Source organism: Oerskovia sp. NPDC060338, assembly GCF_042726295.1.
In the GTDB taxonomy this organism is placed as follows: Bacteria; Actinomycetota; Actinomycetes; order Actinomycetales; family Cellulomonadaceae; genus Oerskovia; species Oerskovia merdavium.
In genome coordinates this window covers 1-55,173 of sequence record NZ_JBHXCQ010000011.1, presented here as the reverse complement: position 1 = coordinate 55,173, position 55,173 = coordinate 1, and the positions used below count along the sequence as shown (strand labels likewise).

The following is a 55,173-nucleotide window of genomic DNA, read 5'->3' as shown; positions in this document are numbered from 1 at the left end:
GCACAAGCACGGCGCCGGTGACCGGGCCGTCGTCGACGTCCGCACGCGTGGCGGTGCGCTCGCGCTGAAGGTCACCAACCCGGTGCGGCAGGGTGGTGCCGACGCACCCCCGAGCGGCCACGGGTTGCGTGGGCTGCGCGAGCGGGTCGCGTCGGTGCGGGGTCGTGTGGAGGCGTCGACCGTGGACGGCGAGTTCCGGCTCGATGTCACCGTGCCCGCCGACAGGACCGTGCCCGCCGAACCAGGGGAGGGGCGATGATCACCGTCCTCGTGGTCGACGACCAGCCGCTGGTGCGCCAGGCGGTGCGCGACATCCTGACCGACAGCGGCGGTGTCCACGTCGTGGGCGAGGCGTCGAACGGTCGCGAGGCCGTGCGCGCGGCCGCGGCACTGGCTCCCGACGTCGTCCTGATGGACATCCGGATGCCCGAGCTCGACGGGATCTCCGCGACCGAGCAGATCTGCGCCGGACCGGCGGGCGACGCGACGCGCGTGCTCGTCCTCACGACCTTCGAGGAGGACGAGTACGTCGTCGCGGCCCTCCGTGCGGGCGCGAGCGGTTTCATCGGGAAGGGGGCCGAGCCCGAGGACATCGTTCGTGCGGTGCACACGGTTCATCTGGGCGAGTCGCTCCTGTCCTCCGCGGCGACGCGGGCGCTCATCCAGCGCTTCGTGCGCCGACAGTCGCCGCAGGAGAGCGCATGGGAGGACGAGGGGCTCGACCGCCTCACCGAGCGCGAGCGCGAGGTGTTCCTGCTCGTCGCGGGAGGGCTGACGAACCAGGAGATCGCGGTCGAGCTCGTGATCTCCGCGCACACCGCCAAGACGCACGTCAACCGGATCATGGCGAAGGTGCACGCCCGTGACCGGGCGCACCTGGTGATCCTCGCCTACGAGTCGGGGCTCGTCACGGCGCGTCCCTGACGTCGCCGCTGCGGCGACGGAGTCCTCCCGACGCACTGTGCCGGACGGCGTCCTCTGGGACGCCCGCCTTGTGAATGCCTGTGAGGCAGATCACACTGAAGGCGAGCGACGTGTCGGCCCCGGGGGAGTGCCTCATCAGGGGGAGTGTCGCCGACCGCCCGTCCAGGGCGGACCACGCCGAGCGCGAGGAGCCACCGATGAGCGAGCAGAGCACCCCCACCACGGGAGCCACGGGCGCGGGGGCCGTTCCGGGCCCACGGGAGAACGGCCCCGGGCGGCCACCACGCGAGAGTCCGGAGCGTGTCTCGGCACTCGCGTCCGAGCACGGCAGCACGACGATCGCGGACCAGGTCGTCGCCAAGATCGCGGGTATCGCGACCCGCAACGTCAAAGGGGTCTACGCGGTCGGTGGAGGAGCGGCCCGTGCGTTCGGCGCCATCCGCGAGTACATCCCCGGCAGCGGCAGCGACACCACCTCAGGAGTTCACGTCGAGGTCGGAGAGAGGCAGGCCGCCGTCGACCTGGACCTCGTCGCCGACTACGGGGTCTCGATCGCCGACCTGGCCCAGGCCGTGCGGCGAAGCGTCATCACGTCGATCGAACGCATGACAGGGCTCGAGGTCACCGAGGTCAACATCGACGTCAACGACGTCCACCTGCCCGACGACGACGCCGACGCGGGCTCGGGGCGGTCTGCACCCCGCGCGCAGACCTCCGCCGAGGGCGAGGAGGGTGGCGGGCGGGTTCGATGAACACCTCGTCACGCGCACCCTCTGGATCGCTGTCGGCCGACCAGGGCACTCGGTCGGTGACGCCGACTCCCCTGGAGGTCGCTGCAGCGTTCGACGGCCCGTCTCCCGAGCGGGCTCCGGGAGAGCCCGTGCCCGCACGTCGGCCCGACGCTCCACCGCGAGGTGATGCCACGTACCCGGTCGAGCCGGCGGACCGGGTGGCGGCTGCTGTGCTCGCCGTGCCAGGAGTGGTGCGCCTGCACCCCGGGGACCTCGGCGAGGTCGCCACCTACCTGCCCGGTCGTGCCGTCACCGGCGTGCGGCTCCGCCCCGACGAGGTCGAGGTGCATCTCGTGGTCTCGCCCGAGCGCCCCATCCCCGAGGTCGCCGGTCGCGTCCACGAGGCGGTGCGCGCAGTGGTCTCGGTTCCCGTCCACGTGTTCGTCGAGGACGTCGAGCCCCCGCCGACCTGATCGCCCGCGCCGAGTCCGTGGCGCCGTCCAAGGAGAACCCATGTCCGTGTCCACGACCGGCCTGCTGGTCGGCCTCCTGCTCGCCGTCGCCGCGATCCTCGGGGGCTTCTGGGGATTTCTCCTCGCCGTCGGCCTCGGAGGCGTCGGATGGGTCGTCGGGGCCCAGATCGAGGGGCGGATAGACCTCGGCGCGGTCGTCCGCGGCCGACGTCATGTCTGACCCGACCGAGAGGAGGCACGTCCTCCTCGACGACCCGTCCCTCGACGGACCGGAACCGGTCGACCCGTCGGGCCGGGGAGTGCTGCGCGTCGCCGATCGCGTGGTCGACAAGGTCGCTCGTGCGGCCGTGCTGGGGGTCGTCGGTGTCGCGCCCGCTGCGGCCACGGCCGGGACCGTGGGGAGGGCGTTGGGCAGGGCCTACCCGCAGGTCACGTGCGCACGTGCTGGCGACCGTGCCCGCGTGGTCCTCGAGATCGCCCTGGTGTGGCCCTCTCCGGCCGCCCGGGTCGCCCACGAGGTGTGCGAAGCCGTGACCGACCAGCTGCTCGCTCTCGCGGGGGTGCACGTGGACGAGGTCCGGACCACCGTCGCTCGCATCGTCGACCCGTCCGACGTCGCGGGGCCACCCAAGGAGCAGCGAGTCCGATGAGCGTTCCCACCGCGCCGCCCACCAGGGACGTCCCTGCCCCGGCCATGTCGCCGCGGGCCGGGCTCGCACTGACGTCGTGGGCCTTCGTGCTGGCGGCGCTCCTGCTGGCCGTCGCGGTCCTCGCCGGGCAGTCCGCGCTCGTGGCCCTGCGCGGGGAGGGCACGAGCTGGTTCGTCCTGCTCGCGGACGCCGCGGACGGGTTGCAGCCCGAGACGTGGGTCGGCGTGGTGGGGGTGCTCCTCGCGCTGCTCGGCCTCTGGTTGCTGTGGCAAGCAGCTCGTCCTCGACCGCGGACGACCCGGCGCATCTCTGCTGCGAGCGGCATCCACGTGCGCGCGGCCGACGTCGCCCGCTGGGTGAACGCGACGGCCCGAGACGTGCCCGGGGTGCTGGGCACCAGCACGTCGGTCTCTCCTACCGCGGTACGGGTCACTGTCCGCTCGACCGGCTCCCCGGACATCCTCGACGACGTCCGCGCCGAGGTCTCCCACCAGCTCTCGGCGTTCGAGCAGCCGCCGCGCCTGAGCGTGCGACCCGGCGAAGGGCAACGCTCGTGAACCGCACCGTCCTGCGGCTCGACCGCACCCTGCTCGCCCTCGCCGGCCTCGTCCTCGTCGTGGTCGGCGTCGCCGCCCTGCTGTGGACGACGGGAACCCTGGCCGAGATCTTCGACGGCGTCCCCGACGCGATCGACACGGGCGCCGCCCAGGACGCCGTGTCCCAGCCGTGGTGGCCCTACGCCGCCGCTGGCGTGGCCATCCTTCTCGCGGTCGTCTCCCTGTGGTGGATGCTCGCCCACCTGCCCGCCCGTTCCGTCCCCGAACAGGACCTGCCCGGCTCCACGCGCACCATGCGCCTGCGGATCTCCCGGGACGCCGTCGCTGACGCGACGGCCCGCGCCGCTCAGCAGGTTCCCGCCGTCCACCGGGCCGTCGCCACCTTGCGCGACGAGGGTCCCGAGCTCGTCCTGAGCCTGGTCGTGACCGTCGACCCTGCGACCGACCTGCCTGCGCTCGCAGCCCGGCTGGACGGGCTCCTCGCCGAGGCGGCGACCGTCCTGCCCGACGAGAGGCTCCGCTCTCGCACGACGCTGAGGATCAGGAGCAGCCGCCGACGCGACCGCACGGCGCGGGTGGCCTGACCGTCGGGTGTCGCCCGGGCTCCCGTGCGCGCGGCCGAGAGGGGTCCGGCGGACGACGGCCCGTCGTGGCACCACTACCCTTGACGCTCGTGAAGGTCACCATCACGACGCTCCAGATGCACCGCCCGTCGTCGCACGCGCCGCGCGCCCTGCCGGACGAGGTGCGCCTCGAGCGGACGGTCGCCGTCGCTCCCGAGTACGCCCGCTTCCTCTACGGCCTGGTCGGCGGGCCGTGGTTCTGGACCGACCGGCTCGGCTGGACGCGTGAGCAGTGGGTCGAGGAGCTCGAGGTGCCGGGGACGGAGTTCTGGGTCCTCTACGGGGAGGGCGGCCCGTGGGGCTACGTCCACCTCCATCCCCTCGTCGCTGCTGACGGGACCCACGTCGAGATCCGGTACTTCGGCCTGGCCGAGCGGGCGATCGGTCGTGGCCTGGGTGGCCCGCTCCTCGAGCACGGCATCGCGGCCGCCTGGTCGCTCGCCGAGCGCACCGACGTCCCGCCGACCACCCGCGTCTGGGTCCACACCTGCACGCTCGACGGTCCCGCGGCGCTCGCGAACTACCAGGCGCGGGGTCTGGTGGTCTGCGGGACCGAGGAGACCGACGAGGACATGCCTGGCGAACCCCTCGGGTCCTGGGTCTCCACGGGCGGCCCGGCCTCGGCCGTCGCTCGGCCGATCGGGTAGTGCGTCCGTCGGGGTCGAGGCCGGACGGTCAGCCGGACCTGTCCGAGGAGGCAAGCTCCGCCTGGTGTGCGTACCAGTCCGTGGCGCTGAGCAAGCACTGGAGGAGGCGATCGTCAGCGGTCCTCTCGGTCCCGGTGGCGCGGTCGAGGTCCTCGCGGACGTCCACGCAGACCTCGCGGGGTGTGGGTCGGGGCTCCCCGGCGAGGTCCGCCGCGGCAGCGGCGTCCTCGATCGCGCTCTCGACCGTCAGACGCTGCGCCTGCGCGACGCCCCGGGGGCCGTCGTTCGGAAACGACGACGGAGTCTCGTACCCGAACATGGCAGGGCAGTCGCCCAGGCAGCCGTCCTGGCCGTACCCGTTGCGGTAGGCGTTGATCGTGAAGAAGCCACCGAACGCGGGAATCTCGCCATCGACCTTGCTGAGCGAGATGACGTCGAGGGGCAGGCCGGCCGCGTCCTTCATCAGCGAGTCGGGCAGGACCACCGAGGAGACGAGGGTGCCGTCCGCGGCAGGGAACAGGTCCCAGGAGATCAGACGCCGCTCGTTCCGGCCGGGCGGCCCGCCGGCAGAGGCCTCCACGGGGACTCCCAGGCCGATGACGACCTGGCGGTCACCGTCGGGAGAGGTCGCCGAGGCCGCGGTGGCGTCCGAGCTCAGCAGCATCGTGCCGGCGGCGTTCCCGGCCCGGAGCTCTCGGAGGTCGGCGTCGTCCCCCTCGTACACGGCGTTGACGGCTCGATACTGGGTGCTGAGTCTGCTGACGACGAAGAGTCGCGTGCCCGCCGTCCAGCCGGGCACCCTGGTGTCGATGACCAGCCCCCCGCCGGCGCGTGCAGACGTCGTCGGGTCGGTGGGGATCTCGATCCCGGGCGTGAGCCGAGTCGAGGAAGCCGGCGCCACGGTGGCGATCCCGACGCGTGGAAGGGCCATCGCGGCCAGGGCGACCACTGCCATGCAGGCAACGGACAGCAGGGCGATCCGTGCCGTGCGTCTGCGGACGCGGCGCTTGACCAGGGCGAGAGCCGGAGTGCCCGGCAGGTGCTCTACAGGGATCACCTCGTCGGCGAGGGAGCGGAGCTCCGCTGCGAAGTCGTCGTGCTCAGTCATGGCTCGCTCCCGCCGTCGGGGTGGTCGTGCCGGTCAGCTCTGCGCGGAGCCGGGCGAGCCCCCGCGAGGCGGTGGACTTCACCGTTCCGTGCGGCATGCCCAGCTCGCGGGCGACCTCCGCCTCGGAGAGGTCGAGCAGGTGGCGCAGGACGACCACGCGCCTCTGCCGGACCGGCAGGAGCAGCAAGGCGCGCACGAGCTCGTCACGCACCGCGATCTCGGCTGTACGGTCCGAGACCGCACCCGTCAGGTGGTCCTCGGGCTCGATCAGGACCTCACGTCGGGTACGCCGCCACGTGTCGATCTTGAGGTTCGTCAGGATCCTCCGCGCGTAGACGAAGGGGTCACCGTCCCGGGCGCGCGCCCAGGACCGATAGGTCCGTTCGAGCGTGGCCTTCGGCCCGGTGGTGGTCGCCGCTGATCAGGAACGCGATCCTTCTCAGGCGGCCGCCGTGCGTCTCCACGAAGTCGACGAACTCCGCGTCGCGGTTCACCGTCCCCGCAGCCAGGTACCGGACCGTGACGGCGCCGTCCGCCCACAGGATCTCGTCCTCCGTCACGCCTACCTCAGTGCTCGTCATCTGACCCACGACATCCCTGCATGTCCTCCACCACGCACGAGCCCGTCGATCGGTTCCCTCGCGGCCGGATCGGTCTCAGGGCACTCTCCCGGGGCAGCCCTGACCGCATCCGCCCGCGACCGGGAGACCTCTCGACCGGGTCCGGCGGCCCCGCGGGCGCACAGGACGACGGCGAGGCCGCCGGCGACCGTGGGCCACGTGAGGTGCTCGCGCAGGAGGAGCGCGGCCCACAGGATGCTCAGGACGGGTTGGACGAGCTGCGCCTGGCGGACGATCGTCGAGGCGCTCCGCTCGCTGCCCTGACGAGCGTCCGCCGTCTGCCAGCGCCGGCGCCGGCCGCCACCCGCTGGCGGCCGGACGCCGGAGCGCTCACCCCGCCAGCGTGCTGCGCTCGTGCAGCCGGCCAGCGGCGTCGAGCTCGAGGACGGTGTCGATCCCGAGCCGTTCGAGGAACGCATGGTCGTGGCTGACCACGAGCAGGGCGCCGCGGTAGCCGTCGAGCGCCTGCGCGAGCTGCTCGACGCTCGCGATGTCGAGGTTGTTGGTGGGTTCGTCGAGCACGAGGAGCTGTGCGGGCGGGTCCGCGAGGAGCAGCGTGGCGAGGGACACACGAAAGCGCTCCCCTCCTGAGAGCGAGGCAACAGGACGGTCGGCACCGGCGCCGCGGAGGAGGAGGCGGGCGAGCTGGTTGCGGATCGCCCCGGTCTCCATGCCCGGCGCGACGGCCTTGACGTTGTCGACGGCGCTCGCGTCCTCGAGGAGACCGTCCAGGCGCTGCGGGAGGTAGCCGACCCGGTCCGTCAGGAGCGTCCCGTGCGCGCGTCCCTCGACGGGGGCGCTCCCGCTCACGAGCTGCTGGAGGAGCGTCGACTTCCCCGACCCGTTCGGCCCGACCAGCGCGACCCGCTCCGGGCCCTGGACGACGACGTCGCGTCCCTGGCCGTGCAGCTCGGCGAGGCGGCGGCCACGCGGTACGTCGGGATCGGGCAGGACGAGGTGGATGTGCTCCTCCTCGCGGACGCGCGCGTCGGCCGCGTCGACGGCGGCCTGCGCGGTCCGGACCTTGTCGTCGGCCGTCGACCGCATCGCCCCGGCGGACCCTTGCGCCTTGCTCGCGCGTGCACCCGCGAGGATCTTGGGGATACCGCCGTCCTTCTGGGTCTTCCTGGCCGTGCGCTCACGGCGGGCGAGCTTGGTCTCGGCCTCGACCCGCTGGCGCTTCTCGACCTTCAGGGCCTGCTGCGCCCCGCGGGCCGCCTGCAGCGCGGCGGCCTGCTCCTGCTCCTGGTGGGCTGCCCAGGCGCTGTAGGGGCCGCCGTACATCCCGAGCGAACCGGCGTGGAGCTCGGCGGTGTGGTCCATGTGCTCGAGCAGCTCGAGGTCGTGGCTCACGACGACGAGCGTCCCGGGCCAGGTGTCGACGAACCGTGCGAGCGTGGCTCGGGTCGCGCGGTCGAGGTTGTTGGTCGGTTCGTCGAGCAGCGTGATCGCGGTGCGCCGGATGCGGAGCCCCGTGATGGCGATGAGCATCGCCTCGCCGCCCGAGACCTCGGCGACGCGCCGGTCGAGGTCGGCTGCGCCGAAACCGATCTCGTGGAGGGCCTCGTCGGCGCGGGACTCGATGTCCCAGTCGTCACCGATCGCTTCGAAGTGGCGTTCGTCGACGTCGCCCGACTCGATCGCACGCAGTGCCGCGAGGACCGTGTCGATCCCGAGGAGCTCGGCCACGGTGGTCGAGCCGGTGAGGGTGAGGGTCTGCGGGAGGTAGCCGACGTCGCCCGCGAGGTCGACGCGACCCGAGGTGGGGGTGAGCCGCCCGGCGATCAGGCGCAGCAGGGTGGACTTCCCCGTGCCGTTGCGGCCCACGAGTCCTGTGCGCCCCGTGGTGAACGTGCCGTCGAGCCGGTCCAGCGCGACGCTGCCGTCGGGCCACTCGAACGAGAGCTGGTGGAGGGTGACGGCTGATCGGATGGCCATGGAACGTGCTCCTTCGGCCCAGGTGAGGGCGGTAGGTCTGAGGAGGGGACGAGCCGGTGCGGTCCGCGGACGACGTCCTCGGTGCCCCTCGTCGTGGCGGCGTCCTCGTCGCGACCCCGGGCGCGCGAGGGCGCGTCCGGGCGAGAGGCTGCCGCGCAGGTCGAGGGAGCTCCCCGGGGAGCGGTGCGCGGACCGGCGGGCGAGGGACACGACCGACCAGGGTCCGGGGCGAGGGAAGGGCTCGTGAGGATGGCCGTCAGCACAGGGTCCAGCCCAGGTCGACGACGGGAGTCGCTCGATCAGGGAGGGCGGGGCGTCACGGGGCGTGGTCCACGAGGGTCCACCGGAGGTCGGTGCGTCACGAACGTGCCGGTACGGCTCCTGCTGGGCTCAGCAGCGAAGCGTCTCCTCGGACGCCGGCGTCGGCGACGAGGGGAAGGGGTTATTCACCCAGGGTGCGAGGCACGCCTGACGAACAGTGATGGCCACCGGCAGCTCGGTGGCTAGATTCTGTCGACCTCGATATCCATGCCAGCGAGCATACCTGCTGCGCGAAGCGGCCCCGTGCGGCCCCGTGCGGCACGTGCCGCGCCCTGCGGCCGCCGACCGTGTCGAGAACCGGCCGCCGGTTCCGACCACGGGGTGAGCGTGCCACGCTGGGCACGACGGGACGAGAGGAGAGACCCATGGCCAGGTACCTGGTGGGTGTGGACTTCCGGGCGGGGGCCGACGAGACCCCGATGGACGAGTGGGCACCCGAGGAGGTGACGGCGCACCTCGAGTACTACGGGGTGCTCAACGCCGAGCTGGTCGCGAGCGGGGAGCTCGTCGAGACCGTGGTCCTCACGGGCCCCGACCTCGCCAAGGTGGTGCGTTCGGACGGCACCGCACCGGTCGTCACCGACGGGCCGTTCGCCGAGTTCAAGGAGTGGCTCGCCGGCTACCAGATCGTCGACGTGGAGTCCGAGGCACGAGCGCTCGAGATCGCCGCGCGTGTCTCGGCGGTGCCCGGGCGCGGGGGCAGGCCCACGCAGCAGCCAATCCAGGTGCGCCGCCTCATGGACGACTCGCCGTCGGACGCCGCCGAGATGGCAGCGTTCCTCGACACGGCCAAGGGAGCGGGCTGATCGCTGCCACGGCCGTCGAGGACCTGCTGCGCGATCTCGCGCCGCAGGTCCTCGGCACGCTCGCGCGCCGCTCGGGCGACTTCGTGGGGGCCGAGGACGCCGTCCAGGAGGCGCTCCTCGTGGCCGTGACGACGGGGGGGCCGACGGCGTCCCGGAGCACCCCCGCGCCTGGTTGCAGCAGGTGGCCTCACGGCGTCTGGTCGACGCCCAGCGCAGCGAGATCGCCCGGCGGCGCCGCGAGCGGGCGCTCGCGGCGGGCCAGGTCCCGGGGGCCGAGCCGTCTGCGCGCGACGACTCGCTCGCGCTCCTGTTCGGCTGCTGCCACCCGGACCTGACGCCGCCGTCGGCCGTCGCACTCACGCTGAGGGCGGTCGCCGGCCTGACCACCGCCGAGGTGGCGCGTGCCTACGGCGTGCCCGAGCCGACCATGGCGCAGCGCATCAGCCGGGCCAAGCAGACGGTCGCGGCGTCGGACCGCCCGCTGGTGGTGCCGGGACCAGGGGAGTGGCCGGCGCGGCTCCGGCCGGTCCTGCACGTGCTGTACGTCCTGTTCACCGAGGGCCACACGGCGTCGACCGGCCCTTCGCTGCGGCGAGTGGACCTGACCGACGAGGCGATCCGACTGACCCGGTGGTTGCACCGCGCGGTCCCGGGCGACCCCGAGGTGAGCGGGCTGCTGGCACTGATGCTCCTGACCGACGCCCGGCAGCCCGCCCGGACGGACGCCGCCGGCGACGTCGTGCCCCTCGCTCGGCAGGACCGCGCGCGCTGGGACCGCGCCCTGATCGCCGAGGGCCTGTCGCTCCTCGACAGGACGCTCGTCCGGGGCGATGTGGGCGAGTACCAGCTCCAGGCCGCGATCGCCGCGGTGCACGCCCGGGCGCGGACGGCCGAGGACACCGACTGGCCGCGGGTCGTCGACCTCTACGAGCTGCTCGAGCGGATGACGGGCAGCCCCGTCGTCACGCTCAACCGGGCGGTCGCGGTCGCCATGGTCGAGGGGCCGGACGCCGGGCTCGCGGTCCTCGAGGGGATCGGCCCGGTCCCGGGCGACCCGCACCGGGTCGACGTCGTGCGCGCGCACCTCCTGGAACGAGCAGGGCGCCCGACGGCGGCGCTCGAGCACTACCGTCGGGCGGCGGCCCGCGCGACGAGCGTTCCGGAGCAGCGGCACCTGGCCGCCCAGGTCGCGCGCCTGGCGGGGACCGCGGGCTGACTCCGCCGCGCACGACTCCGCCGAGGTCCCTAGGCTGGTCCCAGCGATCCGGCGACGGTCACCGGAGGTCGCCCGCTCGAGCGGACGAGGCACCCGAGCCGAGGTGGGCACATGGGCACCGCACCGGAGGAGAAGGCTCCCGCAGCGACGGGGAACAGGCGGCTCATGCTGCTGCTCGCGGCCGCGATGTTCGTCCTGGTCGTCGACACCTCGCTCATGAACGTCTCGATCTCGGCCGTGGTCGAGGACCTCGACACCACGGCGAGCGGCGTCCAGTCGGCCATCGCGCTCGAGGCTCTGGTCTCTGCCGCCTTCATCCTCATCAACAGCAAGGTCGGCGACCTGATCGGGCGCAAGCGCGCCTACGTCCTGGGTCTGCTCGCGTACGCGACGGGCGCCCTGGCCATGACGCTCGCGCAGAGCCTCACGGCGATCGTCGTGTTCTGGGCGATCGTCGGCGGGCTGGGCGCGTCGTTGCTGCTGCCCGCGATGCAGTCGCTGATCCACGGCAACTTCTCGGGCGCCGACCAGAAGAAGGCGTACGCGCTGGTCGGGGCCTCCGCCGCGATCGCCGCGGCGGTGGGCCCGCTCCTCGGCGGGTTCGTCACGACCTACCTGTCGTGGCGGGTCGGGTTCGCGCTCGAGGTGGTCATCATCGCCGTCGTCCTGAGCCAGATCGGCCTGGTGCGGGACGTGCCGTTCACGGGCTCCCGACAGGTCGACCTCGTGGGCGCGGTCCTGTCCGTGATCGGCATGGGCGGGGTGGTGCTCGGCATCCTCGTCTGGCAGGAGGGCGGCGAGCTCGTCGGTGTGCTCCTGGCCGTCGGGGTCGTCGCGCTCGTGCTCCTGGCCCGATGGCTGGTCCGGCGCCAGCGCGCGCACCGGGTGCCGCTGCTCGACCCGGACCTCTTCCGCCATCCGCACTTCACCACGGGTGTCACAGGGCAGATGCTGCAGCAGATCATGCTGGGCGGCGCGATGATCGCGCTCCCGCTCTTCTTCCAGATGACTCTCGAGTACGACGCCCTCCAGGCCGGGCTCTCGCTCGCCCCCTTGTCGCTCACCATGTTCGCGGCAGCGGTCGTGGCGGGCCGGCGATCCGGGTCTCGCCGCCCCGCCGAGATCATCCGCACCGGCTTCGTGCTGGCGAGCGTCGGGATCGCGCTCGTCATCCCGTTCGTCCCGCGCGTGGACAGCGGCTGGTACCTCGTCCTCCCGCTCGCGATCACCGGGTGCGGCCTGGGCCTGCTGGTGTCCCAGCTCAACAACTACACGCTCGCCCCGGTCGAGGAGGAGCGTGTCAGCGAGGCGGCGGGCGTCAACTCGGCCGCTGGATCGTTCGGCCTGTCGTTCGGGCTCGCCATGGCCGGGGGCCTCATGCTCGCCTCGCTCTCGCTCGGGTTCACCCAGATGACGCAGAGCAGCGCGGTCATCCCCGCCGCCGAGCAGCAGCAGATCGCCGCTGCGCTCGAGGAGGACGCCGAGGTCATGAGCACGTCCCGGCTCGCCGAGCAGATCACGGGTCAGCCCCCGGCCGTGGAGGCCGAGGTGCTGGCGATCAACGACCGGGCGCGCGACCGGTCGCTGCAGGTCGCGCTGCTCGTCCCGCTCCTGGCCGGACTGCTCGGGCTGGGCAACTCGTTCCGAATGCTGCGCCTGCCGGACCAGAAGCCGAGGTCGTCGCTCGACGGCCTGGACCTGGGCTGACCGGTCGGTCCTCCCCGCGTCGTCACGGCCGTGCCGGCCCGGGGAACCCCGTCCAGCGCAGTTCGACCGGCAGGTGGGCCATGTCGTTGAACAGCACGAGCGCCGGCGGCAGGCTCGTCCGGTACTCGATGACCGTCAGCGCGGCGTTGGCGCTGCTCAGACCGAGCCACCGGGCCTCCGGCGCGTCCATCGCGTGCCGCACGAGCCACGCGACGGGGTAGTCGTGCGTGACCAGGACCTCGTGGACGTCGGCGGTCCGGCGCCCCGCGCTCGCCTCGGCGTCGTCGTACCCGTCGAAGAACCCGACCCACGGCGCGGGCGTCTCGGCCGGCGCGGGGACGTGGGGGACGTGGTCGACGAGCTCGGGAGCCTCGGCCAGGACCGCGTGCGGCACGTGGCGCGCCAGCTCGTGCGCGGACGCGACGGCCCGGGGGAGCGGGGAGTGCCAGACGGCCGTCACGGGCACCCGTGCGAGGCGCTCGCCCAGCAGGTTCGCCTGCCGCCTCCCCGCGGCCGTGAGCTCCCCGAACGCGTCGGCCGCCCCGTGCCGAGCGAGGTACAGATGTCTGGTCCCCATGGATCGTCCCCTCGGGTCAGGTGCTCGTCGTGACGGTGCCGGCAGTGCCGTCGATCGTGACCGGGCTGCCGTCCGGGATCAGGACGGTCGCCCCCAACGATCCCGAGGACCGCGGGGATGCGGCGCTCGCGGGCGATGATCGCCGCGTGGGACAGGACCCCGCCGGTCTCGGTGACGACACCCGCGGCGATCCGCAGCAAGGGGGTCCACGCGGGATCCGTGAAGGGGCAGACGAGGACGTCACCGGGGCGGACGCGGGAGAAGTCGGACGGGTCGCGGACGACTCGCGCGGTGCCCGTGGCGGTCCCGGTGCTGCCCGCCGTGCCCGTCAGGCGGTTCGCCGACGGAGCAGGTGGCCCGGCCGGGGAGGGGCGGGCCGGGTGGGAGGGATGGGTCGACGGCGAGGGCGCCCCCTGGGTTGCGGACGGCATCGGTGGCATCGGTGGACGTGCGGCGGTGACGGGCCGGGCCTGCACCACCCAGGTCCGGCCGCGGGCGATCGCCCACTCGATGTCCTGCGCTCCGCCGAGAAGCGCCACGACCCTCCGTCCGAGGCGAGCGAGCCGCCTCGCGGTCTCGTCGTCGAGCGTGGGCCGGATCCGTCCGTCGGCGGGCACGTCGCTCAGGGTGAGCCCGGTGCCGCGCCGGTCGAGGCGGGTGCGCTTGTCGGCGACGGTGCGCCCGACGCTGCCGTCGGCCGCGACGCGGTAGGAGTCCGGGGTTACCGTGCCCCCGACGACGCTCGGGCCGAGGCCCCACGAGGCCTCGATGACGGTCACGCCGTCCGGTGCGGCGGGCGCGAACACGACCCCCGAGATCTCGGCGTCGACGAGCCGCTGGACCAGCACGGCCATGGACCCGGCGTCGGCCGGCTCGTCGTGCGCGGCGCCGCGGCGGTACGCGGTGGCACGCGGCGAGTGCAGCGAGGCCCAGCAGGCGCGCACGGCCTGCGCGACGCCGTCGACCCCCTGCACCGCCAGGACGCTCTCGTGCTGACCCGCGGCGGACGCCTCACCCGTGTCCTCGGACGAGGCCGACGAGCGCACGGCGACCGGCGGGTCGCCGAGAGCGGCGAGCCCGTGGGTCAGCCGGTCGCGCAAGGCCGCGGGCAGCGGCGCGGCCGGCCCTGCGTGGGCGGGGCCCTCCGGTCCGTCGACCGCGACGTCGAGGCGCCCGTTCCCGAGGGCTTCGCGGTGCGCGTCGAGCGGCACGACGAACCCGTCAGGCACGGCGAACCCGGCGCGCAGGAGCATGCCGAGCGTTCCCGCCTTGCCTCCGCAGGTCTCCTGCGTCGCCTCCGAGAGAGGGATGAGCATCCCGGCCACCTTCAACAGAGTGTTGACAACAATTCGTTGATTCTGCAGGATCCTCGTATGGCACGCAAGGACGACCCCGCACTGACGGCACGCACCGCGGACGCGGCGCGCGCCGACCACGACCAGGCGCGCCGCGAGCACGTAGCGCGCGAGCACCTGCTGAGCCTCGGGGCGGACGCGCTCGCGAACCGCCCGTGGCAGCCCGCGCCGGTCCCGCCGTCGGCCGTGGACCTCGCTCGGTTCGCGCTCTGGCGCTCCACGGACCTGGCTCCGGGAGACCTGCTCAGCGCGCTCGCGCTCCTGCCCGCTGCGCGCGCCGAGGTCGACGGGCTCGAGGACGGCCTGCTGTTCACGGCCCGCAGCGCAGGCCTGACGTGGGCCCAGATCGCCGACGCGATGGGGTTCAACTCCCCGCAGGCCTGTCAGCAGCACTACCACCGGCTCGCGGCCAGGCAGGGAGACCGCTCGTGACGCAGGACTCCCCGGTCGACCTGCTCGTGCTGCACGCGGTCCGCATCACCGGGTTCGCCGACGTCCCGGCTCTCGCTCGCCGGTTCGGGACCGGCCTGGACGAGACGACCGAGCTGCTCGAGGACGCCGAGGCGCGCGGCTGGGTCCAGCGGTCCGCCTTCGCGGGGCTCGGCGGCTGGTCGCTCACGGTCGCGGGGCGCACCGAGAACGAGCGGCAGCTCGCGAGCGAGCTCGCACGCACGGGGCGCGAGGGCGACGTGCGCGAGGCCTACCGGGAGTTCCTCCCGCTCAACGCGCGCCTGCAGCGGGCCTGTACCGACTGGCAGCTGCGGCCTGTGCCCGGCGACCGCCTCGCCCCCAACGACCACACCGACCCCGCGTGGGACGCCGGGGTGCTGGGCGAGCTCGCCGCGATCGACCGCGACCTCGCCCCGCTCGGGCGACGCCTGAGCGACGTGCTCGCCCGGTTCGGGGGCTACGACGAGCGGTTCGCCACGGCGCTCGGTCGGGTGCAGGCGGGCGACGGCGGCTGGGTCGACCGCACCGACGTCGACTCGTGCCACCGGGTCTGGTTCGAGCTCCACGAGGACCTCGTCGCGACCTTGGGCGTCGACCGGGGCGCGGGGACCTGACCGCCGCGCGCACGGCGCGCGAGCCGGTCCTCTGGTGGGGGCGTCGGTCCGCGATGACCCTCCGTCGCGGCACGAGGGGTTGACGGGCCACCGTGTGTGAGCGCTAACATGCTCGTGCCCGGCACTGGTGCCGAGCAGTCACGGGCACCGCGCCCGGCCCGCCCGCCCTCCTGAGCCGCCCGACGACCCCCGGGTCGCCCGAGCCTGACGCGCCCGCCCCCGCTCCGCCCGGAGACCGCGAGCGCCCCGCACCCTCCGAGCCGCCGCCCGTCGACGGGTCGGTTCCGAACATCGTCGTTCGAACGGAAGAGAGCACTGATGAGCACGCACGCAGAAGCGGTCGTCACGAGGCGCCCGAGACCGCACCCGGGAGCCCGCGCCGTCGCGGCCCTCCTCGGGGCCGCCCTGGTCCTCACGGGCTGGGCACCCGTCGCCGCAGCGGCCGACGGCGGGCTCCCCGCCCCGGTCCTGGACCTGCGCTTCGAGGGTGACCTGGCCGACGCCTCGTCGGCGGCGCACCCGGTCACGGTCAAGGGGCACGCGGGATCGACGACGACCAACCTGGGTTGGGTCCCGGGGGTCGCCGAGGGTTCGCAGGCCGTCGAGCTGGGAGGCAGCACGTTCCTCGACCTGGGCGCGTCGACCGACCTGCAGCCCGAGGACCTGACGCTGTCGTTCTGGCTGCGCCCCAGCGGGAAGATGACCGGTGAGCAGGTCGTGAGCTGGAACAAGGGCGCGTACAACTCGGACGGCTGGTACCTGTCCTCCGAGTCGGACACGTCGCCGCTCGCGCTGTCGGTCGGCCCGGCGTCGGGCCAGCCCTACAAGGTCCGGGTGGCCTCGGCGGACCGTGCGTCGTTCCTCCCCGCGGACGAGTGGACGCACCTCGTGGTCACGTACGACGCGGCGACCAAGGACGTGGCCTTCTACCGCAACGGTGAGCAGGTCCCGGCGACCGTCGCGAGCCCGATCGGCTCGGGTGGCGCGACCGGCGTCCTGGGCTCGTCGCCCACGCTGCCCAAGACCATCGGGTTCAACGGCCCGTCCTACAACGGCTCCTACCTGCGGGCGGGGCTCGACGAGTACCGCCTGTACGACGGCGTCGCGTCGCTCGCCGACGTCGTCGGGCTCTACGAGGAGTCCGGCCGGGTGATCGACCGCGAGGCCGTCGCGCAGGCGGACGCCGACGGGCTCACGCTGCCCGAGCGGGTCACGGTCGCGCTGATCCTGTCGGCCAAGGGCTCGCGCGGCTCGGCCGTCACCTGGGCGTCGTCAGCCCCGGACGTCGTCGCGACCGACGGCACCGTGAACCGGCCCGCCGAGGGTGAGGACGACGCCGAGGTCACGCTCACCGCGACCGCACGCTACTTCGACGGCAAGCCCGTCACGCGCGAGTTCCACGTGGTCGTCCCGGCGCTGGTGTCGATGGACCCGCTCGAGAACAGCGGCCTGCCCACGGTCCTGCTGTCGGACGACTTCCTGAACAACGCCGCGTCCAAGGAGCAGGACTACCTCCTGAGCCTGAGCTCGGAGAAGTTCCTCTACGAGTTCTACAAGGTCGCCGGCCTGGAGCCCACGACCCCGCAGGGCTACGGCGGCTGGGAGCGCAGCGACGCGGTGAACTTCCGCGGCCACGCGTTCGGGCACTACATGTCGGCCCTCGCGATGTCGTACTCGGGCACGCCCGACGGTGCGACCAGGGACGCGCTGTCGGCCGAGATCGTCGCGGCCGTCGACGGCCTCGAGCGGGTGCAGGACGCCTACGGGGCGTCCCACCCGGGCAGCGCGGGCTACGTCTCGGCGTTCCGTGAGAGCGTCCTGGACCAGGTGCAGGGCACCGGGCCCTCCGACGAGAACGTGATCGTGCCCTGGTACAACCTGCACAAGGTGCTGGCGGGCCTGCTGGACGTCGCGGAGTACGTCGACGGGCCCACGGGGGACAAGGCGCGCGAGGTCGCGACCGGGTTCGGCCTGTACGTGTCCGGCCGGGTCGCGAAGCTCCCGAGCACCGACGTGCTGCTGCGCACCGAGTACGGCGGCATGAACGAGGCGCTCTACGAGCTGTTCGACCTCACCGGCGACGTCCGCATCAAGGACGCCGCCGAGGCCTTCGACGAGGTGACGCTCTTCCGGCAGCTCGCGTCGGGCCAGGACGTCCTGGCGGGCAAGCACGCCAACACGACGATCCCCAAGCTCATCGGTGCGCTCAAGCGCTACACGGTGTTCACGCAGAACCCCGAGTACTACGACCTGCTGACCCCGCAGGAGAAGGAGGAGCTGCCGATGTACCTCGCGGCGGCCGAGAACTTCTTCGACATCGTGGTCGATCACCACACGTACGTGACCGGCGCCAACAGCCAGTCGGAGCACTTCCACGCGGCCGACTCGTTGTTCGACCGGGCCGCGAACCAGGGGACGCACGCCAACGCGGAGACGTCCGAGACCTGCAACGAGTACAACATGCTCAAGCTGTCGCGCGAGCTCTTCCGGCTGAGCAAGGACGTGCGGTACGCGGACTACTACGAGAACACGTTCATCAACACGATCCTCGCCTCGCAGAACCCCGAGACGGGCACCACGACGTACTTCAACCCCATGGCGCCCGGGTACCACAAGGTGTTCAACCTGCCCTTCACCGAGTTCTGGTGCTGCACCGGGACCGGCATGGAGAACTTCTCCAAGCTGGGCGACTCGATCTACTTCACGGGGCAGGGATCGGTCTACGTCAACATGTTCTTCAGCTCGACGTTCGAGCACGCGGAGCAGAACCTGGTGCTGACCCAGTCCGCGAACCTCCCCAACGAGGACACGGTCCGGTTCACGGTCGGTGCGCTCGACGGCGGAGCGGTCGCCGAGGGCACCACGCTGCGCCTTCGCGTGCCCGACTGGATCGCGGGCGAGCCGGCCGTGACCGTCAACGGCGCCACGGTCACCCCGACCGTCTCGCGCGGCTACGTGGTCCTGGCCGACGTCCGGGCCGGTGACGAGATCGCGTACACGATGCCGCTCGACGTCACGCTGCACAGCACGGCCGACAACGAGAGCTTCGTGGCCTTCAAGTACGGTCCCGTGGTGCTCAGCGCGGGGCTCGGCACGCGGGACCAGGGCGGCTCGGTGGGTACCGGGATCCTGGTGCGCATCTCGACGTTCGACCCGGACGCGCAGACGACCATCACCACGGAGGGAATGGACGCGGCCACGTGGAAGGAGCATCTCGCGGAGAACGTCGTGCGCATCGAGGACTCGGCCGCGGGCGACGTGCAGTTCGCGCTGAAGAACACCTCGGACGCGGGGGACCTGGTGTACGCCCCGCACACCTCGCGCTGGAACGAGCGCTACGGCATCTACATGAACCTCGAGGAGCCCGACGGCCAGGCCGCGCAGGACCGGATCCTGCGGGCCAAGCAGGAGGAACGTGCGAAGGACCTGACGATCGACAGCCTCACGAGCTTCGACAACAACAACTTCGAGAACGCGAAGAACCTGCGCTCGAGCTCGTCGGGCGTCGGGGTCTTCGCGGGGCGCCAGTACCGTGACGCCCAGGCGGGCGGGTGGTTCAGCTACGACCTGGAGATCGACCCGGGCTCGGACAAGAACTACCTGGGTGCGACGTTCTACTCGGGCGACCGCGGGCGCAGCTTCGACGTGTTCGTCGACGACGTGCGGCTCAAGACCGTCACCGTGACCGACAAGGCGGAGAACAAGGACGAGCAGGGCTTCTACGTCGACTCGACCGAGATCCCGGCCCGGTTCCTCGAGCTCGGCCCGGACACCCGCTACAAGAAGGACAGCAGCGGGAACCTCGTCCTGGGCGAGGACGGTCAGAAGATCCCCGTCGTCACGGTCCGCTTCCAGTCGACGGGCGGGCTCGTGGGCGGGTTGTTCGGGGTCAGGACGGTCCGCTCGGCGGTGTTCGACAGCACCCCGGAGCTCTCGGCACTCTCGTTCGACACGGGCGTCCTCGCCCCGGAGTTCTCGCCCGCGCACGCGAGCTACGAGCTCCGGGTCGCGCCGGGGACGACCGCGGTCACGCTCGACGCCGACCCGCACGTGGCGAGCGGCCTGGTCAGGGTCGACGGGATTCTCGTCGACGACACGATCGGGCGCCGGGTCGCGCTCGCCCCTGACGGCGGTCCGACGGCGGTCGAGATCACGGCGGTCGCGCAGGACCACACGACGTCGACGACCTACACGGTGACGATCGTCGCGGCCGACGCCCCGGCCGAGACCGTCGAGATCGCCGTCGACGTCACGCCCCGCTGCGTCGCGGGCAAGGTCCAGCTCGCGGTGCGGGCCGTCAACGGTGAGGCCGTGCCGGTCGACATGAAGATCACGACGGCGTCGGGCGTGAAGTCCTTCACCGGGGTGGCGCCGGGCAAGAGCGCGTCCCAGACGTTCGCCGTGCGGGCCTCGAGCCTGGCCGCGGGCAGCGTGACGGTGTCCGCGAGCGCGGTCCTCGACGGTGCTCCGGTGACGAGCGTGGTCGAGGTCGAGCACGACGCGCTCACCTGCGGCTGACAGGTCGCCGGGCCGGTGCGGCCGGGACGTGCTCCCGGCCGCACGGGCCTCTCGTCGGGCCTCTCGTGGGAGCGCTGCCCGGCGAGAGGCCCGACGGCGTGTCCCCGGCTCCCGTCCGGAAGGTCGGGAGCCGGGAGCCCGCGTTCGCCGGCGTACGTGCCCGGGCGGTCAGGACGCGGGGGAGGTGCCCGGGGTCGGGTCCTGCGCCGCCGGCTCCTGCTCCTGGCCTGCTGCCTGCGAGGTTGCCTGCGCCAGCACCTGCCCGGAGGCGGCGTGCCGGCGGGTCGGCCACCAGAACGCACGTCCCTCGAGCGCGGACAGCGCCGGGACCAGCAGCGGGGCCATGAGGAACGCCGCGACGACGATTCCCACCGCGACCCCGAACCCGAGCTCGGCGAGGTTCGCGATGCCCGTGAGCATGAGCGAGGCGAACGTGCACGCGAGGATGATCCCTGCCGCCGAGGCCGTGGGCGCGTCGTGCGTGATCGCGAGGCGCGCGGCCTCGCGCGGGCTCGCCCCGGCGCGGTACTCCTCGTGCATGCGCGCGGCGATCAGGATGTTGTAGTCCGTGCCGATCGCGACGACGAACAGGTACAGCACGATCGGGATCGAGAAGTCGATGCCCGCATAGCCCAGCGCGTGCAGGTAGAGCAGGACGACCGCGCCCAGCGTCGCGGTGAACGTCAGGGCCACGCACACGAGCAGGTTGACGGCCCCCAGGAGCGCGGTCAGGAGCAGGCCGAGGATCACCACGATGATGACGGCGGCGATCGGGAACACGCGCCCGGTGTCGGCGCGGAGCTGGTCGCGCACGTCGACGAACGCGGACGTCTGCCCGCCCACGTACACCTCGGCCCCCGGCACCGACCCGTGCGCGGCGTCGCGCAACGGGCCCTCGACGGTCGCCATGGCGGCGTCGGAGTACGGGTCGTCCGCGAGCACCACGGTCACCAGCGCGGCCGTGCCGTCGGTCGTGACCGTGGGTGGGGCGACGCTCGAGACGCCGGGGACCGCGGCGAGGTTCGTCGCGAGCGTGGTCAGGGCGGTCGGGTCGAGGGGTGCCGAGCCCACGACGTAGACCTGCGTGGGGCTCAGCGCCCCGGCGGGGAACGAGGCATCGAGCGTCGCGTACGCCTGGCGCGAGGCGGTGCTCGCGGGGAGCTCGTCGAGCGTGTCGTAGGTCGCCTGGTAGCCCGAGGCGAACAGCGTCAGGACCACCAGCACCACCCCGACGCCGAGCGCGGGGACGAGCGGGCGGCGCGCCGTGAAGGACCCCACCGCGGCGAACGGGCTGCGCGCGGGCTCGTGCCCGGGGCCGAGCGGCCAGAACAAGGACCGGCCGAGCAGCGCGAACAGCGCGGGGATCAGGGTCAGGGCGGTGAGGAGCATGACGGCCACGGCCACGATCAGCCCCGGCGCCAGCGTGCTCAGCGACTCGAGCCGCGCGAACAGCAGCGCCGCGAACGCGCCGATCACGGTCAGCGCCGACGACGCCACGACGCGGCCCACGACGCCCACCGAGACCTCGAGCGCCTCGCGGTGCGACTCGCCCCGGCGCAGGTGCTCGCGGTAGCGGAACAGGACGAACACGATGTAGTCGGTGCCGATCCCGAACAGGACCACGACGAGGATGGGCTGCAGGGTGTCGCTCACCTGGAAGTCGAGCAGGTCGGCCAGCAGGGCCGTGAGACCAGTGACGACCGAGAGCACGACGCCGATCACCACGATCGGGATCACCGCGATCAGGGGGCTGCGGAAGACGAGGCCCAGGAGCAGCACGATGAGCAGCACGGTCGCGATCGTGATGGTCCGCTCGGCGCTCGCGTAGGCCGTGGTCGTGTCGACCTGGATCGCGGCGTTGCCCGTGAGCGCGCTCGTGAGCCCGCTCCCCGCGAGGGCCTCGTCCGACGCGGTCCGCAGCGCGGGGACGGCGTCGTCGACCGCCTCGTCGCCCGGCTGGCCGTCGAACGCGACCGAGAGCGCCGCGGTGAGCCCGTCCGGCGAGAGCGACTGCGGGGTCTCCTGGACCGAGACCACGCCCGGGATCGCGTCGGACTGCAGGGTGGTCGCGAGCGCCGCGACGGTGCCCTGGTCTGTGGTGGTCAGCGCCGCGCCGTCGTCGCGGACGACGACCAGGCTGCCGGTCGCCCCCGACTGGGCCGGGAAGTTCTCGTCGCCGGCGTCCTGCGCCTCGACCGACTCGAACCTGCTCGGCAGGAACGACTGCTGGTTGCCCGTGGTGTAGTCGTCGAGGCTCGGCGCGAACGCGATGACGGCGGCGGCCAGGACGATCCAGGTACCGATGACGCGCCACGGGTGGGCGATCACCGTCCGAGCGATGCTGCCGAACATGGGCGCGCCTTCCCCTCGGGAGGTCCCGGGTACTCGACCTTCCCAGGGTGGCACCGGCCGAGGGGCCCGACAACCGGGGAGACCGGGGGACGGCCCCGCCGGTGCTGCGGGTCAGGGCCCGCCGGGGCCCTCGAGCAGCGCCGCACGGATCGCCTCGACGCCGATCCGCACCTCGTCGAAGCGCGTGGACAGCGGGGACAGGCCGAGCCGCAGCCCGTCGGGTCGACGGAAGTCCGGGATGATCCCCTGCTCCCAGAGCCGGGGGAGCACGTGCTCGAACCGGGCGTGGTCGATCGTCACGTGGCTGCCGCGCCGGTCCGCGTCGCGGGGCGAGGCGACCGTGACCCCGAGCGGGACCAGCAGCTCGTCCACGAGGCCGAGCGCGAGCCCGGTGAGCCGGACCGACTTGGCCCGGACCTCGTCCATCCCGGCGTCGGCGAGCAGGTCGAGCATGTCCTGCATCGCGAGCATCCCCACGACCGCGGGCGTCCCGCTGAGGAACCGGCGGACCCCCTCGTGCGGTGCGTACTCGGGACCCATCTCGAACGGGGCGGCGCTGCCCATCCAGCCCTGGATCGGCTGGGTCAGCGTCGCCTGCAGGTCCGAGCGGACGAAGCCGAACGCGGGCGAGCCGGGGCCGCCGTTGAGGTACTTGTAGGTGCAGCCCGCTGCGAGGTCCACGTCCCACGCGTCGAGCTCGACCGGGACCGACCCCGCCGAGTGGCACAGGTCCCACAGCACGAGCGCGCCGGCGTCGTGGGCGAGACGCGTGATCGTCGGGGCGTCGGCGAGATGTCCGGAGCGGTAGGCGACGTGGCTGAGGACCACGAGCGCCGTCCGGGGCCCGACGGCGTCCGCGACCTGCTCGGCGGTCACGCCGCCGTCGTGCGCCGGTGAGATCCAGCGCAGGGTCGCGCCCCGCTCGGCCGCGACGCCCTGCAGCACGAAGCGGTCGGTGGGGAAGTTCCCGCTGTCGAGCACGATCTCGGTCCGGCCCGGGCGGGCGTCGAGCGCGGCGCGCACGAGCTTGTAGAGGATCACGGTCGTCGAGTCGCCCACGAACGTCTGGCCGGGCGCCGCGCCCAGCACGGTCGCCCCGATCCTGTCGCCGACGCTCAGCGGCAGCTCGTACCAGGACTCGTCCCAGCCGCGGATGAGGCGCGCTCCCCAGTGCTCGGTCGCGAAGCGGGCCAGACGGTCGGCACTCGCGCGCGTGGGGCGCCCGAGCGAGTTGCCGTCGAGATAGGCCACGACGTCGTCGGACGCCACGAACGCGTCCGTGAAGCGCGCGAGCGGGTCGGCGTCGTCGAGGAGGGCCGCGCGCTGGGCGGGCGAGCCCGTGCGGGAGGTCACGGGAGCGGGGGAGTCGGTCACGGGTGGGCCTTTCCGAGGGGTTCGGGCGGAGGGGGCGGCGAGCCGACCAGGTCGGAGGTCGTGAGGACCACGGCGCTCGCGAGCCATGCGGCGACGGCCGCGGGTGGTGCGTCCGGGTCGGGCCGGGGGCCGGGCACGTAGGTGGTCGACGTCGCGACGGGCGTCGACGTCAGGGCGCGCAGCAGGTCGTCGGCCGCGAGGCCCGCGGCACCCAGCGCGCACAGCTCGCGCGGATCGACCCCCGCCGGGAGCGGCCCGTTACCCTGATCGGTGCCGTAGACGACCGTCCCGCCGGCCGCGGCGAACCGCGACAGGTTGTCGAGCGCGACGTCCTGCTCGCGGGTCGGGCTCTCCCAGCCGTGGATGTCGAGCGTGCTGATCCACTGCTGCGCGCGCGCCATGGCAGCGACCAGGTCGTCGGGCAGGCGTTCGGTGAACGGTGCGTGGGCCAGCCGGTCGACGCGGGCCTCGTGGGCGCGGCGGGCCTGTCCCGCGCCCTCGACGTGCGCGACGACGGGTCGGCCCCTCGCGTGCGCGTGGGCGACGATCGCGTCGAGGGTCTCGTCGTCGAGGACGGGACCCGCTGCCGGGTGCAGCACCACCTTGAGGAAGGACGCCCCGGCCGCGACCTGACGGTCGACCGCAGACACGGCGGGCGCGGGGCCCGCGACCTCCTCGACCGCACCGCAAGGGGCCCAGGACCTGTCCGAGGGATACCCGCCCGGTGCCGTGAGGAAGGCCCCCGCGTAGCGGACGACGGGCAGGCCCGGCGTCCGGGCCAGCTCCGCGAGCACGTCCGGGTTCCCGCCCAGGTCGTCGACCGCGGCCAGCCCGCCCCGGCGCAAGGCCGCGGGGTCGACCAGGGCCAGGTGGACGTGCGCGTCGGTCAGCCCCGGGAGCACCGTGCCCGGCAGGTGGCGGCCCGGCGCCGGGTCCGCACCCGTCGCGGGCCGGACGCCGCGCTCGGTGGCGACGAGCGCCGTCGGGCCCGACCATCCCGCGCCCCGCTCCCAGCGGGCGTCGACCGAGAACCCGACGGCGCTCGCGGTGCTGTCGGCTCCGCCGGACCCCGCGCGGCCGCCCGTCACCGCGGGCCGATCTCGGTGCGGACCGCGAAGAGCTCGGGGAAGAACGTCAGGTCGAGGGCCTTCTCGAGGAAGCCCACGCCGCTCGACCCTCCCGTGCCGCGCTTGGTGCCGATGATGCGCAGCACGGTCTTCATGTGCCGGAAGCGCCAGAGCTGGAAGTTGTCCTCGAGGTCGACGAGCTCCTCGCAGCTCTCGTAGGCGAGCCAGTCGGCCTCGGGGTCCTCGTAGATCGCGCGGAAGGTCTCGACGAGGTCCTCGTCCAGGGAGTGCGCCTGCGTGACGTCCCGCTCGAGGACCCTGGCGGGCACGTCGTGCCCGTGGCGCGCGAGGTAGCGCAGGAACTCGTCGTAGACGCTCGTCTCGTGCAGGAGCCGCTCGAGCAGGTCGTGCGCGGCCGGGTCCGAGGCGAACACCGTCAGCATGCGTGCGTTCTTGTTGCCCAGCAGGAACTCGACCGCGCGGTACTGGTGGGACTGGAACCCCGACGAGCTGCCCAGGAAGCCCCGGAACTGCGCGTACTCGCTCGGGGTGAGCGTCGCGAGGACCGACCACTGCTCGGTCAGCGTGCGCTGGACGTGCTTGACCCGGGCGATGCGCTTGAGCGCGGACTGCAGGTCGTCGGCCGCGATGAGCTCGCGCGCCGACGCCAGCTCGTGCAGGACCAGCTTGAGCCACAGCTCGGTCGTCTGGTGCTGGACGATGAAGAGCATCTCGTCGTGGTGGACGGGCGCGCTGACCGGGACCTGGGCGTCCAGGAGCGTGTCCAGGTGCAGGTAGGTGCCGTAGGTCATGCGGTCGCGCAGGTCGGTCACGATGCTCGGCTCGAGGGGTCGCTCGTTGCTGGACGACGGCGTTGTCATGAGTTCGAGGGTAGGGCGCTCGCGGCGACCGCGTCAGGGTTTCGTGAGCGTGCGGTGCCGACGTAGGGTCGCCGGGTGGCGAGCGGAACCGGGCGGTCGACGAGCATCGAGGTCTCGTTCCTCGACGACCTCGCGGGCGACGCCCGCTCGCGGGCCGGTCTGCTGCGCGCCCTGCGGGACGTCACGGGTGCTCCCGGGCAGGACGTGTTCTCGGCGTCCGCCGACCAGATCCTGACGCTCGCCGAGGCGGACGCCGACCGGTACGTGCTGGTCGTCCGGCGCGAGGGCCAGGTCGCGGGGGTCGGGGTCCTGCACCCGGGCGGCGCGTCCGGCGAGATGCTCGACCGGCTCGACGGCGTCCGTCCGCAGGACGTCGTGGTGTTCCGGGGCTTCCTCGTCGACCGGCACCATCAGGGGGTCGGGGTCGGGTCCTCGGTGGCCGCCTCTCTGCCGGCGCTCGTGGCTCGTCTGGCCGAGCGGCTCGGCCGGGAACCGTTCGCGTCGGTCGTCCTCGTCGTCGATGCGGACAACGCCGCCGGGCTGCGTGCGTACTCTCGTGCGGGGTTCGTCGACCGCGGCGCGTACGTCGACGCGAACGGCAGGACGCAGCACGTCATGGCCCTCGCCGTCGCCTAGCCCGCGTCGGGTCTCCGGCGTCGCCGTCGGGCGTCCGGCTCCGCCGGGACGGGGCGAGCGCGGAGTGACGGTGCTCACGCACGGGCGGTTCGCGGCGCGCGACCGGTACGCCTGTCCTAGCCTGCGACCAGGGTCGAGGAGACGCCGTAGGACAGGTGACGGGAGAGCCTCATGACGCGAGCAGTGGTGACAGGGGTCGGCGCGGTGACACCGCTGTCGTCGACGGCGCCGGAGACGTGGGACGCGTTGCTGCGCGGCGAGCAGGGGGTCCGGGCGGTGGACGACGCCTGGGCACGCGAGCTGCCGGTCCGCATCGCGGCACGGGTGGACGACGCGTTCGCCGACCAGCTCGGCGTGCGGATCAGACGCCGGACCGACCGGGCCGAGCAGCTCGCGCTCGTCGCGGGCCGGGAGGCCTGGGCCGACGCGGGCAGCCCCGAGGTCGACCCCACGCGTCTCGCGGTGGCGGTGGGATCGGCCAACGGCGGGATCGCCACGACGCTCGAGCAGAGCCGTGTGCTCGAGACACAGGGGCACCGACGGGTCTCGCCGCACGCGGTGACGATGCTCATGGCCAACGGACCCGCGGCCTGGCTCTCGATCGACCTGGGCGCCCGGGCCGGCGCGCGTGCGCCCGTCAGCGCGTGCGCTGCGGGGGTCGAGGCGATCGTCATGGGGCGCGAGATGATCCTCGCGGGCACGGCCGACGTGGTCGTGTGCGGGGGAGTGGAAGCCGGAGTCCAGGCGTTCTCGATCGCCGCGTTCGCCCAGGCCCGGGCGATGTCGACGCGCAACGACGAGCCGGGGCGGGCCTCGCGCCCGTTCGACGTCGCGCGCGACGGGTTCGTCATGGGCGAGGGGGCGTCCGTCGTCGTCCTGGAGAGCGAGGAGCACGCGCGAGCGCGCGGCGCGCGGATCCTGGGCGCGGTCTCGGGGGCCGCGCTCACGTCGGACGCGTTCGACATCGTGGGCGGCGACCCGGACAACCAGGCGCGCACGATCTCGCTCGCGCTGCGCTCGGCGGGCCTGGCGCCCGGCGACCTCGGCCTGGTGCACGCGCACGCCACGTCGACGCCTGTGGGCGACCTCAACGAGGCGGCCGCGCTGCGGGCTGCGCTGGGCGAGCCCCCGCCCGTGACCTCGACCAAGGGGGCCACGGGGCACCTGCTGGGCGCCTCGGGGTCGCTCGGGGTCGTCGCCGCGCTGCTCGCGCTGCGCGACGGGCTCGTCCCTCCCACGCTCAACGTCGACGAGCTGGACCCGGCGATCGACCTCGACGTGGTGCGAGGGGCGGCACGCCCGACGACGGCGCGCCACGCCCTGGTCGACGCGTTCGGGTTCGGCGGGCACAGCGCGAGCGTCGTGGTCTCGCGCGACTGAGCCGTCGGCGCACGGCGCACGGCGGGCCCAGGTCGCCACGACACGCGGGCGTGCGTCCGGCACGCGCTCTCGTGGGCTAGGTGCGGCGATCGCCGCTCCGCGGGGTGGCGAGGGCCGCGCCGACGAGCTGGGCGAGGGTCACGGCGATGACGCGCTGGTCGACGTCGGGGCGCCGCACCCGCGTCGTCGCGTCGAGGAGGAAGCGGCCGTGGACGGTCCCGGCGTGCTCGATCAGCAGCTCGATCCGGTCACCGGTGGGCAGACCGTCGCGCTCGACGTCGACGAGGCTCCCGCCGCTGGTCACGCTGCCGTCCGCGTGCAGCCGCGGGTGGGCGCCACCGGTGGCCGTGTCGAAACGGCACTCGTCGATGTCGAGCGCCTCGACGATCTGTCGCTGGACATGAGTGATCAGGACCGACGGCGGGGTGTCGGCCGCGGCGACCAGACGAGCCGAGGACACGAACCCGGCGAGAAAGCCCACGCGACGGCTCGACCGCGCCTGCTCACGCCGGCCCCACAGGGCGATCTCGGTGACGGACACGCCTACCAGCAGCAGGACGGTCGTCTCGACGTCGGTCCGGTCGGTGATCGTGAGCTGGTGGTACGGCTCGGTGAGGAAGAAGTCGAACCACGCCCCGCTCGACAGGGCCGCGCCGATCCCGGCGGTCCTGCGCCCGGTGGCCGCGGCGCCCACCACGACGAGCACCAGGACCAGAGCGACGTTGGTGTTCGCCACGTCGTCCCGGAACGGTGCGAGCACAGCGCACACCACCAACGGGGCGGCCAGCGCCGCCGTCACCACCAGGGCGGTCCTGCGCGACCTCGTCCTCATCCCTCCATCAACCTGCCGCGGTCCCGTCGATGTCAAGGTGTCTTGACGGGATCCTGACGGGGTCCTGTGCCGGGCGACCGGGCCGGCGCTCGCCGTCGGCGCCCTCGCGGCGCTCTCCTCCAAGCCATGCTCCCTTCCGCACGAGATGCACCGACCGGCCTCAGCCCCGGCGTCCCCTCCGTGTCGTGCCGCGACGCGGCTGTGGTCGCTGACCGCCGGCGCGTGGCGTCGCGGTGGGTTCGGGCGCTGGGGATCCGGTCACCGAGGTCCGAGGCGCCGGTGACCCTTCCTGCCCGCCCGACGGCAGGAGCCGCCCGACCACGAGCTGCTGCCCGAGCCCCCACAGCGAGGACGTGGCCCAGTACAGGACCACTCCCACGGGGAAGCCGACGGCCACCACGGCCGAGACCGCGGGGAGCACGAACGCGAGCACGCCCTGCTGCCGCGCGAGCGGGTTCGTGGGGTCGGCGGGCGGGTTGTCGCGCGCGCTCAGACGCTGGGTCAGGACCTGCGCGGCGTACATGAGGACGATCAGGACGGCGGGGACCAGGACGCCGAGCAGACCGGCGGTGCCGCCCAGCGCGCCGGTCAGCGTCCCGGAGAGCGGGGCGCCGAGGAGCGTCGCGGCGTCGGCCTGGCGGACGAGGTCGCCCGTGAGCGCGCCCACGGGCGTCTGGCGACCGATGCCCGAGAGCACCGAGTACAGCGCGAAGAGGACCGGCGCCTGCACGAGCACGGGCAGGCAGCCGGCGAGCGGGTTCGCCCCGGTGCGGGTCATGAGCTCCTGCTGCTCGCGCCGGGCCGCGTCGCGGCTCGCGGCGTCGGTCCGGCCGCGGTACTTCTCCTGGATGCGGTGGATCTCGGGCGAGGCCAGCCGCATGGCACGCATGCCACGGACCTGGGCCACGACGAGCGGGACGAGCAGCAGCTTGACGACCACGACGAGGCCGACGATCGCGAGGCTCCACCCCGCGCCTCCGGCGGGGTCCAGGCCGAGCGAGGTCAGGGCGCCGTGGAGGTGGACGAGGATCCAGGCGACGACGAGCTGGAGCGGGTGGACGAGCGTGGAGAGGGCATGGGTGAGGGTGTCGAGGACGGGCACGGCGGACTCCTGCGGGACGGAGGGGAGGGGAGCATGGAGCGCCCGCGCCGCGTCCGCAGCACCCGGGCCGCGAACGGCTCAGGACGTCTGGGGGATCAGGCGGTGCGCGGGAGCACGAGGGCTCCCGGTGCCCGCGGCCGTGGCCGTCCGGGGGTCGTCGGGCTCTGCTGGCGCACCGGCGCCGCCAGGGGCACCGGTTCGGCTGCGACAGGGACCGTCAGGAGCAGCAGGACGGCCACGGCGACGGACGCGAGCGCGACCCCGAGGACACCCGCGGTCGCCGCGAGGGTCGCGGCACCGAGCAGGGAGAGCACGGCGCCGAGCGACGTGGTCCCGAGCGAGTGCCCGACGGCGAGCGCCAGCACGAGCACGAGCGGCACCGTCGCGACGGTCCGGGCCGCGGACGCGGTGGTCAGGTGGTCGAAGCGCTCGCGCAGCGCCTGGGCTGTCCGCACGTCTCCACCTCCGACCCTCGTGACCTGGCGGGCACCGTCCCGCGCGTCCGCCCAGACTAGCGCCCTCTCGGGCCGGCGCCGGGCCGTGCGCCCCGGTGCCGGGACGCCCGTGCTCCGATGTCGCGCGGGCCGATCTCGTGCGATGCTCGCACGGACCGGAGCCGCCCGTGGCGCGCAGGGGCCCAGGGGAGCCGGTCCGCTCCAAGATCTGTCTCGCGCGTCGCCGTGCGGAGGACGCGCGCCCCAGTCCCGGGGTGCCAGGAGGCGCCCCGAGCCGTCCTGCGGGAGGTCTCATGTCCGAGCTGGTGATCGACAGCGGCGACACCGTCTGGGTGCTCGTCTCGGCGGCCCTCGTGCTGTTCATGATGCCGGGACTCGCCCTGTTCTACGCGGGCCTGGTCCGGCGCGGCAACGTGCTCGCGATCATGCAGCAGAACCTGGTGCCCATCGCCGTGATCTCGCTGACCTGGATCCTGGTCGGGTACAGCATCGCGTTCAGCGACGACATCGGGAACGGGTTCATGGGCGACCTCGGGCTGTTCGGGCTCACGGGGCTCGACACGGCCCCGACGCCCGCGCTGCACGCCGTCGACGGCGACGTGGCGATCCCGACGCTCGCGTTCGTGGCCTTCCAGATGATGTTCGCGATCATCACCCCGGCGCTCCTGACCGGCGCGACCGTCGGGCGGCTCAAGACCGTCGGCTGGGTCGTCACGCTCGCCCTGTGGTCGGTGCTCGTCTACCCGTTCGTCGCTCACTGGCTCTTCAACCCCGACGGCTGGCTCGTCGGGATCGGCGCCCAGGACTGGGCGGGCGGGATCGTCGTGCACGCGGCCGCGGGGGCAGCGGCGCTCGCGGTCCTCGTGGTCGTGGGACGCAGGCAGGGCTGGCCGCGGGGTCGATCCCGCACTCGATCCCGCTCGCCGTGGCGGGCGCAGGGATCCTGTGGTTCGGCTGGTTCGGCTTCAACGGCGGCGGTTCGCTCCAGGGCGACGGCGTCGCGGCGCAGGCGGTCCTCAACACGCACGTCGCAGGAGCGGCCGCCATGGGCGCGTGGCTCGTCATGGAGCGTCTGCGCACGGGCAAGGGCACGGTGATCGGTGCGATCACGGGCGGGGTCGCGGGCCTCGCGACGATCACGCCGTGCGCGGGCTACGTCAGCACGCTCTCCGCGCTCGTCATCGGCCTGGCGGCCGGCGTGGTGTGCACGTTCGCGCTCGGCCTCAAGACGTTCTTCCGGTTCGACGACGCGCTCGACGTCATCGCCGTGCACTTCGTGGGCGGCATCCTCGGCTCGCTCCTGCTGGGGCTCTTCGGGTCGCACGCGATCAACGCGGCGGGCGCCGACGGGCTGTTCTTCGGTGGTGGCGCCGACCTGCTGGGTGCGCAGGCGATCGCCCTGGTCGTCGTGATCGCGTTCTCGTTCGTCGTGACGCTCCTCATCGCCCTGGCCGTCCAGAAGACCGTCGGCCTCAAGGTGGCCCCGGGGCACGAGTTCGGCATGGACGAGGTCGAGCAGGGTGCGAACGCCTACACGCTGGGCCAGGTCTCGGGGCTGTCGGCGGCGGGCTCCGCAGGGACGCCGGGCGGGGCGGGGACGGTCGCCCCGGCCGAGCACCCGGTCCCGGCTCCGGTGGCCTCGACGACGACGTCGGAGACGCCCTCGACGCCCGACGCCGTGGTCCTCACCGCGACGTTCGACTCGGCCGATCTCGACGCCCTCACGACCTCGCTCGAGACCGCGGGAGCCTGGGCGATCCAGGTCACCGAGGTCAACGAGGTCGTGGCCGACCCGCCGTCGCTGCGTTTCCGCGAGTCCTCCGAGCCCGTGCGCTTCGCGCGCCGCCTGCGCGTCGAGGCCTGCGTGGCCCGGGCGTCCGCCCCGACCGTCGTCGACCTCCTCACGCGGCAGACGGTGGGCCTGCGCACGCCCCTGCTCCACGTGTTCGCCGAGGCCCCGGGGCGCTGACCCGCCCGCGCGCAGGCGGGGCGGGTCGGCCAGGGGACAATGAACCCCGTGGACCTGGACCCGATCGCCCGCCTGCTCGCCTCGCCGCCCGATCTCCCGGTCCGCCACCACCTGGGCGAGCTCGTCGACGCGGTGCGTGCCCGGGGCGTCGCGGTGCTCCAGGCGCCTCCCGGCACGGGCAAGACGACCCTTGTCCCGCCCGCGCTCGCGGGCATGTCGACGTCCGCACGGCCCGGGGTCACGGGAGCCTCGCTCGCGGGCTCGTCGCGGGTCGTCGTGACCCAGCCCCGCCGGATCGCGGCCCGCGCCGCGGCGCGTCGCCTCGCGCACCTGCTGGGCGAGCCCGTCGGGCGCACGGTCGGTTTCTCGGTGCGCGGCGAGTCGCGCACGGGCCCCGAGACGCGCATCGAGGTGGTCACGACGGGCGTGCTGCTGCGGCGCCTGCAGCGTGACCCGGAGCTGGCCGGGGTGGACGTCGTGGTCCTCGACGAGGTCCACGAGCGTCACCTCGACGCCGACCTGACCCTCGCGCTGCTCGTGGACGTCCGGGCGAACCTGCGCCCCGACCTGGCCCTCGTCGCGATGTCCGCGACGATCGAGGCCGGGCGCACCGCGAGCCTGCTGGGCGACGGCTCCCCGGCGCCCGTGGTGGTCGCCGACGGCAGCCTGTTCCCCGTCCGGGAGGTCTGGGCGCCCCCGCCCGGGCCGCGCCTGGACGAGCGCGGCGTCCCCCGGGCCTTCCTCGACCACGTCGCGGCCACCACGCGCCGCGCGCTGGCCGAGCAGCCGGGCGACGTGCTCGTGTTCGTGCCCGGCGCGGGCGAGGTCGACGGGGTGGCACGCCGGCTCGGTGGCATCGACGCCGACGTGCGCCCCCTGCACGGGAGGCTGCCCGCGCGCGAGCAGGACCTCGCGCTGACCCCGGGCCCACGCCGTCGGGTCGTGGTCTCCACGGCCGTCGCGGAGTCCTCGCTCACGGTGCCCGGCGTGCGGGTGGTCGTCGACGCGGGGCTCTCGCGCGAGCCCCGCACCGACCACCGTCGCGGGCTCGCGGGCCTCGTGACCGTGCGCGTGAGCCGGGCGGCGGCCGAGCAGCGGGCCGGGCGCGCGGGGCGCGAGGGCTCGGGCGCGGTCTACCGGTGCTGGTCCCCGGGCGAGCACGCCCAGCTCGTGGCGCACCCCGTGCCGGAGATCCTCACGGCCGACCTCGTCGCGTTCGCGCTCGAGCTCGCGTGCTGGGGAAGTCCCGACGGCGCGGACCTCGCGCTCCTGGACCCTCCTCCCGCGGCCGCGATGGCGGTCGCCCGCGCGACGCTCGAGTCGCTCGGCGCGGTCACCGCCGACGGGGCCGTCACGCCCCGGGGGCGCGAGATCGCGCGCGTCCCGGCCGACCCGCGGCTCGCGCGCGCCCTCCTGGACGCGAGCGACGTCGTCGGGCCGCGGCTCGCCGCCGAGGTGGTCGCCCTGCTGTCCGACGACGTGCGTGCGCCCGGGGCGGACCTCGTCGCGGCCCTGCGGGACGCACGACGCGGCGGCCCGGCGAGCGGGTCGTGGCGCGCGCAGGCCGAGCGGCTCGAACGACTGCTGCCGGGACGCGGCGCCCGCGGCGCGGGCCGGGGGCGCGCGGACCTGAGCCTCGACCTGGCCGTGGGGCTCGTGGTCGCGCTCGCGCACCCGGACCGGGTCGCGCGCCGGCGCCCGAACGGTGCCACGTACCTGATGGCGTCGGGCACCGGTGCCGCGCTCCCGCCGGGCTCCCCGCTCGCGGGCTACGACTGGCTCGCGGTCGCCGACGCCGACCGCGGCGCGGGCCGGCGCGACGCGACGATCCGCTCGGCCGCACCGATCGACGAGGACCTCGCCTACGAGGCCGCGTCCGCCGCGCTGCGCGAGGACGAGCACGTGAGCTGGACGGGCGGGCGCATCCACGCTCGGCGCACCACGCGGCTGGGCGCGATCGAGATCTCCTCGCAGAAGATCACCGACCCACCCGCCGACCAGGTCGTCGCGGCGCTGCGGACAGGGCTCGAGCGCGACGGCCTGGGCGTCCTGCCGTGGCGCGAGCCCGCGCACGAGCTGCGGCGCCGGCTCGCGTTCCTGCACCGCGCCCTGGGCGACCCGTGGCCCGACGTGTCCGACGACGCGCTGCTCGCGGGCCTCGATGCGTGGCTCGGGCCCGACCTCGCCCGGGTCCGCACGGCCGCCGACCTCCAGCGCCTCGACCTGACCGGCGCGCTGCGCAGGCTCCTGCCCTGGCCCGCTGCGGGCAGGCTCGACGAGCTCGCGCCGGTCCGGGTGGACCTGCCCGGCGGGAAGAGCGCACGCGTGGACTACACGGGCGAGCAGCCCGTGCTCGCGGTCAAGGTCCAGGAGGCGTTCGGGTGGCGCGCGACCCCACGCGTCGCCGACGGCCGGGTGCCCGTCCTGCTGCACCTGCTGTCCCCGGCGCGGCGCCCCGCGGCGATCACCGCCGACCTCGAGTCGTTCTGGCGGACCGGGTACGCCCAGGTCCGCGCCGAGCTGCGGCGGCGCTACCCCAAGCACGACTGGCCCGAGGACCCGGGCGCGTGAGCGGGCGCCCCCTCACGTCCCAGAGAGGGACGCGAACAGCACGGTGCCTGCCCGCCCGGCCCGCCGCGGCGCGCGCTCCCGGCGTCCGCTCAGGCGCCAGCCCGACGGCCCCGGAGTAGGCTGAGAGGGCGCGAGCGCAAGGAGGGGACCATGGTCGGCCCGAGCGAACCCAGACCCGTCGGGAACGTGCTCTGGCTCGCGCTCGGCTCGTTCGTCCTGGCCGCGCTCCTGGTCACGACGGGCGCCCCGGTGCTGCCGTTCCTGCTGCTCGTGCTCGCGCTGCTCTTCGGGGTGGTCGGCGGCACCCGCTACCTGCGGACCCGGCACAGCCCCCGCCACCACGCGCCGCCCCGTGACGCGCCCCCCGGTCACGCCTAGGGCCCTCACCGAGGAGGAACCGTGGGACTGCTGACGTACACGAGCAACACCTCGCTCGACGGCTACGTCGCCGACACGTCGGGCTCGTTCGAGTTCAGCTTCCCCGACGAGGAGGTGCTCGCGTTCATCAACGACCTCGAGCGCCCCGTGGGGACCTACCTGTTCGGCCGCCGGCTGTACGAGGTCATGGCCGTCTGGGACGACCCGGCCATGCTCGACGACCCCTCGCCCGGGACGCGCGACTTCGCCGCCCAGTGGCGCGAGACGGACAAGGTCGTCTACTCGACCACGCTCACCGAGGTCTCGGCCCCCCGCACGCGACTGGAACGGACCTTCGACCCGCAGGCGGTCCGAGACCTCGTGGCGGGCGCCGGCACCGAGGTCGGCCTCGGGGGACCGACCCTCGCCGCCGCGGCGCTCGCGGCCGGCCTGGTCGACGAGGTGCGGCTCCTGGTACGCCCGGTCCTGCTGGGCGGGGGGCTCGCGAGCTTCCCGCTCGGTGTGCGCACCGACCTCGAGCTCGTGGACGAGCGGCGCTTCGCGAGCGGGGTCGTGCACGTGCACTACCGCGTGCGCCGCTGAGCCGGGCACGCCCACCGCCCGCAGCCTCCGCACCGGGGCCCGCGCGGTCTCGCGCCCCGTCCTCGACGGGCCGCACCCGTCGGTCCCCTGAGAGGGTGGGGCCATGCGTGCACACCCCGACGCCCGGACCGAGCGACCCCACGAGCTGGAGGACCTGCAGCACCGCATCGCGGGCATGGACACCCAGGAGGTCGTCGACGAGCTGGGACGGCTGGGCGACCATCGGCGCGCGGTCGCGTTCCGCCTGCTGCCCAAGGGCCGGGCGGTCGAGGTGTTCGAGGACCTCGACCCGGCGATCCAGGCCGATCTCGTCGACGCGCTGCGCGCCGACTCGACCGCGGAGATCTTCGCCGCGCTCGACCCCGACGACCGGGCCTCGTTGCTCGACGAGCTGCCCGCGGGCGTCGCGGCCCGGCTCCTGGAGGGGCTCGGCCCCGACGAACGGGCGCTGACGACCGCGCTGCTCGGCTACCCCGAGGACAGCGCGGGCCGACGCATGTCGCCCCGGGTCGCCTCGGTGCGCCGGGGCACCACGGTCGAGGGGGCGCTCGACGCGCTGCGCCGGGCGGGGGACGACGTCGAGACCATCTACACCGTGCCGGTCCTGGGCCCCGGGCGCGTCGTGGAGGGCGTGGTCTCGCTGCGCAGGCTGCTCGTGAGCGATCCCGGAACCCCCGTCGAGGAGGTCATGTCCCCGGCCGTGACGGTCGAGGCGACCGACGACCAGGAGCACGCCGCGAACGTCGTGCGCGACGGCGGGTACGTCGCGGTGCCCGTGGTCGACCACGAGGACCGGCTCCTGGGGGTCCTCACGGTCGACGACGCGATGCGCATCCTCGAGGCCGAGGACGACGAGGACTCCGCGCGCGTGGGTGGCTCCGAGCCCCTGCGCCGCCCGTACCTGTCGGTCTCGGTCCTGGGGCTCGTGCGCTCGCGGGTCGTCTGGCTCCTGCTGCTGATCGTCGCGGCGAGCCTGACGGTCGGTGTCCAGAGCTACTTCGAGGCCGAGCTCGACACGGTCGTGGCCCTGGCCCTGTTCATCCCGCTGCTCATCGGCACGGGCGGCAACGCGGGCTCCCAGGCCGCCACGACCGTGGTCCGCGCCCTGGCCGTGGGCGACATCCGGCGCGGGGACCTGCTGCGCGTCGTGGGCCGCGAGATGCTCACGGGACTGCTGCTCGGCACGGTGCTCGCCGCGGTCGGGTTCGGGCCCGCGACCTGGGTCGCGGGCGTCTCGATCGCGCAGGTCCTCGCCGTCACGGTCGTGGGGGTGTGCGTGCTCGCCACGACGGTCGGGTCGAGCATCCCGATCCTGGCGCGCCGCGCGGGCATCGATCCGGCGATCGTCGCGGCACCCTTCATCTCGACGTTCGTCGACACCCTGGGCCTGATCATCTACTTCTCGGTCGCCAAGGTGGTGCTGGGCATCTAGCCCCGGAGGCGCCCCCGCGCACGGCGAGGCACCGGTGCACGGTGAGCGGCGCCGTCGGGCCGCACGCGAGGCTTCCTGATGCCGAGGGCGCCCAGCGCCGATACGTTCACCCGTGAGGCGCGCCCGGCGCCTCGCGGAGAGAGGCGGGCGCATGCCGCACAGCACCGGTCCACGCACCACGAGCACGCGACCACGCCTCCTGTTCGCGTCGCTCCAGGGATACCGCGGGGCCTGGCTGCGCGGTGACGTGGTCGCCGGCCTGACGGTGTGGGCCGTGCTCGTGCCCGAGTCGCTCGCGTACGCGACGATCGCGGGCGTCTCGCCCGTCGTCGGCCTGTACGCGGCCGTGCCCTCGCTGATCCTCTACGCGGCCTTCGGCAGCTCGCGCCACCTGATCGTGGGGCCCATGTCCGCGACCGCGGCGCTGTCCGCGAGCGTGGTCGCGGCCTTCCGCCCGGGCGACACCGCGGCCTTCGTCGCGCTGACCACCGCGGTCGCGCTCGTGACCGGGGTCCTGTGCCTGGTCGCCGGCATCGCGCGCCTGGGATTCCTGGCCTCGTTCATCTCCGAACCCGTGCTCAAGGGCTTCATCGTGGGCCTGGCGCTGACGATCGTCATCGGGCAGGTGCCCGCGCTCCTGGGCGTCGACAAGGGCGAGGGGAACTTCTTCGAGAAGCTCTGGGCGATCCTCACCGAGCTCGGCACGGCGCACCCCCTGACCGTGGTCCTGGGCGTCGGGTCGCTGGCCGCGGTGCTCGCGCTCAAGCACTGGCTGCCCAAGGTCCCCGGGTCGCTCGTCGTGGTCGGGATCGGGATCGCGCTCGTCCTGCTGCTCGGGCTCGACGACGACGGCGTGGACATCGTGGGCCCCATCCAGGCAGGCCTGCCCGCGCTCGGACTGCCCACGGGCATCGACTGGAACACCTACACCGACCTGATCGGCCCGGCCGCGGGCGTCATGCTCGTGGGCTTCGCCGAGGCCCTCGGAGCGGCCAAGACGTACGCCTCGCGCGAGGGCTACGACATCGACGCCAACCGCGAGCTCCTCGGCATGGGCGCCGCCAACGTCGGCTCGGGCCTCGCGTCCGGCATGGTCGTCAACGGCAGCCTGTCCAAGACGGCCGTCAACGGCGGCGCGGGAGCCAAGAGCCAGGTCTCGGGGCTGGTCGCGGCGGCCCTGACGATCCTCACCCTGCTGTTCCTCACGCCCGTGTTCGAGTCCCTGCCCGAGGCCACGCTCGCGGCCGTCGTCATCGCCGCGGTGATCGAGCTCGTCGACGTCAAGGCGCTGCGCCGCCTGTACCGCCTCGCGACGCCCCGGACCAAGGACCTGTACGGCGGGGCGGCCCGGCACGACTTCTGGGCGGCGCTCGCGGCCGTCGTGGGCGTCCTGGTGTTCGACACCCTGCCGGGCCTGGTGATCGGGATCGTGCTCTCGCTGTTCCTGCTCCTGGGGCGTGCCTCACGGCCTCACGTGGCCGTGCTCGTGCGCAACTCGCACGGCGTGTGGGTCGACCGGGCGCGGCGCGTGGCCACGGGCAAGGACGGGGGCCAGGGCGTCGAGGGGGCGCTCGTGGTCCGCGTCGAGTCGGGCCTGTTCTTCGCCAACGCCGACACGGTGCGCGCGGCCGTGCGGCGCCTGGTCGCCGAGGCCTCGCCCCGGGTCGTGGTCCTGGACGCCGAGACCGTGCCGTTCGTGGACGTCGAGGCCGCCGACATGCTCGGGACCCTGCGCCGCGACCTGGACCGCGTCGGTGCTCGCCTGGTGCTGGCACGTGACGTGGGCCAGGTGCGCGACGTGCTGCGCGGCGCCGTCGGGCCGGACGACCTGCCCCCCACCTACCCCGACGTCGACACCGCGCTCGACGCGGCGCTCGGCGACGCTCCGGCGGCGCCCGGCGCGCCGGGCGCCGCACCCGCGGGCGCGCCCGCCTCCTGAAGGCCCGACGGCGCCGCGCGCCTGCCGGGGCGGGGAACCTTCCCGCGCGGGGTGGGAGGCGCGGCACTACGGTCGGGGTGACCGGTGCGGCGGGGCACTGCCCGATTCGGCCGAACCGGTCCGGACCGGGCGCGCGCCCCGGGTCGAGAGCAGGACCACGAACGCGGCGCGGCGTCCCGGCGCCCGCCGCACGACGAGAGGAAGTGCCGTGGGCGCAGCCATCGGTCAGTCCCTGCCCATCGCGGTGGGTGTTCTCATCAGCCCCATGCCGATCGTGGCGGTGGTGCTGATGCTCGTCAGCAGGAAGGCGACGGCGAACGGGTTCTCGTTCCTGCTGGGGTGGATCGTCGGGATCGCGGCGCTCGGGTCGATCGTGCTTCTCGTGGCCGGGGCCGCAACCCCTGCGGAGTCCGGGCCGCCCACGTGGGCCAGCGTCGTCAAGATCGTCCTGGGCGTCCTGCTGCTGCTGCTCGCGTTCAAGCAGTGGCGAGGGCGCCCGCGCGCGGGGGTGGCGCCCGAGACGCCGAGGTGGATGAGCGCGATCGACGCCTTCACGCCCGTCAAGGCGTTCGGGCTCGCGGTCCTGCTCGGCGCGGTCAACCCCAAGAACCTGCTGCTCGTGGTCTCGGGTGCTGCGGCCATCGCTGCCGCGACGTCCCAGACCGGTGAGCAGCTCGGGGCTCTCGCGGTGTTCGTCGTCGTGGCGAGCGTCGGGGTCGCCGCCCCCGTGGTGATCTACCTCGCGATGGGCGCGCGTGCAGCGACCCTGCTCGACGAGCTCAAGACCTGGATGATCCAGAACAACGCGGTCATCATGGCCGTGCTGCTCCTGGTGCTGGGCGCCAAGATGGTCGGTGACGGGATCGCGGCGCTGTGACCGGGCAGGGGCACGCGCAGGGTGACGTCGGCCTCCCGCGCCGGGCCGAGGTTCTCGGAGAGCCCGGGGGCCCGGGGGAGTCCGGCCCAGCGCGAGCGGGCGGGGTGCTCGGTGCGGCCCCCGAGGGGGCCGACCCCGTCGAGGCCGCGCTGGACCGGTTGCGGGCGGGTGGGCACCGCGTGACCGAGGCGCGGCGCGCGGTCCTGGAGGTCCTCGCCACGGGCGAGGGGCACCCGAGCGCCGACGAGCTCTCGGCCCGGGTCGAGGCCCGGCACCCGGGCATCCACCGCGCGACGATCTACCGGACCGTGGACCGGCTCACGACCCTGGGCGTCGTGACGCACGTGCACATCGGGGGAGGGGCAACGGCCTACCACCTGGCCCCGGGCGAGCCGACGCGCGAGCACCTGCACGCGATCTGCAGCTCGTGCGGGCGCATCATCGACCTGCCGGGCGACCTGCTCGACCCGGTCACGACGTGGCTCGCGACGACGGCCGACTTCACGCTCGCCCCCGCGCACGTGGCCCTGTCCGGGGTCTGCGGGACGTGCCGGGCCTAGACCGACCCCTCGCGGCGGGTGGTGGCGGCAGGTGCGTCGGCGCTCGGGCGCGTGCCGACGGTCTCTGCGCCGTCGTGCGTTGAGCTCCTGCGCGATCTCTCCCCGAAAAGCCCTTGCCGTGTCCCCGGGGGCGGAGGCTACTGTGGTGATCGTCCGGTCAGGAGACCGGCGTCGTACGGGGCAGCCCGGACGCCACCGCTCCTGACCCGTTCTCATGAGGTGCCGCCCCGGCGGCCCGCACGAGCTGACGCACACGAGACCGCGCCACAGTGGTAGCGCGGCGAGCCAGGCACATGAACCTGGTCACGACGGGGAACCGTGGTGTGCGTGGAGTTCCCAAGTCGCCCGGTCTGCAGTCGGGCGGCTACCCCTGGAGAGGCATGTGCCAAGGAGGGCGACGGGACGCACCTGCGTCCCGTGGGGCGGGTTCGATTCCCGCCCTCTCCGCACGCAGCGCGAGCGCCCGTGGCGTCGAGGACCTCGACGCCACGGGACGCAGACGGGAGTCGGTCGATGAGCGAGGTCCTCATCTACAACCTGGGGGGCGGGCAGGTCCTGGGCCGCGTCTCGCTGGGGCACGCGATCCGCATGCTGCACCGGCGGGTCGCCGCGGTGCGCGAGGCCGTCGAGGGCGAGACCTTCGGCCCCTACCAGCGTCCCGTCTCGGTCGAGCTGGTCCGTTACGTCCACACCCGCTGGGTCTACGAGCGCACGGGACGGGTCCCCTACTCGCGGGCGGCGCTCCTGCGCCGGGACCGGCACCGCTGCGGCTACTGCGGTGCGCCCGCCACGACCATGGACCATGTGGTGCCCCGGTGCCAGGGCGGCCCCACGAGCTGGATGAACGCGGTGGCCGCGTGCGAGGCGTGCAACAGCGCCAAGGCCGGGCGGACGCCCCTCGAGGCGGGCATGACGTTGCGTTCGCGCCCCTTCGAGCCGGTGCTCGCGGACATCTACCCGCACGGCAAGGTCTAGCCCTCAGGGCTGCGGGGAGTTCTCCACGCGGATCGTGCCGTCCTCCTCGAGCACGAGGCGTCGTGGGTCGCCCTCGGCGAGGTCCAGCGCGTGCTCGAACGCGAGCTGTGGCACGTCGAGCGTCCAGTCGGGCAGGAAGCGGTGCGTGCGCAGCGCCTGCAGGATGGGGCCGGGCGGGATACGACGGGACGTCAGGTCGGACACGGCTCCAGGATCCCACGTCCGGGAGGATCCGGGTCGACTGGTTGCATAGTTGCATCACTGCGCAAGCAAGCAGGATGATGGGGGCATGCTCTCCGCCCTGTCCCACCCGGTCTACCGGCGACTGTTCACCGCCCAGGTCGTCGCGCTCGCGGGCACGGGCGTCGCGACCGTCGCCCTGGGCCTGCTCGCCTACGACCTCGCGGGGCCGCGCGCTGGCGCGGTGCTCGGGACCGTCCTCACCGTCAAGATGGTCGCCTACGTCGTCCTGGCCCCGCTCGCCGCGGCCCTCCTCGCCCGCGTGCCGCGCCGCGCGGTGCTCGTCGGGGCGGACCTCGTGCGCCTGGGCGTCGCGCTGGCGCTGCCGTTCGTGGGCGAGGTCTGGCAGGTCCTGGTCCTCGTCGTGATCCTGCAGTGCGCCTCGGCCACGTTCACCCCCACGTTCCAGTCCGTGGTGCCCGACGTCCTGCCCGACGAGCGCGACTACACCTCGGCCCTGTCCCTCTCGCGCCTGGCCTACGACCTGGAGGCCGTGGCGTCCCCGGCGCTCGCGGCCGTGCTCCTGCTGGTCCTGAGCCCGTCCCAGCTCTTCTGGGGGACCGCGGTGGGGTTCGGGGCCTCGGCGCTGCTCGTGGTCTCGGTCGCGCTCCCGCGGCGGGTGCACGAGCCCGCGGGTGCGCCCTCGGGACCGGAGGGCTCGTTCGGGTGGCGGCTGCGCCGGGGCGTGGTGCTGTTCGTGCGCACGCCCGCCCTGCGTCCGGTGCTCGCGCTCGACCTGGCGGTCGCGGCGGCGGTCTCGTTCGTGCTGGTCCAGAGCGTCGTGGTGGCCCGGGAGGTGCTGGGGCTCGGGCCCGACGGCGTCGCTCTCCTCCTGGCGGTGTGCGGCGGAGGGTCGGTGGTCGCCGCGCTCGCCCTGCCCCGTGTGCTGCGCGCGGTGCCCGAGCGGCGCGTGATGCTCGGGGGAGCCGCCCTCCTGAGCGTGGGTTGCGCCGTCGTGCCGCTGGTGCTCGCGGCCCCGCAGGACGTCGCCCTGGTCGGGGTGGCCCTCGCGTGGTCGGCGATCGGCGCCGGCTGGTCCGCGGTCGAGACGCCCGTGGGGCGCGTGGTGCGCCGGGCGGTCGGTCCCGACGACCTGCACGTCGCGTTCGCCGCGCAGTTCTCCCTGTCCCACGCGTGCTGGCTGGTGACGTACCCGCTCGCGGGGCTGCTGGGGGCGCTCAGCCTGTCGTGGGCGGCCGGCGTGCTCGCGCTGGTCGCGCTCGGCGCGACCCTGGCCGCGCGGTCGCTGTGGCCGGTCCCTGGCGCGCGGGGCGACGCACCCGGCCCGGACGCTGCGCCTGCCGCGCGGTCGGGCGCTCAGGTGGGAGCATGAGGGGGATGGCCACCACGCAGCGCGACGTCAGACCCACCGCTCCCCCCGAGGCCGACCTCGACCGGGCGGTCGAGGTGCTGCGGCTGCTCGCCGACCGCACGCGCCTGGCCGTGCTGCAGATGCTGACCGGCACCGAGATGTCGGTCACGGCCATCGCCGAGGCCCTCGACCGGCCCGTGCCCGCGGTCTCCCAGCACCTGGCCAAGCTCCGTGCGGGCCACCTGGTGACCTCGCGGCGGGAGGGCACGAGCGTCTACTACGCGCAGGCCACCGAGCACGTGGGGGCGCTCGTGACGAACGTCCTGCACCACACCGAGCACACGCTCTACCCGCTGCCGCCGCACCACGCGCTCGAGGAGTGAGGCGGGCGCCCGCGGTGTCAGGAGGTCACCGTGGGGTCGCCGGGTCGCGAGGGCATGCTGGCTCTCCTGCTCGCCGGGGCCTAAGGTGGGGCACCTAGGAGTCAGGAAGCGGCCCCTCGACACTTTGTGCTGAGAGCGAGACCTCATGACGACCGAACGAACCCCCCGCCGTCGCCGGCGCGACCCCCTGGCCGAGGCGCTGAGCATCGGGCGCGCGCACCCCACCGCGCAGTACCGCGTGGACCTGCGCACGGGCGAGTGGTGGTGGTCCGACGAGATGTACCTGCTGCACGGGCTGGCACCGGGATCGGTCGCGCCCACGGCCGCGCTGCTGGCCTCGCACAAGCACCCCGACGACCGTGACGCGGTCCTGCGCGAGATCGCGATGCTGCGGACCACGGGGCGTCCCTTCAGCTGCAGCCACCGGATCGTCGACGCCCGGGGCCGGACCAGGACGGTCACCGTCACGGGTCAGGGGCGCCGGGACGCGTCGGGGGCCGTGGTGGAGGTCGTGGGCCTGGTCGTGGACAGCACCGCGGCCCACGAGGACGCGCTGCGCCGGGAGGTGACCCGCCAGGTCGCGGTGGGGCTCGCGGACCGCGCCGTCGTCGACCAGGCCAAGGGCGTGCTCATGGCCACGCACGGGCTGGACTCCGACGGGGCCCTGGACCTGCTCGTGGTGCACGCGAGCGAGAGCAGCCGCCGCCTGCCCGACGTGGCCCACGAGCTGCTCGACGCGCTGTCCGTCGCGGGCGGGCTGGGCGAGGACGCGAAGGACCGCGCCGACGCGTGCCTCGCGGCGCTCGAGCCCGGCAGCGTGAGCCGCGTGGGCGGGGCGCAGCTCTTCCGGCGCAAGGGCGCGGCCGCGGGCTGAGCCCGGCCGCGGGGGCGGGGAACGCCCCGGCCCCGCGTCCCGCCGGGCGCGGGGCGACCGAGCCGGGGCCAGGCGGTGCCCCAGGGGCTAGTCGGCGCTCGCGCGCAGGGGCAGGACCCGGGTCTCGACGACCTGGCGTGCGAGGTCGTAGAGCTTCACGTTGGAGTCCTGCGAGACCCGGCTCAGGACCGCGAACGCGCGCTGCGCGGACAGCTGGTGGCGCTCCATGAGGATCCCCTGGGCCTGCCCGATCACGGTGCGGGTCTGCACGGCGCTCGTGAGCTGCTCCTCGGTGCGGGCCGCGGTCAGGGCCGCCGCGGCGACCGCGGCGAACGTCGAGACCATCGAGAGCGTCGTGGCGGGGAACGCGGCCACGGACCGGGAGTAGAGGTTGAGGGCGCCGTGCGAGGTCTCGCTCGTGAAGAGCTGGACGCACAGCATCGAGCGCACGCCCAGCTCGTCCTGGACCTGGTCGGCCCAGCGCTGCCAGCGGGGCTCGGTGGCCAGGTCGTCGGTGCGCACCAGGTCGGTCTCGCGGATCGCGTCCAGGCACGGCCCCTCGTTGAGGGCGTACTGGAGCTCGTCGCCGCGTCGGGCGAGCGCGTGGGACGCCGCCGGGGTCTCGATCTGCCCCTTGCGGGTCACGAGCGAGATCCCGGCCGCGTCGCAGCCGTCGACCATGGCGACCGCGAGCTCGACGATCCGGTCGAGGGTCTCCTGGAGGCTCGGCTCCTCGGCCAGGGCGCGGGCAGCCGCCGCGACGGAGGACTCGACGGCCGAGGCCGGGCTCACCCCGGTGCCGTACTCGACCGTCGAGGGGGCGGTGGTGGTGGTCTGCTGCAGCTCCTGCGTCATCCTGCGTACCCGTTCTTGCTCGGGGGTGTCCGGTGTCCGGTGCACAGCGCGCCGGTCCTCCACCTCTCGGGGACTACGCTACGCGCCCGCACGCGAAAGTCCGGGCCTGGGTCGCCCCGGGGCACCCCACACGGGCTCGGCTCAGGCGCCCTCCAGGCTCCCGGCGCCCTGGGTCTCGGTCACGGTGACGAGCCCGCGCTCGATCGCGGTCACGAGGTCGGAGAGCCGCACGATCCCCACGAGCTCGGCCCCGACCATCACGGGCAGGCGCAGCAGGGCGTGGCGCTCCATGATCCGCACGGCCTCCCGGGCGGGGTCCTGGGGGCTGAGGACCACGAGGTCCTCGGTGCACAGCCCGCCCACGGGGTGGTCGGGCGAGGCGTCGGCCGCCAGGGCCCGCACGATGCTGCGGTCGGTGAGGATGCCCACGACGTCCCCGTCGTCGAGCACGACCGCGTCGCCGGCGTCCTCGTCGATCATCGCGCGCGCGACGCTCGCGACCGTCGCGCTCTGCTCGACCGTGCAGAACGTCGTGGACATGAGCTGGGCGATGGTCGTGGGCATCGTCGGCCTCCGAGGGACCCTTTGCGGTGCGTGCGGGCCACCTCTCGACCCGCGTCCAGGCTAGCCCGAGACCGCCGCCCCGGCCGGGCGGGGCGGCGGGGCGACCTCAGAAGACGGGCTTGCCGCCCGTGACCCCCAGCACGGTCCCCGAGACGTAGCCCGCGTCGGTGGGCGAGGCCAGGAACACGAAGGCCGGGGCGACCTCGGCGGGCTGCCCCGCACGACCGAGCGGGGTGTCCGCACCGAACGCCTCGATCTTCTCGGGCGGCTGGGTCGCGGGCTGCAACGGCGTCCAGATCGGTCCGGGGGCCACGGCGTTGACGCGGATCCCCCGCGCGCCGACCTCCGCGGCGAGGTTGACCGTGAAGTTGTTGATCGCGGCCTTGGTCGAGGCGTAGTCGAGCAACGACGTGGACGGCTGGTAGGCCTGGATCGAGGAGACGTTGACGATCGAGCCCCCCTCGCCCAGGTGCTCGAGCGCGGCCTGCGTGACCCAGAACAGCGCGTAGAGGTTGGTCTTGAGCACGCGGTCGAGGTCGTCCGTGGTGACGTCCGCGATCGACGACCTGCGCGCCATCTGGAAGCCCGCGTTGTTGACGAGCACGTCCAGACCGCCCAGGCGGGCGACCGCGTCGGCGACCGTGTCGCGCGCCACCTGCTCCTCGCGCAGGTCCCCGGGCAGCAGGACGACCTCGCGGCCCGCCTGACGCACCCAGCGCGCGGTCTCCTCGGCGTCCTGCTGCTCCTCGGGCAGGTAGCCGATCGCGACGTCGGCGCCCTCCCGCGCGAAGGCGATCGCGACGGCCCGGCCGATGCCCGAGTCGCCGCCCGTGATCAGGGCGCGCAGGCCCGCGAGACGGCCCGAACCGCGGTAGGAGGTCTCCCCGTGGTCGGGAGCCGGGTCCATCGGTGCGGTGAGCCCCGGGGGCTCCTGCTGCTGGGCGGGGAAGGCGGGGGCGTCGTCGGGCATGGTGTTCCTCCGTCGGGGTGTCGAGGGACGCGTCGAACCGGCCCCTCCCCACGCTAGGTCGGCGCTCGCGGACTCGCAGGAGGTGCGTGCGCCCCGCCCCGTGGCTGGTGGCAGGATGAGCACCTGCCGGGCGCGACGGGGCGCCCGCACGTGCGACGAGGTGACCACGACCATGACCGACGACATCTCTGCGGACCAGGACCGCACCCTGACCCGTGACGTCGACGTGCTGGTCGTCGGCTCGGGCTTCGGCGGGTCCGTCGCGGCTCTGCGGCTGACCGAGAAGGGGTACCGGGTCGCGGTCCTCGAGGCCGGTCGCCGCTTCGCCGACGATGACTTCGCCGCGACCTCCTGGCACCTGCGCGACTTCCTGTGGGCGCCGCGCCTCGGCTGCCTCGGCATCCAGCGGGTGCATCGCCTGCGGGACGTGCTCGTCCTGGCCGGCGCCGGGGTCGGCGGCGGGTCCCTCGTCTACGCCAACACCCTCTACGAGCCGCTCGACGCGTTCTACACCGACCCCTCGTGGGGCTACCTGACCGACTGGAAGGCCGAGCTCGCGCCCTACTACGACCAGGCCCGGCGCATGCTCGGCGTCGTCACCTACGCGGGCCGCACGCCCGCCGACGAGGCCGTGCACCAGGTCGCGCGCGAGATGGGCGTGGAGGGCACGTTCACGCCCGCCCCCGTGGGCGTGCTGTTCGGCGCCCCCGGGGTGCCCGTGCCCGACCCGTTCTTCGGCGGCGCGGGACCCGCACGGCGCGGGTGCCTCGAGTGCGGCCAGTGCATGACCGGGTGCCGCCACGGCGCCAAGAACACGCTCGTCAAGAACTACCTGCACCTCGCCGAGGCCGCCGGGGCGCGGATCCACCCCCTGACGACCGTGACACGCATCGCCCCGCTCCCGGACGGGGGCTACGAGGTCACCTCGCGGCGCACCGACCGACCGTTCGCCCGGCGCACCCGCTGGACCGCCCGGCACGTCGTCCTCGCGGCCGGCGCGCACGGGACCCAGCAGCTCCTGCACGCCCAGCGCGACGCGGGCACCCTGCCGCACCTCTCCGAGCGCCTCGGCATGCTCACCCGCACCAACTCCGAGGCCCTGCTGGGCGCCACGGCCGACCGGCGCCCCCCGGGGGGAACCGCGCCCGACTACACGCGCGGCGTCGCGATCACCTCCTCGTTTCACCCCGACGCCCACACGCACGTCGAACCCGTGCGCTACGGCCGCGGCTCGAACGCCATGGCCCTCCTGCAGACCGTCCTCGTCACGCCCCGCGGCGCTCGCGGCCCGCGCACTCAGGGCGAGGGGACCGCGCCCGACGACGGAGCCCGCCCCGGGATCGCGCCCTCGCCGGGGGAGTGGGTGCGCGAGCTGTGGGCCCAGCGCCGCCGGCTGCCCGCCATGCTCGACCTGCGCGGCTGGTCCGAGCGCACCGTGATCGCCCTGGTCATGCAGAGCCACGACAACTCGCTGACGACGTACACGCGGCGCACGTGGACGGGGCGGCGCCGGATGACCTCGCGCCAGGGGCACGGCGCCCCGAACCCCGGGTGGATCCCCGCCGCGCACGAGGCGGCCAGGCGCCTGGCCCGGGTCATGGGCGGAGCGCCCGGCGGGAGCATCGGAGAACCGTTCGGGATGCCCCTCACAGCCCACTTCCTGGGCGGTTGCGCGATCGGCGCCTCGCCGGGGTCCGGGGTGCTCGACGCGTACCAGCGCGTGTTCGGGCACCCGGGGCTGCACGTCCTGGACGGGGCCGCGGTGAGCGCGAACCTGGGCGTCAACCCGTCGCTGACGATCACGGCCCAGGCCGAGCGGGCCGTCGCGATGTGGCCCCGACGCGGTGAGGAGGACCCGCGTCCCCCGCTCGGCAGCGCCTACCGGCGCGTGGCCCCGGTCGAGCCGCTGCGCCCCGCCGTGCCTGCCGGGGCGCCCGGTGCGCTGCGCCTGCCCGTCGTGCGCATCACGCACGGCACGTCGGCCTGAAGCGGGGGAGAAGTGCCACTGCCCCACGGGCGGGCGAAGAGATGGAACACCTGTTCGAAGGAATCGAGGCGCTTTCGAAGCGGCGGTCGAACAAGTGTTCTATCCGTGGGTGCGATGCGGGACGACGACGTCGAACTCCTGTTCGAACGGTGCCGGTGGGCCAGCGGCCGAGACTCAGCCGAGAGGTTCGATCTCCACGTCCACCACGAGCGCCCGATGGTCCGAGAGCCCCGTGTCGACCGACCGTCCCGGCGACGTCGGGCGCACCGACCCGTCAGCCAGGACGTGATCGATCTGCAACGTCGGGTGCGCGACCGGGTACGACCGGGCCACCACCAACGGGCTCCAGCCCGTGACCGCCGCCGGGATCTCCGACCGCAGGTTCATGTCCCCCAGGACCACCAAGGGGCGCGGGGCGTCCGCAAGACCCGCCGCCAGGTGGTCGAGCTGGTGCTCGCCCCAGCCGTCCAGGAAGCTCAGGTGCGTCGCGACCACGGTCAACGGGCCCTGCGGCGACAGCACGACCGCGGCCAACGCCGTCCGCGGCTCGTCCAGGCGCCACCGCGGACGCCGCACGTCGTTCCCCCGCGGGAGCGGCCGCCACCACGGACGACGGGGGAGAGGCAGGACCCGCCACTCGTGGACGGGGAAGCGCGAGAGCAGCGCCACACCGTACTGCGCGCGCCCCCCGACCCCCCGCCGGTCGATCGTCGCCGCGAACCGGTGGTCGACCGCGCCCATGGCCTCCGCCGCGACCCGGGCCAGGTCCACGTGCCCAGAGCGCCGCTGGTTGCGATCCACCTCCTGCAGCGCCAGCACGTCCGCACCCAGGTCCGCCACCGCACGCGCGAACCGGTCGACGTCCACCACGTCGTCGACCGTGGACCGCCCGTGCAGGATGTTGAAGGTAGCCAGTCGCATCCCACAGATTCTCCTCCCACCCCGGCGCGCGGCACGCCGAGCCGCGCTGGCCTACGCTCGGTCCATGGCGAAGTACTTCGACGTGCACCCCGTCGACCCCCAGCCCCGCGCGATCGACCAGATCGTCACGCTCCTGCGCGACGACGCCCTCATCGCCTACCCCACCGACTCCTGCTACGCCCTCGGCGCGCGGCTCGACTCCCACAGCGCCACCCAGCGCATCCGCGACATCCGCCACCTCGGCGACAAGCACCACTTCACGCTCGTGTGCGCCGACTTTGCACAGCTCGGACAGCTCGTCAAGATCGACAACGCCGCCTTCCGCGCCATCAAGGCCTCCACCCCCGGCAGCTACACCTTCATCCTGCCCGCGACCTCCGAGGTGCCCAGACGCCTCGCGCACCCCAAGAAGAAGACCGTCGGCGTCCGCATCCCCGACCACGCCGTGACCCAGGCCATCCTGCGCGCCCTCGGCGAACCCCTCCTGTCCAGCACCCTCCTGCTCCCCGGCGAGGACGAGCCCATGACCCAGGGGTGGGAGATCAAGGAAGCCCTCGACCACCAGGTCGACGCCGTCGTCGACTCCGGCGACTGCGGCACCGAACCCACCACCGTCGTCGACTTCTCCTCCGGCGCGGCCGAGGTCGTGCGCGTCGGCGCAGGAGACCCCTCTCGCTTCGAGTAGCCCCGCCCCCCGGCACCCCGCATGTGACCGGCACACCACGGCCCACCCGGCGCGAACCCGCCCACCGGTCCTAGCATCGACACCATGAGCAGCCAGGGCCTCACCCACTCCCAGCACAAGATGGCCGACGCCGGGGTCCACCCCACCGCGATCGACGTCTTCAGCCGCTTCTACGCACTCCTGCAGGACGGCGCCACCGGCACCGTCCCCGAAGCCGACATCGAACCCCTCACCGACGTCACCCACCGCGACGAGCTCGACGTCACCCCCCAGGACGCCGCCGACGCGCTCTCCCGCACCGTCCTCATCAAGCTCAACGGAGGACTCGGCACCTCCATGGGCATGGACCGCGCCAAGTCGCTCCTCACCGTGCGCACCACGAACAGCCCCGACGCCGCCCCTCTCACCTTCCTCGACATCATCGCCCGCCAGGTCCGCGCCGCCCGCGCCGCCACCGGCGCCCCGCTGCCACTGCTCTTCATGAACAGCTTCCGCACCCGCGACGACACCCTCGCGGCGCTCGCGGCCTACCCCGACCTCGCGGTCGACGGGCTGCCCCTGGACTTCCTGCAGAACCGTGAGCCCAAGCTGCGCGCGGACGACCTCGAGCCCGTCGAGTGGCCGGCGGACCCGGACCTCGAGTGGTGCCCGCCCGGGCACGGCGACCTGTACACGGCCCTCGTGGCGTCGGGGGCGCTCCAGACCTTGCTGGACGCCGGCTACCTGTACGCGAGCGTGTCCAACTCGGACAACCTCGGAGCGTCTCCGGACGCGGCCATGGCCGGCTGGTTCGCGGCGTCGGGCGCTCCTTTCGCGGCGGAGGTGGCCCGGAGGACGCCCGCGGACCGCAAGGGCGGCCACGTCGTCGTGCGGCGCTCGGACAGCCGCCTGGTGCTGCGCGAGACCGCGCAGACCCCAGAGGAGGACCTGGCGGCCGCCGGGGACATCGAGCGGCACAAGTTCTTCAACACCAACAACCTGTGGCTCGACCTGCGGGCGCTGGCGGCCGAGCTCGAGCGGACCGGGGGAGTCCTCGAGCTGCCGCTCATCGTCAACCCCAAGACGGTCGACCCGACCGACCCGTCGTCGACGCCCGTGATCCAGATGGAGTCGGCCATGGGGGCCGCGATCGAGGTCTTCGAGGGATCGACCGTGATCGAGGTCGACCGCAGCCGGTTCCTGCCCGTCAAGGCGACGAGCGACCTGCTCCTGCTGCGCTCGGACGTCTACGAGCTCGCCGAGGACTTCACGCTCAGGGCCACGGTCGAGGCGCCGTTGATCGACCTCGACGGCGCGTACTACAAGCTCGTAGGCGACTTCGACGCGCGGTTCGCCCAGGGGGTTCCGTCGCTGCGCGGCGCGAACAGCCTCACGGTGCACGGCGACTGGTCGTTCGGCCGAGACGTGGTGGCCGAGGGAGATGCGGTCCTGGAGGACGCGGGTACGCCGTCGAGCGTCCCGGACGGCGCGCGCGTGGGGCCCGCGGGGATCGCCGCGGGCTCCTGACCGTCGCGCGACGCAGTGGGGCGAGCGCCACGGGCCGCGGGTGTCCCGGGACGGGCCCCACGAGGGCGCCGAGGGTGCCCTGAGAGGGACGTGGTCCCCGCGGGCAGGTTGCTGATGCCCGACGGCGTCGCACGGCCGGGGAGCGGCCCTCGCCCGCGCCCTGGCTCAGGCGGGGACGTCGACGATCCGGCGGTCACCCACGGCCGGTGACAGCGTGCCGCTCGACGCCGACGCGAGGTCGGCCTCGAGCGGCACGAGCTGCGGGGGCGGGACGAGCAGGCGGTAGGTGGCACGAGCGGCGTAGTCGGTGCCCTCGAGCACCGCGCCGTGGGTCGCGCACCACTCGTGCAGCACGTTGCCGATCCGGCCGGCCTCCGCGTGAGGGACCTCGACGGCGACCTCGACCATGACCTCGCGACGCAGGACCGGGGCCAGGTCGAGCGTCTCGCTCACGGCGTTCGAGTAGGCCCGGACGAGGCCCCCGGCGCCGAGCAGGACGCCGCCGAAGTAGCGGGTGACGACCGCGACGACGTCGGTCACGTGGCGGTGCCGCAGCACCTCGAGCATGGGGATGCCGGCTGTGCCCGAGGGCTCGCCGTCGTCGCTCGATCGCTGCTGGTCGGCATGGGTCCCCACCACGAGCGCCGTGCAGTGGTGCCGGGCGTCCCAGTGCTCCTTGCGGACGCGTGCGATGACGGCCTCGGCGTCCGCGACCGTCGTGACGGGGTGCAGGAGGGTGATGAACCGGGACTTCTTGACCACGAGCTCGTGCTCGACGGGGCGCGCGACGGTCGAGGGGAGCGGCGGGTCGCCGTCGGCGGAGCCGGGGGAGCGCGGGTGGGAGGTCATCGCCGACCAGCCTAGCCAACCTGGACTTCCGGCTCGCCGTGTCAAGGTTAGAGGGCATAACCTTGAGCAAAGGGCGTCCAAGGAAAGGTTGTCGATGACCTCGGCCAGCACGAGCAGCACGACGGACGGGCCGGACTGGCCGCGCCACACGAGCGAGGTGCGGCCCTGGCGCTCGGCGACCCGAGGTCCGCGCGAGGACCGGATGCTGCGCGAGGTCACGGTCTCGCTGCCGCCCCTGATCGCCGAGGTCGCGTACGTGCCGACGGCCGAGGACGCCGCCCGCATCGAGCGCGCCGCCGTGGACATCACGCGCCTCGACGCGGTCCACGGCCCGGTCCTGTCGTCGTTCGCCACGTTCCTGCTGCGGACCGAGGCCGTGGCGTCGTCGCGGATCGAGCGTCACGACGCGAGCCTCGCCGACCTGGCCAAGGCCACGATCGGCATGCGGGCCAGCAAGGACGCCCAGGTCACGGTCGCGGCGGCGCGGGCGGTGTCGAGGCTGGTCGACGCGGCAGGCGCCGCCGGGGCGATCGAGCTCGACGACGTCCTCGCGGCCCACCGGACGCTGCTCAAGGACGATCCCCTGGACGGTCCTGTGGCGGGAACCCTCCGGACCGTCCAGAACTGGATCGGCGGGTCCGACTACTCACCCCGCGGAGCCGTGCACGTCCCGCCGCCGCCCGAGCTCGTGCCCGCGTACATGGAGGACCTGGTCGAGTTCCTCCGGCGCGACGACCTCCCCGCCGTGGCCCAGGCAGCGATCGCGCACGCCCAGTTCGAGTCGGTCCACCCGTTCACCGACGGCAACGGCCGCATCGGCAGGGCCCTGATCGGGGCCGTGTGGCGTCGCCGCGGGCTCGCGCCGACGCTGGTCGTGCCCGTCGCCTCGGCCATGCTCGCCGACACGGGGGAGTACTTCGCACGCGTCAACGCCTACCGCGAGGGGAGGGCGGCGCAGTTCGTGCGATACCTCGCCACCAGCGCGTCGATGGCCGCGCAGGAGGCGCGGATCTCCGCGGACAACCTCGCAGAGCTCCCGGGGCTGTGGCGGTCCGAGGTGCGCCCGCGCGCAGGGTCGGCCGCGGCGTCGATCCTCGATGCGCTCCTCGACCACCCCGTGCTGGACGGGGACCTCGCGCGGCAGGTCGCGGGGACGTCCGGGGCGGCGGCCTACGAGGCGCTGGGCCGCCTCACGGACGCGGGGGTCCTCTCGCGGATCTCGACGTCGCAGCGGCACGGCGTGTGGGCTGCGACCGAGGTCCTGGGCGAGATCGACGACCTCACGCGGCGGCTGCGGGAGGCCTGAGCCTGCGGCGACGTGCCGCGCGACCCGCCGTGTCTGGTCGTGGAAAATAGTGTGCCAAGCGGGTAGGTTCGCTCCATGGTCACCGACGACGCCGACTCACCCCAGGACGCCCCGACGGACGGGACGAGCCCGCCCGTGCCACACGTGCCCGACGCCGGCTCTCCGGGCGGTGAGACCGCGACGGCCCTCGCGCCGCGCTACCCGCGTCCACCCGTGACGCGCGACGAGGCGGAGTGGGTCTGGCGGGAGCTCTCGGTCGCCGCGATGTACGCCTCGACCAAGCCGGAGATGGTTCGCCTGGCCGTGATCGTCGGGCTGACCCGCGCCACGGGCGCCCGGTACTCGGACCTGCTGCGCTGCACGGTCGACTCTCTCGACCTGGGCCCGGCGGGGGCTCAGGCGGGCGAGGGGCGCGTCGTCGTGCAGCACGGCAAGCACCGCACGGTCCGTGAGCACCGCCTCGAACCGGGGGTCGTCATGGTCCTGCGCCGCTGGATGGACGTCCGGGAGGACCTCTGCTCGGAGCTCGAGGGGTCGATCCCGCGAGCACTGCTCCTGACCGTTCACCACACGCACGACAACGGCGTCACGGTGGCCAGCGGTCTGCCCATCACCAAGCAGGGCCTGGTGCTCTCGTGGCGCAGGTTCGTGCAGCGGACCAACGCGCGGTACGGCGGGGTGCGTCCGCCGCTGCCGACGCGCTTCGAGCAGGTCCGCCGGGCGTGGCACGCGGACCCGGAGGAACTGGGCGCGGCCCAGGGGGCGGCGGGGGAGTAGCGCGTCGTCAGGGGCCCGCGGGGCCCGACGACGGGGCTCAGGCCGTGCGGTCTGCGTCGCCGGGGGAGCGGGGCGCCTCGGGGTCGAGCTCCTGGAAGACCGTGATCTGCAGACCGGCGGGCGCCTCGAGCCGCGCGTTGAGCGAGCTCCAGGGGGTGCGGACGGGCGGGGCGACCAGGCGAGCCCCGCCCGCGACCAGGTCCGTCGTGACGGCTGCGGTGTCGGACACCTCGAACGCGACGCGCAGCGGGGGAGCGACCTGCCTGCCCACCTCGACGTCGTCGATCATGCGCTTCTGCGCGGGGTTCGCGAGCTCCAGGGTGGCGCGCCCGGCGTCGAGGATCGCCACCTGGGCGCCGCCGGTGCCGCTGTAGGCGGCCTCCTGGGGGAGGCCCAGCACGTCGCGGAAGAACGTGAGCGCGGCCTCGTAGTCCTCCGCCTCGACGACGAGGCGGAGCTGGCGCACGGGTGCGGGGTCGGGGCGTTCCGTCATGTCGCCACGTTATGCCGGACCGCTCTGCTCCGCTTCTTCCGTTGATAAATAGTGTGCCAAGCGTAGCGACCACGCTGATCACCACCCAGGACACCTCACCAAGACAGCCCCGACGACACGGGGCGGAGCGGGACGAACGAAGAGCCCCCCTGGTCGAGGCTTGAGTTCTAGCAGTCGTCGCAACGCCCGACCTTCGGGGATGCGATGGACTTTGAGATCAGACCCCTGCGAGCACCGCAGGGCAGGCGGAAGCT

The 55,173-nt window shown here is 73.9% G+C and carries 53 protein-coding genes and 2 pseudogenes (1 of these 55 only partly in view); 34 read left to right on the top strand and 21 right to left on the bottom strand.

Annotation, left to right across the window (positions count from 1 at the left end; all coding sequences use genetic code 11):
* From ACFWGN_RS14345 to ACFWGN_RS14305, 9 genes are all read left to right on the top strand, one after another.
* Positions 1 to 259: the 3' end of a sensor histidine kinase gene (locus ACFWGN_RS14345; protein ID WP_377617673.1), read on the top strand. 917 nt of this gene lie to the left of the window's left edge; the window shows 259 of its 1,176 coding nt (coding positions 918-1,176); its start codon lies off the left edge, out of view; its stop codon occupies positions 257 to 259.
* The gene (locus ACFWGN_RS14340) at positions 256 to 924 is read left to right on the top strand and encodes a response regulator (RefSeq protein ID WP_377617671.1); all 669 of its coding nucleotides are present in this window, start codon (positions 256 to 258) and stop codon (positions 922 to 924) included. Before ACFWGN_RS14345 ends, ACFWGN_RS14340 begins: the two co-directional genes overlap by 4 nt.
* 197 nt (positions 925 to 1,121) lie before the next feature.
* Complete coding sequence (locus ACFWGN_RS14335) at positions 1,122 to 1,676, top strand: Asp23/Gls24 family envelope stress response protein (protein WP_377617669.1); 555 nt, start codon at positions 1,122 to 1,124, stop codon at positions 1,674 to 1,676.
* 209 nt (positions 1,677 to 1,885) lie between these two features.
* Positions 1,886 to 2,128, top strand: a complete 243-nt coding sequence (locus ACFWGN_RS14330) for a hypothetical protein (protein WP_377617667.1) — start codon at positions 1,886 to 1,888, stop codon at positions 2,126 to 2,128.
* A gap of 40 nt (positions 2,129 to 2,168) precedes the next feature.
* Positions 2,169 to 2,348 (top strand): DUF2273 domain-containing protein, encoded by a 180-nt coding sequence (locus ACFWGN_RS14325; protein ID WP_377617665.1) that lies wholly within the window; start codon positions 2,169 to 2,171, stop codon positions 2,346 to 2,348.
* On the top strand, positions 2,341 to 2,778 hold the full coding sequence (locus ACFWGN_RS14320) for an Asp23/Gls24 family envelope stress response protein (protein ID WP_377617664.1): 438 nt from the start codon (positions 2,341 to 2,343) through the stop codon (positions 2,776 to 2,778). The genes ACFWGN_RS14325 and ACFWGN_RS14320 overlap by 8 nt, the downstream gene beginning before the upstream one ends.
* Entirely contained in the window at positions 2,775 to 3,335 is a 561-nt protein-coding gene (locus ACFWGN_RS14315; protein ID WP_377617663.1) for a DUF6286 domain-containing protein, read from the top strand. The genes ACFWGN_RS14320 and ACFWGN_RS14315 overlap by 4 nt, the downstream gene beginning before the upstream one ends.
* Entirely contained in the window at positions 3,332 to 3,919 is a 588-nt protein-coding gene (locus ACFWGN_RS14310) for a hypothetical protein (RefSeq protein ID WP_377617661.1), read from the top strand. The genes ACFWGN_RS14315 and ACFWGN_RS14310 overlap by 4 nt, the downstream gene beginning before the upstream one ends.
* A gap of 89 nt (positions 3,920 to 4,008) precedes the next feature.
* Positions 4,009 to 4,605 (top strand): GNAT family N-acetyltransferase, encoded by a 597-nt coding sequence (locus ACFWGN_RS14305; RefSeq protein ID WP_377617659.1) that lies wholly within the window; start codon positions 4,009 to 4,011, stop codon positions 4,603 to 4,605.
* 28 nt (positions 4,606 to 4,633) lie between these two features.
* Here ACFWGN_RS14305 and ACFWGN_RS14300 read toward each other — a convergent pair whose 3' ends face one another.
* The 5 genes and pseudogenes from ACFWGN_RS14300 to ACFWGN_RS14280 form a co-directional block, all read right to left on the bottom strand.
* Positions 4,634 to 5,713: a hypothetical protein gene (locus tag ACFWGN_RS14300; protein WP_377617658.1), complete on the bottom strand. Its 1,080-nt coding sequence runs from the start codon at positions 5,711 to 5,713 to the stop codon at positions 4,634 to 4,636.
* The gene (locus ACFWGN_RS14295; RefSeq protein ID WP_377617894.1) at positions 5,706 to 6,017 is read right to left on the bottom strand and encodes a sigma-70 family RNA polymerase sigma factor; all 312 of its coding nucleotides are present in this window, start codon (positions 6,015 to 6,017) and stop codon (positions 5,706 to 5,708) included. The genes ACFWGN_RS14300 and ACFWGN_RS14295 overlap by 8 nt, the downstream gene beginning before the upstream one ends.
* Positions 6,018 to 6,057: 40 nt before the next feature.
* Positions 6,058 to 6,294 carry a hypothetical protein gene (locus ACFWGN_RS14290; RefSeq protein WP_377617656.1) on the bottom strand — a complete coding sequence of 79 codons (237 nt, stop codon included), beginning with the start codon at positions 6,292 to 6,294 and terminating at the stop codon, positions 6,058 to 6,060.
* Between the two features lie 146 nt (positions 6,295 to 6,440).
* Positions 6,441 to 6,566 (bottom strand): annotated as a pseudogene (locus ACFWGN_RS14285) (EamA family transporter); the annotation flags it as partial.
* Positions 6,567 to 6,663: 97 nt separating this feature from the next.
* Positions 6,664 to 8,271 carry an ABC-F family ATP-binding cassette domain-containing protein gene (locus ACFWGN_RS14280; protein ID WP_377617654.1) on the bottom strand — a complete coding sequence of 536 codons (1,608 nt, stop codon included), beginning with the start codon at positions 8,269 to 8,271 and terminating at the stop codon, positions 6,664 to 6,666.
* A gap of 686 nt (positions 8,272 to 8,957) precedes the next feature.
* Here ACFWGN_RS14280 and ACFWGN_RS14275 point away from each other — a divergent pair.
* From ACFWGN_RS14275 to ACFWGN_RS14265, 3 genes are all read left to right on the top strand, one after another.
* A complete protein-coding gene (locus ACFWGN_RS14275; RefSeq protein ID WP_377617652.1) occupies positions 8,958 to 9,398 on the top strand; it encodes a YciI family protein in 441 nt (146 codons plus the stop codon).
* 181 nt (positions 9,399 to 9,579) lie between these two features.
* The gene (locus ACFWGN_RS14270; RefSeq protein WP_377617651.1) at positions 9,580 to 10,614 is read left to right on the top strand and encodes an RNA polymerase sigma factor; all 1,035 of its coding nucleotides are present in this window, start codon (positions 9,580 to 9,582) and stop codon (positions 10,612 to 10,614) included.
* Positions 10,615 to 10,725: 111 nt separating this feature from the next.
* A complete protein-coding gene (locus ACFWGN_RS14265) occupies positions 10,726 to 12,321 on the top strand; it encodes an MFS transporter (protein WP_377617649.1) in 1,596 nt (531 codons plus the stop codon).
* Positions 12,322 to 12,343: 22 nt separating this feature from the next.
* On the opposite strand, the gene ACFWGN_RS14260 is transcribed toward ACFWGN_RS14265, so the two are convergent.
* Positions 12,344 to 12,883, bottom strand: coding sequence for a histidine phosphatase family protein (locus ACFWGN_RS14260; RefSeq protein ID WP_377617892.1), 540 nt, complete (start codon positions 12,881 to 12,883; stop codon positions 12,344 to 12,346).
* Positions 12,778 to 14,214, bottom strand: coding sequence for a PEP/pyruvate-binding domain-containing protein (locus ACFWGN_RS14255; protein ID WP_377617647.1), 1,437 nt, complete (start codon positions 14,212 to 14,214; stop codon positions 12,778 to 12,780). Before ACFWGN_RS14255 ends, ACFWGN_RS14260 begins: the two co-directional genes overlap by 106 nt.
* Positions 14,215 to 14,271: 57 nt before the next feature.
* Between ACFWGN_RS14255 and ACFWGN_RS14250 the strand changes: the two genes are divergently transcribed.
* The 3 genes from ACFWGN_RS14250 (at position 14,272) to ACFWGN_RS14240 (ending at position 19,835) form a co-directional block, all read left to right on the top strand.
* Positions 14,272 to 14,685, top strand: a complete 414-nt coding sequence (locus tag ACFWGN_RS14250; protein WP_377617645.1) for a DNA-binding protein — start codon at positions 14,272 to 14,274, stop codon at positions 14,683 to 14,685.
* The gene (locus tag ACFWGN_RS14245) at positions 14,682 to 15,317 is read left to right on the top strand and encodes a transcriptional regulator (protein ID WP_377617643.1); all 636 of its coding nucleotides are present in this window, start codon (positions 14,682 to 14,684) and stop codon (positions 15,315 to 15,317) included. Before ACFWGN_RS14250 ends, ACFWGN_RS14245 begins: the two co-directional genes overlap by 4 nt.
* Positions 15,318 to 15,635: 318 nt before the next feature.
* Positions 15,636 to 19,835, top strand: coding sequence for a beta-L-arabinofuranosidase domain-containing protein (locus ACFWGN_RS14240; protein ID WP_377617642.1), 4,200 nt, complete (start codon positions 15,636 to 15,638; stop codon positions 19,833 to 19,835).
* Positions 19,836 to 20,003: 168 nt separating this feature from the next.
* Here the strand turns inward: ACFWGN_RS14240 and ACFWGN_RS14235 are convergent, their stop codons facing one another.
* The 4 genes from ACFWGN_RS14235 to ACFWGN_RS14220 form a co-directional block, all read right to left on the bottom strand.
* Positions 20,004 to 22,187, bottom strand: a complete 2,184-nt coding sequence (locus ACFWGN_RS14235) for an MMPL family transporter (protein ID WP_377617640.1) — start codon at positions 22,185 to 22,187, stop codon at positions 20,004 to 20,006.
* 111 nt (positions 22,188 to 22,298) lie between these two features.
* Positions 22,299 to 23,561 (bottom strand): kynureninase, encoded by a 1,263-nt coding sequence (locus ACFWGN_RS14230; RefSeq protein WP_377617639.1) that lies wholly within the window; start codon positions 23,559 to 23,561, stop codon positions 22,299 to 22,301.
* Positions 23,558 to 24,649 carry an amidohydrolase gene (locus tag ACFWGN_RS14225; RefSeq protein ID WP_377617637.1) on the bottom strand — a complete coding sequence of 364 codons (1,092 nt, stop codon included), beginning with the start codon at positions 24,647 to 24,649 and terminating at the stop codon, positions 23,558 to 23,560. The genes ACFWGN_RS14230 and ACFWGN_RS14225 overlap by 4 nt, the downstream gene beginning before the upstream one ends.
* Positions 24,646 to 25,509 carry a tryptophan 2,3-dioxygenase gene (locus ACFWGN_RS14220; protein ID WP_056763682.1) on the bottom strand — a complete coding sequence of 288 codons (864 nt, stop codon included), beginning with the start codon at positions 25,507 to 25,509 and terminating at the stop codon, positions 24,646 to 24,648. The genes ACFWGN_RS14225 and ACFWGN_RS14220 overlap by 4 nt, the downstream gene beginning before the upstream one ends.
* 75 nt (positions 25,510 to 25,584) lie before the next feature.
* Here ACFWGN_RS14220 and ACFWGN_RS14215 point away from each other — a divergent pair, with 75 nt between their 5' ends.
* Together ACFWGN_RS14215 and ACFWGN_RS14210 are read left to right on the top strand one after the other, a co-directional pair.
* Positions 25,585 to 26,145, top strand: a complete 561-nt coding sequence (locus ACFWGN_RS14215; protein WP_377617635.1) for a GNAT family N-acetyltransferase — start codon at positions 25,585 to 25,587, stop codon at positions 26,143 to 26,145.
* A 171-nt stretch (positions 26,146 to 26,316) separates the two neighbouring features.
* Complete coding sequence (locus ACFWGN_RS14210) at positions 26,317 to 27,525, top strand: beta-ketoacyl-[acyl-carrier-protein] synthase family protein (RefSeq protein WP_377617634.1); 1,209 nt, start codon at positions 26,317 to 26,319, stop codon at positions 27,523 to 27,525.
* 76 nt (positions 27,526 to 27,601) lie between these two features.
* Here ACFWGN_RS14210 and ACFWGN_RS14205 read toward each other — a convergent pair whose 3' ends face one another.
* From ACFWGN_RS14205 to ACFWGN_RS14195, 3 genes are all read right to left on the bottom strand, one after another.
* A complete protein-coding gene (locus ACFWGN_RS14205) occupies positions 27,602 to 28,357 on the bottom strand; it encodes a DUF4118 domain-containing protein (protein ID WP_377617632.1) in 756 nt (251 codons plus the stop codon).
* Positions 28,358 to 28,517: 160 nt separating this feature from the next.
* Positions 28,518 to 29,459, bottom strand: a complete 942-nt coding sequence (gene yidC, locus ACFWGN_RS14200; RefSeq protein ID WP_377617630.1) for a membrane protein insertase YidC — start codon at positions 29,457 to 29,459, stop codon at positions 28,518 to 28,520.
* Between the two features lie 95 nt (positions 29,460 to 29,554).
* On the bottom strand, positions 29,555 to 29,914 hold the full coding sequence (locus tag ACFWGN_RS14195; protein ID WP_377617629.1) for a hypothetical protein: 360 nt from the start codon (positions 29,912 to 29,914) through the stop codon (positions 29,555 to 29,557).
* 293 nt (positions 29,915 to 30,207) lie between these two features.
* Between ACFWGN_RS14195 and ACFWGN_RS14190 the strand changes: the two are divergent.
* The 9 genes and pseudogenes from ACFWGN_RS14190 to ACFWGN_RS14150 all read left to right on the top strand — a co-directional run bounded on the left by ACFWGN_RS14190 (position 30,208) and on the right by ACFWGN_RS14150 (position 41,197).
* Positions 30,208 to 31,883, top strand: a pseudogene (locus ACFWGN_RS14190) (ammonium transporter).
* A 39-nt stretch (positions 31,884 to 31,922) separates the two neighbouring features.
* A complete protein-coding gene (gene hrpB / locus ACFWGN_RS14185; protein ID WP_377617627.1) occupies positions 31,923 to 34,454 on the top strand; it encodes an ATP-dependent helicase HrpB in 2,532 nt (843 codons plus the stop codon).
* Between the two features lie 150 nt (positions 34,455 to 34,604).
* Positions 34,605 to 34,832: a hypothetical protein gene (locus tag ACFWGN_RS14180; protein WP_191802391.1), complete on the top strand. Its 228-nt coding sequence runs from the start codon at positions 34,605 to 34,607 to the stop codon at positions 34,830 to 34,832.
* Between the two features lie 21 nt (positions 34,833 to 34,853).
* The gene (locus tag ACFWGN_RS14175) at positions 34,854 to 35,414 is read left to right on the top strand and encodes a dihydrofolate reductase family protein (RefSeq protein ID WP_191802393.1); all 561 of its coding nucleotides are present in this window, start codon (positions 34,854 to 34,856) and stop codon (positions 35,412 to 35,414) included.
* Between the two features lie 103 nt (positions 35,415 to 35,517).
* A complete protein-coding gene (gene mgtE / locus ACFWGN_RS14170) occupies positions 35,518 to 36,846 on the top strand; it encodes a magnesium transporter (protein ID WP_377617625.1) in 1,329 nt (442 codons plus the stop codon).
* Positions 36,847 to 36,997: 151 nt separating this feature from the next.
* On the top strand, positions 36,998 to 38,785 hold the full coding sequence (locus ACFWGN_RS14165; RefSeq protein ID WP_377617624.1) for a SulP family inorganic anion transporter: 1,788 nt from the start codon (positions 36,998 to 37,000) through the stop codon (positions 38,783 to 38,785).
* 208 nt (positions 38,786 to 38,993) lie between these two features.
* A complete protein-coding gene (locus ACFWGN_RS14160; RefSeq protein WP_191802399.1) occupies positions 38,994 to 39,662 on the top strand; it encodes a GAP family protein in 669 nt (222 codons plus the stop codon).
* Positions 39,659 to 40,222 (top strand): Fur family transcriptional regulator, encoded by a 564-nt coding sequence (locus ACFWGN_RS14155; RefSeq protein ID WP_318244439.1) that lies wholly within the window; start codon positions 39,659 to 39,661, stop codon positions 40,220 to 40,222. The genes ACFWGN_RS14160 and ACFWGN_RS14155 overlap by 4 nt, the downstream gene beginning before the upstream one ends.
* Before the next feature lie 513 nt (positions 40,223 to 40,735).
* Positions 40,736 to 41,197 (top strand): HNH endonuclease, encoded by a 462-nt coding sequence (locus ACFWGN_RS14150; protein ID WP_191802401.1) that lies wholly within the window; start codon positions 40,736 to 40,738, stop codon positions 41,195 to 41,197.
* Between the two features lie 3 nt (positions 41,198 to 41,200).
* On the opposite strand, the gene ACFWGN_RS14145 is transcribed toward ACFWGN_RS14150, so the two are convergent.
* Positions 41,201 to 41,401 carry a hypothetical protein gene (locus ACFWGN_RS14145; protein WP_191802403.1) on the bottom strand — a complete coding sequence of 67 codons (201 nt, stop codon included), beginning with the start codon at positions 41,399 to 41,401 and terminating at the stop codon, positions 41,201 to 41,203.
* A gap of 85 nt (positions 41,402 to 41,486) precedes the next feature.
* Here ACFWGN_RS14145 and ACFWGN_RS14140 point away from each other — a divergent pair, with 85 nt between their 5' ends.
* The 3 genes from ACFWGN_RS14140 to ACFWGN_RS14130 all read left to right on the top strand — a co-directional run bounded on the left by ACFWGN_RS14140 (position 41,487) and on the right by ACFWGN_RS14130 (position 44,006).
* Complete coding sequence (locus tag ACFWGN_RS14140; RefSeq protein WP_191802405.1) at positions 41,487 to 42,770, top strand: MFS transporter; 1,284 nt, start codon at positions 41,487 to 41,489, stop codon at positions 42,768 to 42,770.
* Positions 42,771 to 42,775: 5 nt separating this feature from the next.
* Entirely contained in the window at positions 42,776 to 43,132 is a 357-nt protein-coding gene (locus ACFWGN_RS14135; RefSeq protein ID WP_191802407.1) for a helix-turn-helix transcriptional regulator, read from the top strand.
* Positions 43,133 to 43,277: 145 nt separating this feature from the next.
* The gene (locus tag ACFWGN_RS14130) at positions 43,278 to 44,006 is read left to right on the top strand and encodes a PAS and ANTAR domain-containing protein (protein WP_191802409.1); all 729 of its coding nucleotides are present in this window, start codon (positions 43,278 to 43,280) and stop codon (positions 44,004 to 44,006) included.
* An 87-nt stretch (positions 44,007 to 44,093) separates the two neighbouring features.
* Here ACFWGN_RS14130 and ACFWGN_RS14125 read toward each other — a convergent pair whose 3' ends face one another.
* The 3 genes from ACFWGN_RS14125 to ACFWGN_RS14115 form a co-directional block, all read right to left on the bottom strand.
* Complete coding sequence (locus ACFWGN_RS14125) at positions 44,094 to 44,861, bottom strand: GAF and ANTAR domain-containing protein (protein WP_377617620.1); 768 nt, start codon at positions 44,859 to 44,861, stop codon at positions 44,094 to 44,096.
* 141 nt (positions 44,862 to 45,002) lie between these two features.
* Positions 45,003 to 45,425: a cyclic nucleotide-binding/CBS domain-containing protein gene (locus tag ACFWGN_RS14120; RefSeq protein ID WP_056651841.1), complete on the bottom strand. Its 423-nt coding sequence runs from the start codon at positions 45,423 to 45,425 to the stop codon at positions 45,003 to 45,005.
* Between the two features lie 106 nt (positions 45,426 to 45,531).
* A complete protein-coding gene (locus tag ACFWGN_RS14115; protein ID WP_056651844.1) occupies positions 45,532 to 46,395 on the bottom strand; it encodes an SDR family oxidoreductase in 864 nt (287 codons plus the stop codon).
* Positions 46,396 to 46,567: 172 nt separating this feature from the next.
* Here ACFWGN_RS14115 and ACFWGN_RS14110 point away from each other — a divergent pair, with 172 nt between their 5' ends.
* The gene (locus ACFWGN_RS14110; RefSeq protein WP_377617618.1) at positions 46,568 to 48,382 is read left to right on the top strand and encodes an FAD-dependent oxidoreductase; all 1,815 of its coding nucleotides are present in this window, start codon (positions 46,568 to 46,570) and stop codon (positions 48,380 to 48,382) included.
* A gap of 174 nt (positions 48,383 to 48,556) precedes the next feature.
* Here ACFWGN_RS14110 and ACFWGN_RS14105 read toward each other — a convergent pair whose 3' ends face one another.
* A complete protein-coding gene (locus ACFWGN_RS14105; protein ID WP_377617616.1) occupies positions 48,557 to 49,303 on the bottom strand; it encodes an endonuclease/exonuclease/phosphatase family protein in 747 nt (248 codons plus the stop codon).
* Between the two features lie 64 nt (positions 49,304 to 49,367).
* Here ACFWGN_RS14105 and ACFWGN_RS14100 point away from each other — a divergent pair, with 64 nt between their 5' ends.
* Both ACFWGN_RS14100 and ACFWGN_RS14095 read left to right on the top strand, forming a co-directional pair.
* Positions 49,368 to 49,988, top strand: a complete 621-nt coding sequence (locus ACFWGN_RS14100; RefSeq protein ID WP_191802413.1) for an L-threonylcarbamoyladenylate synthase — start codon at positions 49,368 to 49,370, stop codon at positions 49,986 to 49,988.
* Between the two features lie 84 nt (positions 49,989 to 50,072).
* The gene (locus ACFWGN_RS14095; RefSeq protein ID WP_377617614.1) at positions 50,073 to 51,494 is read left to right on the top strand and encodes a UTP--glucose-1-phosphate uridylyltransferase; all 1,422 of its coding nucleotides are present in this window, start codon (positions 50,073 to 50,075) and stop codon (positions 51,492 to 51,494) included.
* Positions 51,495 to 51,659: 165 nt separating this feature from the next.
* On the opposite strand, the gene ACFWGN_RS14090 is transcribed toward ACFWGN_RS14095, so the two are convergent.
* A complete protein-coding gene (locus ACFWGN_RS14090; protein ID WP_377617613.1) occupies positions 51,660 to 52,343 on the bottom strand; it encodes a YigZ family protein in 684 nt (227 codons plus the stop codon).
* A gap of 94 nt (positions 52,344 to 52,437) precedes the next feature.
* Between ACFWGN_RS14090 and ACFWGN_RS14085 the strand changes: the two genes are divergently transcribed.
* On the top strand, positions 52,438 to 53,649 hold the full coding sequence (locus tag ACFWGN_RS14085) for a Fic family protein (protein WP_191802419.1): 1,212 nt from the start codon (positions 52,438 to 52,440) through the stop codon (positions 53,647 to 53,649).
* A 75-nt stretch (positions 53,650 to 53,724) separates the two neighbouring features.
* Complete coding sequence (locus ACFWGN_RS14080; RefSeq protein ID WP_377617611.1) at positions 53,725 to 54,426, top strand: hypothetical protein; 702 nt, start codon at positions 53,725 to 53,727, stop codon at positions 54,424 to 54,426.
* 37 nt (positions 54,427 to 54,463) lie between these two features.
* Here ACFWGN_RS14080 and ACFWGN_RS14075 read toward each other — a convergent pair whose 3' ends face one another.
* A complete protein-coding gene (locus ACFWGN_RS14075) occupies positions 54,464 to 54,919 on the bottom strand; it encodes a VOC family protein (protein WP_191802421.1) in 456 nt (151 codons plus the stop codon).
* Between the last annotated feature and the right edge of the window lie 254 nt (positions 54,920 to 55,173).

What these genes read in the sequence shown, in the direction of transcription:
- ACFWGN_RS14340 (WP_377617671.1), top strand. Translation starts at nt 256, where the DNA reads ATGATCACCGTCCTCGTGGTCGACGACCAGCCGCTGGTGCGCCAGGCG.
- ACFWGN_RS14335 (WP_377617669.1), top strand. Translation starts at nt 1,122, where the DNA reads ATGAGCGAGCAGAGCACCCCCACCACGGGAGCCACGGGCGCGGGGGCC.
- ACFWGN_RS14325 (WP_377617665.1), top strand. Translation starts at nt 2,169, where the DNA reads ATGTCCGTGTCCACGACCGGCCTGCTGGTCGGCCTCCTGCTCGCCGTC.
- ACFWGN_RS14320 (WP_377617664.1), top strand. Translation starts at nt 2,341, where the DNA reads ATGTCTGACCCGACCGAGAGGAGGCACGTCCTCCTCGACGACCCGTCC.
- ACFWGN_RS14315 (WP_377617663.1), top strand. Translation starts at nt 2,775, where the DNA reads ATGAGCGTTCCCACCGCGCCGCCCACCAGGGACGTCCCTGCCCCGGCC.
- ACFWGN_RS14300 (WP_377617658.1), bottom strand. Translation starts at nt 5,713, where the DNA reads ATGACTGAGCACGACGACTTCGCAGCGGAGCTCCGCTCCCTCGCCGAC.
- ACFWGN_RS14290 (WP_377617656.1), bottom strand. Translation starts at nt 6,294, where the DNA reads ATGACGAGCACTGAGGTAGGCGTGACGGAGGACGAGATCCTGTGGGCG.
- ACFWGN_RS14280 (WP_377617654.1), bottom strand. Translation starts at nt 8,271, where the DNA reads ATGGCCATCCGATCAGCCGTCACCCTCCACCAGCTCTCGTTCGAGTGG.
- ACFWGN_RS14275 (WP_377617652.1), top strand. Translation starts at nt 8,958, where the DNA reads ATGGCCAGGTACCTGGTGGGTGTGGACTTCCGGGCGGGGGCCGACGAG.
- ACFWGN_RS14265 (WP_377617649.1), top strand. Translation starts at nt 10,726, where the DNA reads ATGGGCACCGCACCGGAGGAGAAGGCTCCCGCAGCGACGGGGAACAGG.
- ACFWGN_RS14255 (WP_377617647.1), bottom strand. Translation starts at nt 14,214, where the DNA reads ATGCTCATCCCTCTCTCGGAGGCGACGCAGGAGACCTGCGGAGGCAAG.
- ACFWGN_RS14250 (WP_377617645.1), top strand. Translation starts at nt 14,272, where the DNA reads ATGGCACGCAAGGACGACCCCGCACTGACGGCACGCACCGCGGACGCG.
- ACFWGN_RS14240 (WP_377617642.1), top strand. Translation starts at nt 15,636, where the DNA reads ATGAGCACGCACGCAGAAGCGGTCGTCACGAGGCGCCCGAGACCGCAC.
- ACFWGN_RS14235 (WP_377617640.1), bottom strand. Translation starts at nt 22,187, where the DNA reads ATGTTCGGCAGCATCGCTCGGACGGTGATCGCCCACCCGTGGCGCGTC.
- ACFWGN_RS14220 (WP_056763682.1), bottom strand. Translation starts at nt 25,509, where the DNA reads ATGACAACGCCGTCGTCCAGCAACGAGCGACCCCTCGAGCCGAGCATC.
- ACFWGN_RS14210 (WP_377617634.1), top strand. Translation starts at nt 26,317, where the DNA reads ATGACGCGAGCAGTGGTGACAGGGGTCGGCGCGGTGACACCGCTGTCG.
- ACFWGN_RS14205 (WP_377617632.1), bottom strand. Translation starts at nt 28,357, where the DNA reads ATGAGGACGAGGTCGCGCAGGACCGCCCTGGTGGTGACGGCGGCGCTG.
- hrpB (WP_377617627.1), top strand. Translation starts at nt 31,923, where the DNA reads ATGAACCCCGTGGACCTGGACCCGATCGCCCGCCTGCTCGCCTCGCCG.
- ACFWGN_RS14180 (WP_191802391.1), top strand. Translation starts at nt 34,605, where the DNA reads ATGGTCGGCCCGAGCGAACCCAGACCCGTCGGGAACGTGCTCTGGCTC.
- mgtE (WP_377617625.1), top strand. Translation starts at nt 35,518, where the DNA reads ATGCGTGCACACCCCGACGCCCGGACCGAGCGACCCCACGAGCTGGAG.
- ACFWGN_RS14165 (WP_377617624.1), top strand. Translation starts at nt 36,998, where the DNA reads ATGCCGCACAGCACCGGTCCACGCACCACGAGCACGCGACCACGCCTC.
- ACFWGN_RS14150 (WP_191802401.1), top strand. Translation starts at nt 40,736, where the DNA reads ATGAGCGAGGTCCTCATCTACAACCTGGGGGGCGGGCAGGTCCTGGGC.
- ACFWGN_RS14140 (WP_191802405.1), top strand. Translation starts at nt 41,487, where the DNA reads ATGCTCTCCGCCCTGTCCCACCCGGTCTACCGGCGACTGTTCACCGCC.
- ACFWGN_RS14135 (WP_191802407.1), top strand. Translation starts at nt 42,776, where the DNA reads ATGGCCACCACGCAGCGCGACGTCAGACCCACCGCTCCCCCCGAGGCC.
- ACFWGN_RS14130 (WP_191802409.1), top strand. Translation starts at nt 43,278, where the DNA reads ATGACGACCGAACGAACCCCCCGCCGTCGCCGGCGCGACCCCCTGGCC.
- ACFWGN_RS14125 (WP_377617620.1), bottom strand. Translation starts at nt 44,861, where the DNA reads ATGACGCAGGAGCTGCAGCAGACCACCACCACCGCCCCCTCGACGGTC.
- ACFWGN_RS14120 (WP_056651841.1), bottom strand. Translation starts at nt 45,425, where the DNA reads ATGCCCACGACCATCGCCCAGCTCATGTCCACGACGTTCTGCACGGTC.
- ACFWGN_RS14115 (WP_056651844.1), bottom strand. Translation starts at nt 46,395, where the DNA reads ATGCCCGACGACGCCCCCGCCTTCCCCGCCCAGCAGCAGGAGCCCCCG.
- ACFWGN_RS14110 (WP_377617618.1), top strand. Translation starts at nt 46,568, where the DNA reads ATGACCGACGACATCTCTGCGGACCAGGACCGCACCCTGACCCGTGAC.
- ACFWGN_RS14105 (WP_377617616.1), bottom strand. Translation starts at nt 49,303, where the DNA reads ATGCGACTGGCTACCTTCAACATCCTGCACGGGCGGTCCACGGTCGAC.
- ACFWGN_RS14100 (WP_191802413.1), top strand. Translation starts at nt 49,368, where the DNA reads ATGGCGAAGTACTTCGACGTGCACCCCGTCGACCCCCAGCCCCGCGCG.
- ACFWGN_RS14095 (WP_377617614.1), top strand. Translation starts at nt 50,073, where the DNA reads ATGAGCAGCCAGGGCCTCACCCACTCCCAGCACAAGATGGCCGACGCC.
- ACFWGN_RS14090 (WP_377617613.1), bottom strand. Translation starts at nt 52,343, where the DNA reads ATGACCTCCCACCCGCGCTCCCCCGGCTCCGCCGACGGCGACCCGCCG.
- ACFWGN_RS14085 (WP_191802419.1), top strand. Translation starts at nt 52,438, where the DNA reads ATGACCTCGGCCAGCACGAGCAGCACGACGGACGGGCCGGACTGGCCG.
- ACFWGN_RS14080 (WP_377617611.1), top strand. Translation starts at nt 53,725, where the DNA reads ATGGTCACCGACGACGCCGACTCACCCCAGGACGCCCCGACGGACGGG.
- ACFWGN_RS14075 (WP_191802421.1), bottom strand. Translation starts at nt 54,919, where the DNA reads ATGACGGAACGCCCCGACCCCGCACCCGTGCGCCAGCTCCGCCTCGTC.